General features: G+C 35.8%; 53 protein-coding genes (2 of these 53 cut by a window edge). 31 read left to right on the top strand and 22 right to left on the bottom strand.

From position 1 onward, the window contains the following. A protein-coding gene (locus LOK78_RS13035; RefSeq protein ID WP_232635193.1) for an acyloxyacyl hydrolase crosses the window boundary here: on the top strand, positions 1 to 694 show its 3' portion. It extends 398 nt beyond the left edge of the window; 694 of the gene's 1,092 nt are visible here — the last part of the coding sequence; its start codon lies off the left edge, out of view; the stop codon is at positions 692 to 694. A gap of 1 nt (position 695) precedes the next feature. Continuing rightward, entirely contained in the window at positions 696 to 1,442 is a 747-nt protein-coding gene (locus LOK78_RS13030) for a head GIN domain-containing protein (protein ID WP_232395238.1), read from the top strand. Between the two features lie 447 nt (positions 1,443 to 1,889). On the opposite strand, the gene LOK78_RS13025 is transcribed toward LOK78_RS13030, so the two are convergent. Together LOK78_RS13025 and gldA are read right to left on the bottom strand one after the other, a co-directional pair. Continuing rightward, positions 1,890 to 2,732, bottom strand: a complete 843-nt coding sequence (locus tag LOK78_RS13025) for a hypothetical protein (RefSeq protein ID WP_232635192.1) — start codon at positions 2,730 to 2,732, stop codon at positions 1,890 to 1,892. A 3-nt stretch (positions 2,733 to 2,735) separates the two neighbouring features. Next, positions 2,736 to 3,632, bottom strand: a complete 897-nt coding sequence (gene gldA / locus LOK78_RS13020; RefSeq protein ID WP_232395240.1) for a gliding motility-associated ABC transporter ATP-binding subunit GldA — start codon at positions 3,630 to 3,632, stop codon at positions 2,736 to 2,738. Between the two features lie 300 nt (positions 3,633 to 3,932). Here gldA and LOK78_RS13015 point away from each other — a divergent pair, with 300 nt between their 5' ends. The 12 genes from LOK78_RS13015 to rlmN all read left to right on the top strand — a co-directional run bounded on the left by LOK78_RS13015 (position 3,933) and on the right by rlmN (position 17,225). Next, a complete protein-coding gene (locus tag LOK78_RS13015) occupies positions 3,933 to 4,778 on the top strand; it encodes a prephenate dehydratase (RefSeq protein WP_232635191.1) in 846 nt (281 codons plus the stop codon). After that, positions 4,775 to 5,920, top strand: coding sequence for a pyridoxal phosphate-dependent aminotransferase (locus tag LOK78_RS13010; RefSeq protein WP_232635190.1), 1,146 nt, complete (start codon positions 4,775 to 4,777; stop codon positions 5,918 to 5,920). The genes LOK78_RS13015 and LOK78_RS13010 overlap by 4 nt, the downstream gene beginning before the upstream one ends. 8 nt (positions 5,921 to 5,928) lie before the next feature. Then, complete coding sequence (locus LOK78_RS13005) at positions 5,929 to 6,786, top strand: prephenate dehydrogenase (protein ID WP_232635217.1); 858 nt, start codon at positions 5,929 to 5,931, stop codon at positions 6,784 to 6,786. A gap of 3 nt (positions 6,787 to 6,789) precedes the next feature. Beyond that, positions 6,790 to 7,872, top strand: coding sequence for a bifunctional 3-deoxy-7-phosphoheptulonate synthase/chorismate mutase type II (locus tag LOK78_RS13000; protein WP_232635189.1), 1,083 nt, complete (start codon positions 6,790 to 6,792; stop codon positions 7,870 to 7,872). 92 nt (positions 7,873 to 7,964) lie between these two features. Next, on the top strand, positions 7,965 to 8,915 hold the full coding sequence (gene rsgA / locus LOK78_RS12995; RefSeq protein ID WP_053970304.1) for a ribosome small subunit-dependent GTPase A: 951 nt from the start codon (positions 7,965 to 7,967) through the stop codon (positions 8,913 to 8,915). 3 nt (positions 8,916 to 8,918) lie between these two features. Next, positions 8,919 to 9,371 (top strand): D-aminoacyl-tRNA deacylase, encoded by a 453-nt coding sequence (gene dtd, locus LOK78_RS12990; protein WP_232635188.1) that lies wholly within the window; start codon positions 8,919 to 8,921, stop codon positions 9,369 to 9,371. A gap of 47 nt (positions 9,372 to 9,418) precedes the next feature. Further along, positions 9,419 to 11,326 (top strand): DUF3858 domain-containing protein, encoded by a 1,908-nt coding sequence (locus LOK78_RS12985; protein ID WP_232635187.1) that lies wholly within the window; start codon positions 9,419 to 9,421, stop codon positions 11,324 to 11,326. Between the two features lie 3 nt (positions 11,327 to 11,329). Continuing rightward, positions 11,330 to 13,360 carry a DUF3858 domain-containing protein gene (locus LOK78_RS12980; protein WP_232635186.1) on the top strand — a complete coding sequence of 677 codons (2,031 nt, stop codon included), beginning with the start codon at positions 11,330 to 11,332 and terminating at the stop codon, positions 13,358 to 13,360. 1 nt (position 13,361) lies between these two features. Continuing rightward, complete coding sequence (locus LOK78_RS12975; RefSeq protein ID WP_166960931.1) at positions 13,362 to 13,688, top strand: nucleotide pyrophosphohydrolase; 327 nt, start codon at positions 13,362 to 13,364, stop codon at positions 13,686 to 13,688. 45 nt (positions 13,689 to 13,733) lie between these two features. After that, entirely contained in the window at positions 13,734 to 14,954 is a 1,221-nt protein-coding gene (locus LOK78_RS12970) for a 3-phosphoshikimate 1-carboxyvinyltransferase (protein WP_232635185.1), read from the top strand. A 100-nt stretch (positions 14,955 to 15,054) separates the two neighbouring features. Further along, the gene (gene queA / locus LOK78_RS12965) at positions 15,055 to 16,104 is read left to right on the top strand and encodes a tRNA preQ1(34) S-adenosylmethionine ribosyltransferase-isomerase QueA (RefSeq protein ID WP_053970300.1); all 1,050 of its coding nucleotides are present in this window, start codon (positions 15,055 to 15,057) and stop codon (positions 16,102 to 16,104) included. 77 nt (positions 16,105 to 16,181) lie between these two features. Continuing rightward, on the top strand, positions 16,182 to 17,225 hold the full coding sequence (gene rlmN / locus LOK78_RS12960; RefSeq protein ID WP_232635216.1) for a dual-specificity RNA methyltransferase RlmN: 1,044 nt from the start codon (positions 16,182 to 16,184) through the stop codon (positions 17,223 to 17,225). A 33-nt stretch (positions 17,226 to 17,258) separates the two neighbouring features. On the opposite strand, the gene LOK78_RS12955 is transcribed toward rlmN, so the two are convergent. Next, entirely contained in the window at positions 17,259 to 18,068 is an 810-nt protein-coding gene (locus tag LOK78_RS12955; protein WP_232635184.1) for a T9SS-dependent choice-of-anchor J family protein, read from the bottom strand. A gap of 146 nt (positions 18,069 to 18,214) precedes the next feature. On the opposite strand from LOK78_RS12955, the gene LOK78_RS12950 reads away from it, so the two are divergent. Further along, positions 18,215 to 19,192, top strand: a complete 978-nt coding sequence (locus LOK78_RS12950; RefSeq protein ID WP_232395255.1) for a polyprenyl synthetase family protein — start codon at positions 18,215 to 18,217, stop codon at positions 19,190 to 19,192. Here the strand turns inward: LOK78_RS12950 and LOK78_RS12945 are convergent, their stop codons facing one another. Continuing rightward, positions 19,193 to 20,497 carry an aryl-sulfate sulfotransferase gene (locus LOK78_RS12945; protein ID WP_232635183.1) on the bottom strand — a complete coding sequence of 435 codons (1,305 nt, stop codon included), beginning with the start codon at positions 20,495 to 20,497 and terminating at the stop codon, positions 19,193 to 19,195. Positions 20,498 to 20,700: 203 nt separating this feature from the next. On the opposite strand from LOK78_RS12945, the gene LOK78_RS12940 reads away from it, so the two are divergent. From LOK78_RS12940 to LOK78_RS12930, 3 genes are read left to right on the top strand one after another with little or no spacing between them, the layout of a single operon-like run. Further along, positions 20,701 to 21,264: an RNA polymerase sigma factor gene (locus tag LOK78_RS12940; RefSeq protein WP_166960945.1), complete on the top strand. Its 564-nt coding sequence runs from the start codon at positions 20,701 to 20,703 to the stop codon at positions 21,262 to 21,264. After that, positions 21,251 to 22,048: a hypothetical protein gene (locus LOK78_RS12935; RefSeq protein WP_232635182.1), complete on the top strand. Its 798-nt coding sequence runs from the start codon at positions 21,251 to 21,253 to the stop codon at positions 22,046 to 22,048. Before LOK78_RS12940 ends, LOK78_RS12935 begins: the two co-directional genes overlap by 14 nt. A gap of 30 nt (positions 22,049 to 22,078) precedes the next feature. Further along, positions 22,079 to 23,179 (top strand): coiled-coil domain-containing protein, encoded by a 1,101-nt coding sequence (locus LOK78_RS12930; RefSeq protein WP_232635181.1) that lies wholly within the window; start codon positions 22,079 to 22,081, stop codon positions 23,177 to 23,179. A 34-nt stretch (positions 23,180 to 23,213) separates the two neighbouring features. On the opposite strand, the gene LOK78_RS12925 is transcribed toward LOK78_RS12930, so the two are convergent. Further along, entirely contained in the window at positions 23,214 to 23,633 is a 420-nt protein-coding gene (locus LOK78_RS12925; protein WP_232635180.1) for a hypothetical protein, read from the bottom strand. Positions 23,634 to 23,741: 108 nt separating this feature from the next. On the opposite strand from LOK78_RS12925, the gene dnaG reads away from it, so the two are divergent. Next, complete coding sequence (gene dnaG / locus LOK78_RS12920; protein WP_166960954.1) at positions 23,742 to 25,700, top strand: DNA primase; 1,959 nt, start codon at positions 23,742 to 23,744, stop codon at positions 25,698 to 25,700. On the opposite strand, the gene LOK78_RS12915 is transcribed toward dnaG, so the two are convergent. Together LOK78_RS12915 and nadE are read right to left on the bottom strand one after the other, a co-directional pair. Further along, positions 25,697 to 26,326 carry a response regulator gene (locus tag LOK78_RS12915; protein WP_053970291.1) on the bottom strand — a complete coding sequence of 210 codons (630 nt, stop codon included), beginning with the start codon at positions 26,324 to 26,326 and terminating at the stop codon, positions 25,697 to 25,699. The two genes, dnaG and LOK78_RS12915, sit on opposite strands and share 4 nt — an antisense overlap. 105 nt (positions 26,327 to 26,431) lie before the next feature. After that, on the bottom strand, positions 26,432 to 27,220 hold the full coding sequence (gene nadE, locus LOK78_RS12910; RefSeq protein ID WP_053970290.1) for an NAD(+) synthase: 789 nt from the start codon (positions 27,218 to 27,220) through the stop codon (positions 26,432 to 26,434). A gap of 89 nt (positions 27,221 to 27,309) precedes the next feature. On the opposite strand from nadE, the gene gldB reads away from it, so the two are divergent. Together gldB and gldC are read left to right on the top strand one after the other, a co-directional pair. Continuing rightward, positions 27,310 to 28,272: a gliding motility lipoprotein GldB gene (gene gldB, locus LOK78_RS12905; RefSeq protein WP_232635179.1), complete on the top strand. Its 963-nt coding sequence runs from the start codon at positions 27,310 to 27,312 to the stop codon at positions 28,270 to 28,272. Beyond that, complete coding sequence (gene gldC, locus LOK78_RS12900) at positions 28,272 to 28,604, top strand: gliding motility protein GldC (RefSeq protein ID WP_053970288.1); 333 nt, start codon at positions 28,272 to 28,274, stop codon at positions 28,602 to 28,604. Before gldB ends, gldC begins: the two co-directional genes overlap by 1 nt. 44 nt (positions 28,605 to 28,648) lie before the next feature. Here the strand turns inward: gldC and aqpZ are convergent, their stop codons facing one another. The 8 genes from aqpZ to LOK78_RS12860 form a co-directional block, all read right to left on the bottom strand. Then, complete coding sequence (gene aqpZ, locus LOK78_RS12895; protein WP_232635178.1) at positions 28,649 to 29,350, bottom strand: aquaporin Z; 702 nt, start codon at positions 29,348 to 29,350, stop codon at positions 28,649 to 28,651. A 260-nt stretch (positions 29,351 to 29,610) separates the two neighbouring features. Continuing rightward, entirely contained in the window at positions 29,611 to 30,888 is a 1,278-nt protein-coding gene (rodA, locus tag LOK78_RS12890) for a rod shape-determining protein RodA (RefSeq protein WP_232635177.1), read from the bottom strand. Then, positions 30,872 to 32,782 carry a penicillin-binding protein 2 gene (gene mrdA, locus LOK78_RS12885; RefSeq protein WP_232635176.1) on the bottom strand — a complete coding sequence of 637 codons (1,911 nt, stop codon included), beginning with the start codon at positions 32,780 to 32,782 and terminating at the stop codon, positions 30,872 to 30,874. Before mrdA ends, rodA begins: the two co-directional genes overlap by 17 nt. Further along, positions 32,782 to 33,285: a hypothetical protein gene (locus LOK78_RS12880; RefSeq protein ID WP_053970283.1), complete on the bottom strand. Its 504-nt coding sequence runs from the start codon at positions 33,283 to 33,285 to the stop codon at positions 32,782 to 32,784. The genes mrdA and LOK78_RS12880 overlap by 1 nt, the downstream gene beginning before the upstream one ends. Next, positions 33,278 to 34,099, bottom strand: a complete 822-nt coding sequence (mreC, locus tag LOK78_RS12875; protein WP_232635175.1) for a rod shape-determining protein MreC — start codon at positions 34,097 to 34,099, stop codon at positions 33,278 to 33,280. Before mreC ends, LOK78_RS12880 begins: the two co-directional genes overlap by 8 nt. A gap of 8 nt (positions 34,100 to 34,107) precedes the next feature. Continuing rightward, on the bottom strand, positions 34,108 to 35,136 hold the full coding sequence (locus LOK78_RS12870; RefSeq protein ID WP_053970281.1) for a rod shape-determining protein: 1,029 nt from the start codon (positions 35,134 to 35,136) through the stop codon (positions 34,108 to 34,110). 54 nt (positions 35,137 to 35,190) lie between these two features. Continuing rightward, positions 35,191 to 36,723 carry a bifunctional phosphoribosylaminoimidazolecarboxamide formyltransferase/IMP cyclohydrolase gene (gene purH / locus LOK78_RS12865; RefSeq protein WP_232395283.1) on the bottom strand — a complete coding sequence of 511 codons (1,533 nt, stop codon included), beginning with the start codon at positions 36,721 to 36,723 and terminating at the stop codon, positions 35,191 to 35,193. A 112-nt stretch (positions 36,724 to 36,835) separates the two neighbouring features. Continuing rightward, entirely contained in the window at positions 36,836 to 37,291 is a 456-nt protein-coding gene (locus LOK78_RS12860) for an XrtF-associated fRMsr-like GAF protein (protein WP_232395285.1), read from the bottom strand. 87 nt (positions 37,292 to 37,378) lie between these two features. On the opposite strand from LOK78_RS12860, the gene xrtF reads away from it, so the two are divergent. From xrtF to LOK78_RS12845, 3 genes are all read left to right on the top strand, one after another. Next, a complete protein-coding gene (gene xrtF / locus LOK78_RS12855) occupies positions 37,379 to 37,933 on the top strand; it encodes an exosortase family protein XrtF (protein ID WP_232395287.1) in 555 nt (184 codons plus the stop codon). Beyond that, positions 37,926 to 38,360 carry an exosortase F system-associated membrane protein gene (locus LOK78_RS12850; protein ID WP_232395289.1) on the top strand — a complete coding sequence of 145 codons (435 nt, stop codon included), beginning with the start codon at positions 37,926 to 37,928 and terminating at the stop codon, positions 38,358 to 38,360. The genes xrtF and LOK78_RS12850 overlap by 8 nt, the downstream gene beginning before the upstream one ends. A gap of 89 nt (positions 38,361 to 38,449) precedes the next feature. Further along, entirely contained in the window at positions 38,450 to 39,064 is a 615-nt protein-coding gene (locus LOK78_RS12845; RefSeq protein ID WP_232635174.1) for a hypothetical protein, read from the top strand. A gap of 267 nt (positions 39,065 to 39,331) precedes the next feature. Here LOK78_RS12845 and LOK78_RS12840 read toward each other — a convergent pair whose 3' ends face one another. Continuing rightward, on the bottom strand, positions 39,332 to 41,716 hold the full coding sequence (locus tag LOK78_RS12840) for a hypothetical protein (protein WP_232635173.1): 2,385 nt from the start codon (positions 41,714 to 41,716) through the stop codon (positions 39,332 to 39,334). Positions 41,717 to 42,001: 285 nt separating this feature from the next. On the opposite strand from LOK78_RS12840, the gene LOK78_RS12835 reads away from it, so the two are divergent. The 7 genes from LOK78_RS12835 (at position 42,002) to LOK78_RS12805 (ending at position 51,542) form a co-directional block, all read left to right on the top strand. Next, positions 42,002 to 43,486, top strand: a complete 1,485-nt coding sequence (locus LOK78_RS12835; RefSeq protein WP_232635172.1) for a sodium/pantothenate symporter — start codon at positions 42,002 to 42,004, stop codon at positions 43,484 to 43,486. Then, positions 43,479 to 44,984: a class I adenylate-forming enzyme family protein gene (locus LOK78_RS12830; protein ID WP_232635171.1), complete on the top strand. Its 1,506-nt coding sequence runs from the start codon at positions 43,479 to 43,481 to the stop codon at positions 44,982 to 44,984. The genes LOK78_RS12835 and LOK78_RS12830 overlap by 8 nt, the downstream gene beginning before the upstream one ends. 77 nt (positions 44,985 to 45,061) lie before the next feature. Next, positions 45,062 to 45,931, top strand: a complete 870-nt coding sequence (locus LOK78_RS12825; RefSeq protein ID WP_232635170.1) for an alpha/beta fold hydrolase — start codon at positions 45,062 to 45,064, stop codon at positions 45,929 to 45,931. Next, on the top strand, positions 45,928 to 47,358 hold the full coding sequence (locus LOK78_RS12820) for a hypothetical protein (RefSeq protein ID WP_232635169.1): 1,431 nt from the start codon (positions 45,928 to 45,930) through the stop codon (positions 47,356 to 47,358). The genes LOK78_RS12825 and LOK78_RS12820 overlap by 4 nt, the downstream gene beginning before the upstream one ends. A gap of 139 nt (positions 47,359 to 47,497) precedes the next feature. Continuing rightward, positions 47,498 to 49,984 (top strand): TonB-dependent receptor, encoded by a 2,487-nt coding sequence (locus tag LOK78_RS12815; protein ID WP_232635168.1) that lies wholly within the window; start codon positions 47,498 to 47,500, stop codon positions 49,982 to 49,984. Between the two features lie 12 nt (positions 49,985 to 49,996). Continuing rightward, positions 49,997 to 50,779, top strand: coding sequence for an alpha/beta fold hydrolase (locus LOK78_RS12810; RefSeq protein WP_232635167.1), 783 nt, complete (start codon positions 49,997 to 49,999; stop codon positions 50,777 to 50,779). Further along, positions 50,772 to 51,542: a 3-hydroxybutyrate dehydrogenase gene (locus LOK78_RS12805; RefSeq protein WP_232635166.1), complete on the top strand. Its 771-nt coding sequence runs from the start codon at positions 50,772 to 50,774 to the stop codon at positions 51,540 to 51,542. The genes LOK78_RS12810 and LOK78_RS12805 overlap by 8 nt, the downstream gene beginning before the upstream one ends. A 159-nt stretch (positions 51,543 to 51,701) precedes the next feature. Here LOK78_RS12805 and LOK78_RS12800 read toward each other — a convergent pair whose 3' ends face one another. The 6 genes from LOK78_RS12800 to LOK78_RS12775 all read right to left on the bottom strand — a co-directional run. Next, a complete protein-coding gene (locus LOK78_RS12800; RefSeq protein ID WP_232635165.1) occupies positions 51,702 to 52,760 on the bottom strand; it encodes an SO2930 family diheme c-type cytochrome in 1,059 nt (352 codons plus the stop codon). A gap of 63 nt (positions 52,761 to 52,823) precedes the next feature. Continuing rightward, complete coding sequence (locus LOK78_RS12795; protein ID WP_232395311.1) at positions 52,824 to 54,086, bottom strand: parallel beta-helix domain-containing protein; 1,263 nt, start codon at positions 54,084 to 54,086, stop codon at positions 52,824 to 52,826. A gap of 230 nt (positions 54,087 to 54,316) precedes the next feature. Beyond that, entirely contained in the window at positions 54,317 to 55,948 is a 1,632-nt protein-coding gene (groL, locus tag LOK78_RS12790) for a chaperonin GroEL (protein ID WP_053970266.1), read from the bottom strand. A 23-nt stretch (positions 55,949 to 55,971) separates the two neighbouring features. Beyond that, positions 55,972 to 56,247, bottom strand: coding sequence for a co-chaperone GroES (gene groES, locus LOK78_RS12785; protein WP_053970265.1), 276 nt, complete (start codon positions 56,245 to 56,247; stop codon positions 55,972 to 55,974). A gap of 147 nt (positions 56,248 to 56,394) precedes the next feature. Next, complete coding sequence (gene secG, locus LOK78_RS12780) at positions 56,395 to 56,751, bottom strand: preprotein translocase subunit SecG (RefSeq protein ID WP_166961020.1); 357 nt, start codon at positions 56,749 to 56,751, stop codon at positions 56,395 to 56,397. A 6-nt stretch (positions 56,752 to 56,757) separates the two neighbouring features. Further along, positions 56,758 to 57,671, bottom strand: the 3' portion of a protein-coding gene (locus tag LOK78_RS12775) for a DUF8458 domain-containing protein (protein WP_232635164.1). Its footprint extends 88 nt past the window's final position; only the last 914 of its 1,002 coding nucleotides appear in the window; its start codon lies off the right edge, out of view — the gene reads right to left on this strand; its stop codon occupies positions 56,758 to 56,760.

Genomic DNA, 57,671 nt, shown 5'->3' with positions numbered 1-57,671 from the left:
TATTGCTTTTGGGACACATATCTTAAGCAGTACTTACTTGATGCTTAATTACAGAAAAGAGCGGTTATTTGATCGATTTGGTATTCAAGCTGGGTTGAGTTTGTTGCACTATTCAAATGCCAATGTAAGAGCTCCCAATACAAGTGTTAATACCATTGCATTTAATTTGGGAGTCACCTATAATTTGGAGGAAGAAGATCCAGAATATCAGCACAGTTTAACCAAAGAAAAATTTACGGAACCCATCAAATTCAATGTGGTTTTAAGAGGCGGGATTAATGAAAGTGATGTTATTGATAGTGGTCAGTTTCCGTTTTTTGTTGTTTCAGGTTATGCCGATAAACGGTTGAGTCATAAAAGTGCTATCCAATTGGGAGCTGATTTGTTTTTTGCAAAGTTTTTAGAAGAGCTTATTTATTATCAATCTGTGGCATTTCCAGAGGAAGGTGTTTCAGGGGATGAAGATTGGAAACGTGTTGGTTTATTTGCTGGTCACGAACTATTTATCAATAAGACCTCTATCTTGACCCAAGTGGGTTATTATGTGTATTATCCTTATGATTTTGAAGGACGAACTTACTTTAGGGTTGGTTTAAAGCGCTATTTTGGAAAGAAAGTATTTGGCGCATTGACTTTAAAGTCTCATGGTGCTAAAGCTGAGGCTGTAGAATTTGGAATTGGTGTTAGGTTGTAATATGAAAAGAATATTTTACATCATGCTATTATTGGTCTTTGCTTGCAATAGTGAAGACGCGAACGATTGTTTTCAAAAGGCGGGTAATACCATTCAAAAGGAAGTTCCTGTTACGGCTTTTGAAACTATTTTGGTAAATAGAGATGTCGAACTTATCATAAAACAAGGTCCGGAGTTTTTAGTTACCATAGAAAGTGGTGAGAATCTCATGAATGATATTACGGCTGAGGTTATTGGAGAGCAATTGCAAATTACAGATAACAATACATGTAATTTTGTTAGGGATTACGCCTTGACCAAAGTCTATGTGCAAGCGCCAAATGTATCTGAAATTAGAAGTTCCACACAATATGACATTTCTTCAGAAGGTGTTTTGGAGTATGATCAATTAACCTTGATTTCTGAAGATTTCAATGCTCCCGGGACTTTTACCACTGGAGACTTTAGATTGCAAGTTGCGAACATGCAACAGTTACGGGTTACTACTAACAACATGTCTTTTGTTTATGTGTCTGGCTCGGTTGAGAATTTGTCGGTTCGCTTCTTTTCAGGAGCAGGGAGGTTTGAAGGGGCTAACTTGATTGCTCAAAATGTAGATGTCTATCATCGAGGGAGTAATGACATGATTGTGAATCCGCAACAACAGTTAACGGGAGAACTCCGCGGACCTGGAGATTTGATTTCAGTAAGCCAACCTACAGTTGTGGATGTACAGCAGTTTTATACTGGAGCTTTGATTTTTAATTAATGAGAGTTTGTTTTTGGATTTCTTTTGTTCTTTAATATTAAAAAGATCAGAAGCATAAAAGGCAAAAGGACACAAATAACGACTGATGCCTGAACATAATTCAACCCTAAAATTTTAAACCAGTTCAAAAAGTCTACAGAATAATTAAAAAGTTTGGTTGAGAACGCTTCAAAGTCCGGGATGATTAATAGAATAAAAAAGATTATCAAAAGGTATATAAAAACCATTTTCTTATTATCAAGAACTTTGCCTAAAAAGTAAACTAAAATAAAGGGTGTTAATATATAATAGATAATGATATTGACTTCATGATATGTAAACCCAGAAACCTTTGAAAGAAATTTCAATGATTTGTAAACGGCTTGAAAAATATCATTCATAAAATTTATGGCAATTACTTTGTGTGGTATCTAAACAAACTTTCCAAGTTTTCATTTTTCTATTTAATTAGACTTTCGTGTAATTTATCAAAGTAGTTCCCTGCTCGTCTTTCAAACTTAAATAACCATCATTTGTTAATTCATAAACCCATCCGAAAGGTTCATTTTCGATTCTAAATAGTTTAGATTTTTCCTTGGTATCTGTGAGAATTAACTTTTGAATTCTTTCACCTGTTTTAACATATAATAACCCGTTTGACATTGTAACAAATTCAAAAGTCTCAACTTCTTTGGTGTCCTTGAAACTCTGAATAAACCATTTTCCATTTGCTTCCTTTTCACTCAACCGATACAATTCGAGGTCTTTGTTATAAATTTCAAAAAGCTTTTTGCTTATAGGTTTGTCTTCGCTAACTTTTATGTGCTTCATTAAAGCATCATACTTATCCTCTTGATTAAATAAAGAGAACCTGTAAAATGCCATTGAAATAGCTTCAAGTTCATAGGCGGGATAGGTGCCGCCAAATACGTCTATAACCCCTCCAGTTTTTTTACATTCCAGAATAATAGGCCAAAAGGCTAATAGCGCTTCCCCGTTCCAATTGTGGGCGATATTTAACATTGGAACCGTATTGTTCGGTTTGTATGATTTGGGACCGTGAATTTCAAACATTAAAGCTGTACGGGTTAAAAGACTCAAAGAAATCGAATCGTGTTGCCTAACATTATCGGAATGCAATTGGACTTTTTGATCTAGAATCTCTAAATGCTTCCAATAGGCATCGATAGCTTCTTCTGTTTGTAAGGCTTTAATTTCCTTACAGTAAGCGTCAATTGCAATTTGAGAATGGGCAAGATTTAAACTCGATAAGGAAGTTGCCAACAATAATAAACGAAATAAAAAATTCATGGTCTATTTTTTAGTCAACTCCCTGAACAAACTCTCCAGACTTTCATTTTTCTGGTTTAATTGTAGGATTTTAAGTTGGTTGTCATGGGCAAAATCAAATACATGGGAACGCATGTCTTCAGAAGTAGAAAAAGTAATCTCATAAACAAAATCATGGGTGTTGATTACTTGTTTTACCTTGGGGAGTTTTAAAAGAAAAGCATCCTCTACTCGGTAGTCAAATTCTACGATGACCACTTGTTCCTGACCGCCTCTTAACTCTTTTAAGGTTTTATCAGCAACAATTTCTCCCTTATTGATGATGATAACTCGGTCGCACATCGCCTCCACTTCTTGCATGATATGTGTAGAAAGAAATACCGTTTTAGTTTCACCTATGGTTTTAATCAAATGTCTGATGTCTACCAATTGATTGGGGTCCAATCCCGTGGTAGGTTCATCCAAAATTAAAACATCAGGATCGTGCAATAGCGCATTTGCCAATCCCACACGTTGTCTATATCCCTTAGATAGTTGTCCGATTTTTTTGTGAGCCTCTGGCGTTAATCCCGTAAGTTCGATAACTTCTTCCACTCGCGATTTTTTAACCCCATAAACACCCGCATTAAAGGCTAAATATTCCTTGACATATTGTTCCAAGTACAATGGGTTATGCTCAGGTAGATAACCAACGCTTTGTTGGACTTTTTGTTTCTCACTGCCTAAATCGAAGCCATTAACTTTGGCATGTCCTTCAGAAGGTTCCAAATAGGTGGTGAGAATCTTCATCATAGTTGATTTACCTGCGCCATTAGGGCCTAAAAAACCAACGATTTCAGGTTTGGAGACCTTAAATGAAATTGCATTTAGGGCCTTTTGTTCACCATATAATTTTGTGATATTTGAAACTTCAATAGACATAGTAAAAGTCGATTTTACTTTCAAAAATAATATAATTACCTATCTCTACATACCTTATTTATAAGGAAATGCTAATTACTTCTAAAAAGATTTTGTTTTTTGAATTTATTATTTACTTTAGCAAACAGATTATGAACACAATAAGCGCAAATACATATTTTAACTGGTTTTATTTCTTTTTTAGCGAAAGGAACGAGACTTTGTATGTGTAATTTGCAAAAAGATAAATTCTATAAAAAGTCTCGATTTTAATCGAGACTTTTTTTTTGATGTCAATTAAAGGTTTAAGTAATTAAGGAAATGATAAATACGGTAGAGACCATTAGATCGGTAGCCATTCAAGGAGTGAAAGGTTCCTTTCATCATATTGTTGCAGAAGATTATTTTGGTAGGGAGGTGCATGTTGAGGAGTGTCTTACTTTTGATGGGGTAGTTCAAAGCCTTATGGATGGTAAAACAGATGCTGTGATTATGGCTATTGAAAACTCCATCGCCGGTTCGATTATTCCTAATTATGCCTTGTTGGATAATCATGACCTTCATATTGTGGGGGAATATTATTTAGATGTGCAACATCAGTTAATGGCACTTCCAGGGCAGCAACTGCAAGATATTCATGAGGTGTATTCTCACCCTATGGCGCTTCTTCAGTGTAAGGAATTCTTTAAACAATATCCGCATATTAAGTTGATTGAAGATAAGGATACCGCTGAGGTAGCACAAAGAATCTGTGAAAAGGGATTGAAACATGTAGCTGCGATTGCCAGCAAATTAGCTGCTGAATTGTTTGATTTGGAAATTTTGGCAGAAAGCATTCAAACTATTAAGCATAATGAAACGCGTTTTGTGGTGGTTAAAAAACAAAATTCCTTGGTACCAGAAGCAGACATCAATAAAGCTTCCATACGGTTTGAATTGGAGCATAAAAGAGGCAGTCTAGCCGCAGTATTAAATGTGATGAGTGATTGTAGGTTGAATTTAACCAAAATTCAATCCTTGCCAAAGATCAATACGCCATGGAAATATGCCTTCTTTGTTGATGTGACCTTTGATAAAATAACCGATTTCAAAAAGGCAAAAGCACTCATTGAAATCATGGCAGAAGAGTTTAAAGTGTTGGGAGAATATAAAAACGCAAAGATATGATTGAAGTAGCTAAGAGACTTCAAACGGTAGAAGAATACTACTTCTCTAAAAAATTAAGGGAGGTTAATGTGTTAATGGCAAGTGGTAAGCCCATTATTAATTTAGGGATAGGCAGCCCCGATTTAACACCGCCAACCAAAGTGATTTCTACTTTGGTGGAGAGTTTGTCCCACTCCAATGCCCATAAATATCAGAGTTATCAGGGATTGCCTGAATTAAGGGAGGCTATGGTGTCTTTTTATAGAGATCAATTCAATGTGTATTTGAGTCCAACTACCGAAGTATTGCCGCTTATGGGGAGTAAGGAAGGAATCATGCATATATCCATGGCTTTTTTAAATGAAGGCGATGAGGTATTAATTCCAAATCCCGGTTACCCTACTTATGCTTCGGTAACTAAATTGGTTGAGGCTGTTCCTGTTTTTTATGACTTAACAAAAGAAAACGGATGGGTTCCCGATATTGAAAAATTGGAAGAACGGGATTTGAGCAAGGTGAAAATTATGTGGATTAACTATCCGAATATGCCAACTGGAGCAGTAGCTTCAGAAGCTGTTTTGATCAGATTGGTAGCCTTTGCAAAAAGACACAATATCTTGTTGGTTAATGATAATCCGTATAGTTTTATTTTGAATGAGAACCCAAGAAGTATTCTGGAGATTCCGGGAGCCAAAGAGGTGTGTTTGGAAATGAACTCCATCAGTAAAACCTTCAATATGGCTGGTTGGCGTGTGGGTATGCTTATGGGGAATTCAGAAAGATTGTCCCATGTTTTAAAAGTAAAAAGCAATATGGATTCTGGTATGTTTTATGGCATTCAGAAAGGAGCTATAGAAGCATTGAAGTGTTCAAAGATGTGGTATGTTAGCTTAAATGATGTTTATAAGGAACGCCGGGAATTGATGTGGAAATTGGCAGAAGCGCTTAACTGCACCTTTGATAGAAAGACTGTAGGTATGTTTGTTTGGGCTAGATTGCCAGAAGGAGTGAAGTCAGAAGAATTTATTGATCTATTGTTAAAGGAAAAGCATATTTTCATTCCTCCGGGAACCATATTTGGAAGTAATGGTGAAGGTTACGTCAGGTTTTCACTATGCTCACCTACAGATGTCATTGAAGAAGCAATAGCTAGAGTAAAATAAAAAAGATGATAAAAAACTTATATATCATTGGAGTTGGTCTAATTGGTGGAAGTATAGCCAGGGATGTCAAGCGAATGAATCCGGAGATGGTCATTTATGGGATTGATAAAAATCCTGATCATCTGGATGAAGCTCTAAATCTTGGTATTATTGATAAAAAGGCTCAGTTGACCGATGTTCAAGAAGCTGATTTTGTAATTGTAAGCATACCAGTTGATGCCTCGGTAGATTTGCTGCCCCAGGTCCTAGATCTTATTCATGATGATGCCTTGGTTATGGAATCAGGGAGTACCAAAGCAGATATTTGTAAAGCGGTTGCAAATCATCCAAAACGGCGAAATTTTTTGGCAACCCATCCCATTGCAGGAACCGAATTTTCTGGTCCAAGTGCAGCTCTTGAAGGCTTGTTTCATGGAAAAACAAACATCATTTGTGAGGTAGAGAAAACAGCTTTTAAACTGCAGGAGTTGGCTTTGAATATTTTTCAAATTATGGGCATGCGTATTCGCTACATGAATCCTGAAGCACATGACAAACACATTGCTTATGTATCGCATTTGTCTCACATCAGTGCATTCATGCTGGGTAAAACTGTTATTGAAAAGGAAAAAAATGAGAAAGACATCTTCGATTTGGCAGGGAGTGGATTTGCTTCAACGGTAAGGTTAGCAAAAAGTTCGCCTGCTATGTGGACACCTATATTTAAACAGAATAAAGAGAATGTTGTTGAGACATTAAATGAATATATACACAATTTGGTGAGTTTTAAGGATTTTCTGGAGTCAGATAATTATGACGAGATTTTCAATGAAATGGAAAATACAAATCACATAAAAGACATTTTAAACGGGTTAGAAAAAAAATAGATTATGGAAAACAAGAAAGAATTGAGAGGGTGGTTAGACGCCATGGAATTACCACATCCATTGGTAATTGCTGGACCATGTAGCGCAGAGACTGAAGAGCAAGTATTGAAAATAGCACATGATTTAAAAGATACAGATGTTAATTACTATCGGGCAGGTATTTGGAAGCCAAGAACCAGACCAGGTAATTTTGAGGGAGTAGGTGCACTTGGCTTAAAATGGTTGCAAAAGGTAAAAAAAGAGACTGGGCTAAAAACGGCTACAGAAGTGGCTAATAGAAACCATGTGGAATTAGCCTTAGTGCATGATATTGATCTGCTTTGGATTGGTGCTCGCTCAACTGTTAGTCCTTTTATTGTACAGGATATTGCCGATGCGCTAAAGGGAACCGATAAAATTGTATTGGTCAAAAACCCAGTGAATCCAGATTTGCCATTGTGGCTTGGGGCCATTGAACGGTTGTATGCGTCTGATATCAAAAATCTGGGTGTCATTCACAGAGGTTTCTCAACTTATGAAAAAACGAAGTATAGAAATAACCCAGAGTGGCAGTTGGCGATTGAGTTGCAAACCAAGTTTCCCGACTTACCATTGATTAATGATCCATCTCATATCACTGGTAAACGCGATATGATTTTTGATGTATCCCAAACAGCTTTAGACCTTAATTTTGATGGGTTGATGATAGAAACCCATTATGATCCCGATAATGCTTGGAGTGATGCCGCACAACAAGTAACGCCCAAAGCATTGGTTCAGATTATGAAAGATTTGAAGGTGAGAAAGGAAACAGATCCTGAAGCCGAATACTCCAATCAATTGAACAACCTTAGGGCTCAAATAGATGTTTTAGACAATCAATTAATCGATCTTTTGGGAAGGCGAATGAAAGTCTCTGATGGCATAGGCCAATTAAAAAAGAAAAAAAATGTAGCGGTGCTTCAAACCAAGCGATGGAATGAAATTTTAGGGAAAATGGTTTTGGAAGGAGAAGATAAAGGACTTAGTGAGGAGTTTATTTTGAAAATGTTTAAAGCGATTCATCAAGAATCCATCAACCATCAAGAAAAAGTTATTAATAAATAAAAGATGCCCCTTCTTATTAGGGGCATTTAAATTAAGGGCTTAAAACAAGATAATAGGGCTGTTAAATCCATATTTTGCCCTAAATTTGACACATGACAGGAACGGTTTATAAATCTACTGGTAGTTGGTATACGGTCAAAACTGATTTGGGTGTTGAATATCGATGCCGAATTAAAGGTAAATTCCGTATTCAAGGTATTAAAAGTACCAACCCAATTGCTGTAGGTGATGTAGTTGATTTTGAATTGGAAACGAAGAATGATGAAACGACTGGTGTCATTCATCACATTCATGACCGTAAAAATTACATCGTTAGAAAATCTGTTAATCTATCGAAGCAAACACATATCATTGCTTCTAATGTTGATCAGGTATTTTTGTTGGTTACCATTGATAATCCACCAACTTTCACGAGTTTTATTGATAGGTTTTTGGTCACAGCGGAAGCTTATTCTATAAAGGCTATTTTACTTTTCAATAAAATTGACGTGTATGATGAGAATACCTTAATGGAAGTTAAGTATTTGGCTCATTTATATAGGCAGATTGGATATGAATGTATTGGGATTTCAGCTAAGACCGGTAAGAATATTGACCAAGTAAAAGGTTTGATGGAAGGGAAGGTTAGTATGTTTGCAGGTCATTCAGGTGTTGGTAAATCCACATTGATTAATGCCATTGAACCCAATTTAGATTTAAAGACTCAGGAAATTTCAATGCAGCATTCCCAAGGGCAACACACAACTACCTTTGCCGAAATGTTTGACTTAAGCTTTGATGCACAAATTATTGACACGCCAGGAATCAAAGGATTTGGAGTGGTCGATATGGACAAGGAAGAAGTTGGCGATTATTTCCCAGAGTTTTTTGAATTAAAACAATACTGTAAGTTCAACAACTGCATTCATGTAGATGAACCCAAATGTGCCGTTAAGGAAGCCTTGGATAAAGATGAATTGGCTTTCTCAAGGTATCGAAGTTATCTTCAAATTTTAGAAGGAGAAGAGGAACATTACCGAACCGATAATTATGACCAAGAATAGTTCATGAAGGCAGTTATTCAAAGAGTATCTCAGGCCGGCGTAACTATTGATCATAAAAAAGTAGCGCAAATAGAAACTGGGTTAATGATTCTTTTAGGTATTGTTGAAGATGATACTCAGGAGGATATTAACTGGCTTTCCAAAAAGATTGCAAATCTTCGAATTTTTCCGGATTCTGAAGGGGTTATGAACAAATCCATTTTGGATGTTTCTGGGAAAGCCATAGTTGTTAGTCAATTTACATTACACGCCAGTACAAAAAAAGGAAACAGACCAAGTTATATCTATGCGGCCAAACCAGTTGTTGCCATTCCGATATATCATTCATTTATAGATTCTTTGGAGAAGGAATTAGGAGATTCTGTTCAAACAGGTGAGTTTGGTGCCGATATGAAGGTGGATTTAATTAATGATGGACCTGTGACTATTATCATAGATACGAAGGAAAAAGTGTGAAAAAAATCTTAAAAATTTCATAAATTTACATTCCAAAAATTTTAGGAATGCGCCCAAATTTATTTCAACTGGTTTTATTACTGGTATTACCCTTTTATTCTCAATCTCAAGACCAATCAAAATTTACATCCTTAACATTACCTAAAGAACTAACAGAAAGTGCCAATGCGGTTGTTAGACAGGATGATATTTTGATTGATATTACTTCTTACAATCGATTTGTCCATACAAACACTCGAATCGTCACGGTTTTAAATAAAAAGGGAGATGACGATATTGGGGCGGTTTTTTTCTATGATGAAAACACCAATATTAAAAGCTTGGAAGTTCGAATTTATAACAGTCTTGGAAAGGAAATCAATAAATTCAAAAAGAAGGATTTTGAAGATCAAAGTGCCGTAAGTAATGGTACATTATATGCCGACAATAGAGTTAAGTATTTGAGATATACCCCTATTGCTTATCCGTACACAGTAAAAATTGAATCGGTTGTTGAATACCGTTCGACAGCCTTTTTGCCAGGTTGGAGACCCTTAGAAGGGTTTTATGTGAGTACTGAAGAAGCTGAGTATAAAATTCAGAATAGTTCGGGGGTCGAACTTAAAGTTAAGACAACTAATTTTGAGCCATTTGGTATTGAAAAATTATCTAACTTTCACTTTAAGGCATCCCATCTGCAAGCTTTAAAGCCAGAGGCATATTCTCCTAATTTTTATGTTTACGCCCCAAGATTAAAAGCAGCTTTGATTGATTTTGATATGGAAGGAGTGAGAGGCGTTAATTATGACTGGAAAACATTTGGCCAATGGTACAATGATAAGCTGCTTTTTGATACACAAGTTTTGCCCGAAACTGTAAAAGCTGAAATTAAGTCGCTTACAGAGACTGCTTCCACCGAGTTGGAAAAGGCTAAAATTGTTTATGAGTATGTTCAAAAGAAAACGCGATATATAAGTGTTCAAGTGGGTATTGGAGGTTGGAAGCCCATGTATGCGGAAGATGTAGATAGACTGGGTTATGGGGATTGTAAAGGTTTGACCAACTATACCAAGGCTTTGTTAAATGAGGTAGGTGTTACTTCTTATCACACATTGATATACGGAAGTGATGAACTTCAGAATTTTGATTCAGAATTTTCAGCAGTGCAAGGGAACCATATGATTCTTACTATCCCACATGAGGATGATTACATTTGGTTAGAATGTACTAGTCAAACAGCTCCGTTTGGTTATAATGCTAATTTCACAGATGATAGAGATGCCCTTGTAGTAACACCAGAAGGGGGCAAAATTGTACACACCCGGAAATATCTGGATGAAGATAATTTACAAACTACAAAATCAAAAGTAGACTTATCAAATGATGGAACCGTTCATGCCAACGTATTAATTAGATCATTTGGCTCTCAGTATGGGGAGCATTATTTTCTTGAGACTTCAACAAAAAGAGATCAAGAACTGTATTACAAAAAGAGATATTGGAGTTATTTGAATAGTTTGAGAATTGATAAAACACAATTTGAGAATGATAAGGATTCTATTATGTTTTTAGAACAAATTGATTTGAGTTTAAGTAACTATGGAATGCAAGCAGGAAAGGATATTTTAATTAATCCTAACCTTTTTAATAGGTATTCCAATGTGCCACCAAAATATAAGGAAAGAAACCTGCCTTTTGAAGTAGAAAGAGGATTTGTGGATGAAGATGAAACAGAAATTCATTTAGGAGATGATTTAGTCGTAGAGGGACTATTTAACGATTTTGAGTTAAAGTCAAAATATGGATGGTATCGAATTTCCGTATCTGAGAATGATGAGGGAAATATTTTATATCGTAGAACTTTCAAGCTAAATAAGGGGGCTTATACAAAAGAAGAATATCAAGAATTCAGAGATTTTTTGGTTGAAGTTTCCAAACAAGACAATGCAAAAATCATCTTAAAAAATAAATCCTAAAAAATGAAAAACACAACTAACCTACTCCTATTTTTTTTACTAATTACTTGTTCAGCTTTTGCTCAAGATTTTCGATTTGGAAAGGTGAGCAAAGAAGAAGTGAGCCAAAAAAAATGTCCCATAGATTCTAGTGCCAATGCAGCTTATTTGTACAAATCTAGGAGGTCCTATATTAATTACACTGAGAATAAGGGCTTTCATTTAATTACTGAAATATTTGAGCGTATAAAAATTTACGATGCAGATGGCTTTGATCACGCCACTCAAATAATAAGTCTTTATAAAAGTGATTCAAGAAGTGATAGTGAATCTTATAGTGGTTTAAAAGCTTACACCTATAATTTGGTTGGTGGAAAGTTGGAAGAAATCAAATTAAAGAATGATGGTATTTTTGAAGAGGAAGTTTCTAAATATAGAGATCATGTAAAAATAACCATGCCAAATATTTCTGTAGGTTCTGTAATAGATATAAAATATCGTGTGGAGTCTCCATTCTTGAGTAACGTTGATGACTTTGTTCTACAGACGGATATACCAATTATGAATTTGGAAGCCAGTTTCAAATCCCCAGAATATTTCAATTATAAAATTAACGCTAGAGGCTATTTGCCAATCTCCCCTAATTTGGAAACCGGGAATGAGAAAATCACCTTCGCATCAAAGGCTCAGTATGGTAATTCTTATGGAGCTTATTCGGGAACGGGTACCACTAGCAGAAGTGATGTGGACTTTAGAACAAATAAATATAGTTTTAACTTAAAGGATATTCCAGCTTTAAGAGATGAGCCCTACGTTGGAAATATTGATAATTATCGATCTACAGTGAAGTTTGAATTGTCTTATACACAATTTCCACAATCGACGGTTACAAATTATTCCACCACCTGGGAAGATGTTGTTAAAACAATTTATAAAAATGATTCTTTTGGAAGTGAGCTTAATAAGTCTGGTTATTATGATGACGATATAGATCAACTTTTGGCATCTGCCACAAATGATTTGGAAAAAATTGCCTTGATTTTTGGGTATGTAAGAAATCACATGTCTTGGAATGGATATTATGGAAAATTTACGGATAATGGAGTGAAAAGAGCCTACAAGGAAAGAAGTGGAAATGTGGCTGAAATTAATTTGATGTTAACTTCTATGATGCGTTATGCGGGCTTGGAATCTTATCCTGTATTAGTAAGCACACGATCAAACGGAATCCCTTTGTTTCCAACAATAGACGGTTACAATTATGTGATAGCCAGTGTGAAGAGTGATAATGGATTTGTTTTGTTGGATGCCACCAGCAAGTTTAGTACGCCCAATGTGTTACCAACAAGAACCTTAAACTGGGAGGGGAGAGTTATAAGAAATGATGGTTCTTCAACTACTGTAAATTTATACCCTTCAATTAAAGCTAAAAATACAGTCTCAGCAATGGTAACTCTAGATGAACAAGGATCTATTAATGGCTCTATTAGAACGGTATTTTCAAATCACAATGCGCTTAAATATAGAGAGAAGTACATAGGTGCAGAGCAGGAATCATTCATTCAGTCTAAAGAGAATACCTACGGAGGTATGGAAATAGAAGAATTTAAAGTTGCAAATGATTTAGATTTTAGCAAGCCGGTTATGGAAACCTATTCCTTTACTAAGGAGTCACAGGCCGAAGTAATAGGCGATAAAATTTATTTTTCTCCTTTGTTTTTTATGCGAGATTTAGAGAATCCTTTTAAATTAGAAAAAAGGGAATTTCCTATTGACTTTGGTTACCCATCAGGAAGTAAATATATGATTAATGTGGTAATTCCTGAAGGTTATGAAGTTGAGAGTATCCCAGAACCAGTGGCTTTTTCGCTTCCAGATAATTTAGGTACCTTTAAGTTTAAAATTACAGAAGGAGCTAATTCATCTGTTCAATTAATGATGGAGTCAGATATTAATTCATCCTTGATTCCTGCTAATTATTATAAATCTATCAAGACCTTTTTTCAAGAAATGGTAGATAAGGAAAATGAAAAAGTTGTTCTCAAAAAAGTATAACATGGATATCAAACATGCACAAAAAGAGGTTGATGATTGGATTAAAGAACACGGTGTTCGTTATTTCAATGAGTTGACAAACATGGCGCAACTTACAGAAGAGGTAGGTGAGGTTGCTAGAATTATAGCGCGACGTTATGGGGAGCAGAGTGAAAAGGAGAGTGATAAGGAGAAGGATTTGGGGGAGGAATTAGCCGATGTGGTCTTTGTTGTTTTATGTTTGGCCAACCAAACGGGAATTGACCTGCAAGCAGCATTTGATAAAAAGATGGATAAGAAAACCAAACGAGATCACGATAGACATCATAATAATGAGAAATTGAAATAGTTTTTCTTGTTTTACCTCAATATCTTTAAGGCTAATATTCAAATAATGACAATCACCCTCAATCCATCCCAACTTAAGGAAGCATCAAATATCACGATCAGCGGATCTAAGAGTGAGTCTAATAGGCTTCTATTGCTTAAGGCCATTTATCCAGCATTAAGTATTACAAATCTTTCAGATTCTGATGATTCGGAAGTGATGCAAAAGGCTCTTAACAGTGAATCTGATGTGATAGATATCCATCATGCAGGGACAGCGATGCGGTTTTTGACCGCTTATTTTGCAAGTCAGGAAGGAAGAACCATTACCTTAACTGGGTCAGAGCGCATGAAGGAGCGACCCATCCAAATATTAGTGGATGCACTTCGTGATTTAGGGGCTCAAATTGATTATTTGGAAAATGAAGGTTGCCCTCCCTTGAAAATTATAGGATCTCATTTAATCAAATCTAAAATATCACTGCCAGCTAATGTGAGTAGCCAGTATATTTCGGCTCTGATGTTGGTGGCTCCAAGTTTGGATCAAGGTTTAGAAATTACTTTGCAAGGTCAGATTACCTCTATACCGTATATAAAAATGACCCTTCAACTGCTTCATCAAATTGGGGTTAAGGGTCATTTTGAAAATCAAACTATTAAAGTGTATCCAAAGGGTCAGATGACCCCAAAAACGATTACGGTGGAATCCGATTGGTCTTCGGCATCCTATTTTTACAGTTTTGTTGCTTTAAGTGACATTGGCACGCAAATTACATTGAGCAGTTATAAAGAGAGCAGTCTTCAAGGAGATTCTATCTTAGCTAATATCTATAAGGAATTCGGCGTGCAAACTACCTTTCTAGAAGATTCCATTGTTCTTGAAAAAGTTGAAATCAATTTAGATGAAAAGCATTTTGATTTGGTTACCTGTCCCGATATCGCACAGACTATTGCCGTAACCTGCTTGGGCTTGGGAATTAAGTGTGATTTGGTAGGGTTACATACTTTAAAAATAAAGGAAACTGATAGGCTAGAAGCTTTAAAGGCCGAGATTAAAAAATTGGGAGGTATTGTTTCGGTTACAGATAAAAGCTTGCATTTGGAAAGCTCTACTTCCTTAAATTCAAATATAGAAATAGAGACCTATCATGACCATAGAATGGCTATGGCATTTGCTCCTTTGGCATTAAAAACAACTTTGAAGATTAAGGATGCCATGGTGGTAACCAAGTCTTATAAAGCCTTTTGGGATGATCTTGAGATCATTGGTATTGCCCTTTCCAAATAATAATTGGTCAAATACTTGACAACCCCTTGTTTGAGATTGTATATTTGCACCCTTTACGTAAGATAAAGCTTAAGCTTAATTTAAATTTTAAAACAAACAGATGAAATTATCACATTTTAACTTCAATCTACCCAGTGAATTATTGGCTGAGTATCCTTCAGAAAATAGGGATGAGGCACGTTTAATGGTATTGGATAGAAAAACTCAAACTATTGAACATAAATACTTTAAGGATTTAATCGATTATTTTGATGAAAATGATGTGATGATTCTTAACAACACCAAGGTTTTTCCTGCCAGATTATATGGTAATAAGGAAAAAACGGGAGCCAGAATTGAAGTGTTTTTATTGAGAGAGCTTAACGAGGAGCAAAGACTGTGGGATGTTTTGGTTGACCCAGCTAGAAAAATCCGTATCGGTAATAAGTTATACTTTGGTGATGATGAGACGTTGGTAGCTGAAGTTATAGATAATACAACTTCTAGAGGTAGAACGCTTCGTTTTCTTTATGATGGGTCTTACAGAGATTTCAGAACCAAGTTAAGAGAATTGGGGGAAACACCACTTCCAAAATATATCAAAAGGGAGGTAGAGCCAGAGGATGAAGATAGATACCAAACTATTTATGCTAAAAGGGAAGGAGCGGTAGCTGCACCAACTGCGGGGTTGCACTTTTCAAAGCATTTGCTAAAACGTTTGGAGATTAAAGGAGTGAATTTGGCCGAAATTACTTTGCATGTTGGTCTTGGGACATTTAACCCTGTTGAGGTTGAAGATCTGTCTAAGCACAAAATGGATAGTGAAGAGATTTTAATTGAAAAAGCTGCTGTTGAAACCGTAAATAAAGGAATTGCAGAAAAAAGACGTGTATGTGCTGTTGGTACAACTGTAATGCGTGCTGTGGAAAGTTCTGTGTCTTCAAGTGGAACATTAAATGAATTTGAGGGGTGGACCAATAAATTTATTTTCCCTCCTTATGATTTCAGTATTGCAAATTGTATGGTAACAAATTTCCATACCCCAAAATCCACTTTATTAATGATGGTTTCTGCTTTTGCAGGTCACGATTTCATGAAAAAGGCTTATGAAGAAGCTGTAAAAGAAAAATACAAATTTTACAGCTATGGTGATGCCATGTTGATTTTGTAGAAAATAAATTTCAAAAATAATTCAAGCCTTGTTTTTACAAGGCTTGTTTTGTTTGTAATTCAATTATCTTTGATATGATGAAGGATAGTAAAAAGGATATTAGGGCGCTGACTAAAGAGCAATTGCGTGATTTTTTTGTGAAGGAAGGTGATAAAGCTTTTCGAGGAAATCAAGTATACGAATGGCTTTGGAGTAAATCGGCTCATTCGTTTGATGAGATGACCAATATCTCAAAGGAGACCAGGGATAAATTGGATGCCCATTTTGTAATCAATCATATTGAGGTTGATAGCATGCAGAAAAGTTCAGATGGCACCATTAAAAATGCGGTGAAACTTCATGACGGTTTGGTGGTTGAATCCGTTCTCATTCCAACTGAAAATAGAACCACAGCTTGCGTGTCAAGTCAAGTTGGATGCAGTCTAGATTGCAAGTTTTGTGCTACAGCCCGTTTAAAACGCATGCGTAACTTAAACCCCGATGAAATATTTGATCAAGTAGTCGCCATAGATAAGGAAAGTAGGTTGTACCATAATAAGCCCTTAAGTAACATTGTTTTTATGGGAATGGGAGAGCCATTGATGAATTATAATAATGTGCTAAAGGCTATAGATAAAATTACTTCTCCAGAAGGTTTGGGTATGTCGCCAAAACGCATTGTAGTTTCAACTTCAGGGGTTCCCAAGATGATTAAGAAAATGGCAGATGAAGAGGTGAAGTTTAAATTGGCCGTATCCCTTCACTCAGCGATTGACGAAGTGCGTTCTAAGATCATGCCTTTTAATGAAAATTTTCCACTTAAAGATTTAAGGGAGGCCTTAGAATATTGGTATGCCAAAACGAAAAATAGAATTACCTATGAGTATGTTGTTTGGCGAGGTATAAATGATAGAAGGAAGGATGTAGAAGCTTTAATAGACTTCTGTAGATTCGCCCCCAGTAAGGTGAATTTAATCGAATACAATCCTATAGATGACGGTGAGTTTCAGCAAGCGAGTGAGGAGGCTTTGAATATGTATATTAACATGTTAGAGGCAAATAATATTACTGTTACGGTAAGGCGGTCTCGAGGAAAGGATATAGATGCAGCCTGCGGGCAGTTAGCTAACAAAAATCAATAAAAAAAAGGGAACTTACTAGGTTCCCTTTTTTTATTAAATCACTATTTTTTTGGTTAAGGTACTGCCGCTTTCTGAGCTTGACAATTGAATGACATAAATTCCTCGGGTAAGATTTGATGTGCTAATGGTGCTTTGAGATGAGCCATCTAAATTTCCTGTTAGCATTTTCTGCCCAGTAATACTGAATAATTGATATTGAGCACTATTATTCAAATTAGTTACTTTAATCAAATTATTACTGACTGAAATTTGCACATTATTTGCGTCAAATTCATCAATGCTTAAGGTTTCCGCTTCAACTACAACATTATCAATCTCAATTGTGAATTGATCTGTGACATCATGATGTCGGAATGCAATGTAAACCATTGGTTCTCCGGCCAAATCTGATAAATCCAACGTACGAGGTGTTAAAGTATTTACACCATCTAAGGTAGACTCGTTAAAATATATGTCAGAGGCAAGGAAGTCATCAATAGTATTACCAGTAGCTGCATAGACTGTGTAATTTTCTATATCCCATGAAGCATCTATGGCCATTACTTCATAATTTAGGGAAATTGCTCCAGAGGCACCAGATAAATTCATCATTGGGGAAATGGCCCAGTTGTCAGGCGTTAATGCACTGCCGCTCCAGGATGCAGATCTTAATACTGGAGTGCCAACAGGAACATCATCATCATCTACTATTTGGACAGCAATCCAGTTAGCACCATCTCCATCGCTATCAACTAGAGTCCAATCGGAAATATCTGCATCGTCGAAATCATCCGACCAAACAGTCTCTTGTGCTATTAGTTGGATGGAAAATAAAATAGAAAAAAGAAGAGTAATGTTTTTCATATGATTGATATTTAGCATGTTACTTCCTTAAATCTAGTCATTTAAATCATGAAATCCTAATGGCTTATTTTGAATTTTGAGAGAATTGCCAAATGATTGATTTTTTTTATTAGGTTTGCTATTCTTTTAACAAAGAGTGGCTATTCTTGAAAATCGTTGAACAAATAAAGCAGCCTATTGCCTTTGAAATGGAACTTTTTGAGCAAAAGTTCAGACTATCAATGTCCTCAAAGGTGGCCTTACTTAACAGAATCACCCATTACATTGTAAACAGAAAAGGGAAACAAATGCGTCCCATGTTTGTGTTTTTGGTTGCAAAAATGATAAATCACGGTGAAGTTAGTGAAAGAACTTATAGAGGAGCATCGGTTATTGAATTGATTCATACAGCCACGTTGGTGCATGATGATGTCGTTGACGACAGTAACAGGCGCCGAGGATTTTTCTCAGTCAATGCACTTTGGAAAAATAAAATAGCCGTATTGATTGGGGACTTTTTACTATCAAAAGGTTTGTTATTATCCATAGACAATAATGATTTTGATTTATTGAAAATCATTTCGGTTGCTGTAAGGGAAATGAGTGAGGGTGAACTTCTTCAAATTGAAAAGGCAAGAAGATTGGATATTACTGAAGAGGTTTACTATGAAATCATCCGTCAGAAGACAGCAACTTTAATAGCGGCATGTTGTAGTCTTGGAGCTGCATCAGTTAAACCAAATTCTCCTGAGGTGGAACAGATGAGGAGATTTGGAGAGTTAATCGGAATGGCATTTCAAATTAAAGATGATTTATTTGACTATGGGGATGATCAAATAGGTAAACCCACAGGAATTGATATTAAGGAACAGAAAATGACACTACCCCTTATTCATGTTCTCAATAAGGCTCCCAAAAAAGAAAAGGCTTGGTTGATTAATTCGGTTAAAAATCATAATAAAAACAAAAGTCGTGTGAAGGAAGTGATTTCCTATGTAAAAACCGAAGGAGGGTTGGATTATGCAGTTTCAAAAATGAAAGGCTTCCAGATGGAAGCCCTTGAAATCTTGAACCAATATCCAGATTCTGAATTTAAGAATTCACTGGAACTCATGGTTAATTATGTTATTGACAGAAAGAAATAATTATAAACCTAGATTGATAATTGCATCAGAATTGGGTAAATAATTATAGCATCTCCAAAAGGATTCCTGATTAGCACCTTCATATTTCCAAGCAACATCCCCATTAGGAGTTATTTCCCAAAACCCATAAGTTCCCTCGCAAATTAAAGTGTTTCCATTGTTGAGTCTTACAGCTCCAGAAATAAATGGAGAGTAAAGAGATGGATCTGTAAAAGACCAAATAACATTGGGTTCATTATTGAAGTTAGGATTTAAAGAAAATAGGGGTATTTCAATTTCCATAACTGAAGATTGCGAAAAATTGTTTCCGTTATTGTATACCAACATATTCCCATGACCAGGAATACCTCCTTCTATCAAATTAGGAAAATGGCAATTGTAAAAAATCCTTTCTCCTTCCATATTATTATAAGCCGTTGGATTACCGAATCTATAAATGAGATCTCCCCCTCGGTTATAATTACCACCCACATGTTCTGAAGCCTCAGCTGTAGTGGTACTATGGTCAATGACCCAAACTTCACTGTAATAATTGACAGTTACATAAATAACATCCTTTTCTTCATCATAATCTAACCCATTAAAATGCATTAAATTACTTGTTGACGCCTCGTTGTAGTTAATGTTTATCAAATGAGGGTTGTCAGAAACAATTCCATAATTTGGTAAGGTATTGTCAAACTCTTGGACAATATGATCCCAACTATGCCATTTCCATACAATTTCATCCGTTTCAGGATTAACTTCAATTAAGGTTTCAGTAAATATATTTCCTCCACCATCAACCCCATTTTGTTGGGCTACCTCTGTTTCTATTCTTTCCCATGCGATAAAAAGGATGTTACCGTTTGGTAATCTATCTAAGTCATGATGGGAAATATAATTGTCACTATAATATTCAAACTCCCAATCAATGGAGCCATCAGGATTGATGAGCCTAATTATTCCGCCATAACCTGGAAAAGAAATAACAGGAGTATCAACTTTAAACATTCCCAATAATTGACCATTGTCTAATAGCTCTAAATCTTGGCCCATGTTTTTGTTGAAATTCCATTGTTTCACTTTATGCCCTTCCTTATTAAGTATATAAGATTTAGTACCGCCATTTTCAATAGCTAAGACATAACTGTCTTCAAATAAATCGGGCTCATATACCACTATATTGTCAGTTGGTTCTGGATCATTGGGCTGTTCAGGATTCTCAACAGGATTTCCGCTTGAAATTATTGGGTCGTCATTGCTACTACAAGAAGTGCTTAAAATGAAAATGGAACAAGCTAGAATGAAGAATTTATTATACATGAAATAGGTTTTGATCAATGAGAATTCAAATATAACTATTCTTGATTGCAATAAAAAAGAGCTCTTATTGGTTTACATTTCTTTGTTTTAAATGAGTTGATAATGAGGTTTTTATTGGTAATTTTATTTATTTTTCACATATGAGGCAACCATTTTAGTTTAATTTGCGTCTATGTATATAGAAGTCAATATTTGATCTGCTGTTGAAAGTAATTCAGTTATATAAAAATGAAGGGAGGCTTATAGATAAAGCCTTAAAGAATGACCGGGATGCTCAACGCGTGCTATATGATTGGCATAGTCCAAAAATGTTAAGCGTTTGCAGATATTATATAAAGGATGTGCAAGAGGCAGAAGAAGTTCTTTTAAATGGGTTTTTAAAAGTGTTTACCCATTTAAAGAGTTTCAAAGGCCATGGAAGTTTTGAGGGTTGGATTAGGCGTATTATGGTAAGGGAGTGTATCTCATTTATTAGGCAGAATAAAAAAGTTGAGTTTGCTACAGATGAAACTCAAATGCCCCAAATAAAATCGGATAACATCACTCAAAGAATGAATGTAGCTGAAATACAGCAACTGATTGATCAATTACCGGAAGGATATAAAATGGTTTTCGTTATGTATGCTATTGAAGGTTACAAACACATTGAAATTGCTGAGATTTTAAATATTTCGGAGGGGACTTCTAAATCACAGTTGTTTAAAGCACGAAAAATGCTTCAACAACAAATTGTAGAACGAAATAAAAGCGAGAATGGCACCACTTAAGTTTGAAGAGAAAATAAAAGAGCAGTTGGAAGAGCGAATGATGCAGCCATCAAACTCAGTTTGGGATAAATTGGAGCTGGAGCTAGATGCCCAAACAAAGAAATCCCAAAAAAGACAATTTTGGATAATTGGTTTAGCAGCAAGTTTGGTTGGAGTAGTTTTGTTGTCAACCCTATTTTATAAAATGTCTAACCAGGAAACTTTAGGTGTTGAAGAGAAAAAGTTGGTAGAGGAACCCCAAGCGGTGGAGCAGATAAATCAAAAACCATTTGAAGACACTAAAAAGGGAAAAGTTGATAACAATCAAATGGCCTTTGAAGAAACGGAGACGGAATCTAAATCAAACCCGTCTGATAGTCCTTTAGTCTCGGTTGAAAAAGAAGAGGTTATAGAAACAAACAGAATTATTAAGAATCAAGAGGAGGAATCCTTTAAGGAAAGGATAGAGGAGACAACCTTAATTGCAAATCATAGTATCAAAGAACAGAAGGTTGATCATGAGAATGAGAAGGTGCAAGATTTGGCTAATAGGTTAAAAACTCTAAAAGAAACACATGGGGAAGGCGTAGTAGCTAAAGAAGATATAAGCGCCTTATTGGCTCAAGCCCAAAAAGAAATAAACGATCAAAAAATATATAAAGAAAACTCAAAAACGGTTGACGCCATGATGCTTCTTCAAGACGTTGAGGATGATTTGGATCATTCGTTTAGAGATAAAGTTTTTGAAGCTTTACAAGTTGGTTACAAAACGGTAAAAACTGCAGTTGCCCAACGTAATTATTAAAATTAATCATCAATTAAAAAACGAACAGTTATGAACATCATTACCAAACTTTTGGTGGCACTTGTTTTGTGTCTTGTCACAAGCAATATGAATGCCCAGGACTCTATTCAATTAGAGCAGAAACAAATGAAGATTGAACAACTCAAAAAAACCAAAGAAACAATTACTCAGGAGGAAAAGGGAGCCCTCAAAAAGGAAGTAGAGGCTATTAACTCTCAGTTGGAAAAGGGTGAAATCAAATCGAGTGAAGCAGAGGCCTTAAAACAAGAAGCTGCTCAAAAACGAGCATTAAATATTGAGAATAGGTTGGCCATCATTGACAATCAAATTGCTTTATTGGAAAGAAATGGAAATTTGGCGGGTACATATACCCCAGGAAATAGATTCATTTTGGAAATTGGTAAGAATGAAGATTCAGATGAATTTGATCGAGGCTCTTTTTATGTGGGTGAGCGAGAAGATTATAGGTTGAAACCTAGGAAGTATGACCGTCGAACTACAAGTGATTTGGTATTTGCTATCGGATTCAATAATGCCATTATTGAAGGCGAATCATTAAATGATTCACCATATAAATTGGGAGGATCCGGTTTTGTTGAACTGGGATGGGCTTGGAAAACAAGGGTATTTAAGAATAGTAATGCCATGAGACTTAAATATGGATTCTCATTTCAATGGAATAAGTTAGATATTAAGGGGAACAGGATTTTATCAGAGAATAATGAAGGACAAGTGGTGTTGGAAGAGTTTCCTTTAAATGTCAGAAAGTCCAAGTTTAGAACCACTAATATGGTGTTTCCTGTTCATTTTGAATTTGGGCCATCTCGAAAAATTGAGAGAGAAGATTATTTCAGGTATTCAACCTTTCATAAGTTTAAATTTGGAATTGGAGGATATGGAGGGTTCAATATTTCCTCTATCCAAAAAGTGAAATACTATGATGAAAATGATAAGAAGAAAAAGGACAAATACAAGGATTATAACACCAACAATTTTGTTTACGGTTTGAGCGCTTATATGGGTTTTGGAAATATAGGAATTTATGCTAAGTACGATTTGTCTCCTATATTCAATGACCAAGTGGTAGACCAAAATAATATTTCACTCGGTTTACGATTTGATTTGGATTAGTTTAATTAAAAAAGCCCTCAATAGAGGGCTTTTTTTAATCGATGTCTTCATAAACAATTGGAGTAAACGAACCTCCATCGATAGACCTTTCTAGCGTAAGCAAGTGATCATCCACAGAGATAATATTTATATACAGTTCTGAATTTACTTGTATAGGACCTTGAAGGTCTTCAAGTTTCATTTCTCCTGTGGCTTCATTGATCCAGTGCCATGTGCCAGTAGCTGGATATACATTTCCGGCAAAATGTAATTCTTGTTCATATTCTCCTGTTGAATGAAAGTAGATATCGGCCGAGTAATCGTCTACATCATACCACCATTTATCAAATAATGTTGGTGGAGGTGAATTGTCTTCTGGTTCTGCTGCTGAGTCATCATCGCTGGAGCAGCTAAAAATCACTAGGCTTAGGACAATAGCCAGTAGCAAGGGTTTAAGAATTAAATCCTTTTTCATAAGCATTTTTTAATTTGTTAGTAATTGATTAACCCACTCAATTTAACAAAAATATTTTACCCTCTCTTTATTAATCTTTATATTTTTACATTCTTCAATTGTTTAATAATGATCTCAAAGGAATCCATAGACCAAGTATTTGAAACAGCCCGTGTAGAAGAGGTTATTGGTGATTTTGTCAATTTGAAAAAGTCTGGAACTAATTTCAAGGGGCTAAGTCCATTTACCGATGAGCGGTCACCCAGTTTTATGGTGTCACCTGTGAAACAAATCTGGAAGGATTTTAGTAGTGGTAAAGGGGGGAATGTCGTGGCTTTCTTAATGGAGCATGAGCATTTTACCTATCCGGAAGCCATAAAGTATTTAGCTAAAAAGTACAATATCGAAGTTGAGGAAACCGAGCAGTCACAAGAGCAAAAGGAGATAGCCAACGAGAAAGAGAGTTTGTATTTGGTCAATGATTTTGCTAATGAATACTTCCAAAAGGTATTACATAAAACAGATGCTGGTCAGGCGATTGGTTTAAGTTACTTCAAAGAGCGAGGGTTCACAACAGAAACCATTAAGACATTTGGACTTGGATATTCTTTGGATGACTGGACCGCATTTACCGATGAAGCTATAAAAAAGGGTTACAAATTGGAGTTCATGGAAAAAGTAGGGCTCACCATTGTCAAGGGCGAAAAGCAATTTGATCGTTTTAAAGGCAGGGTTATGTTTCCTATCTTAAGCATGAGTGGCAGGGTGTTGGGATTTGGAGGAAGAATTTTAATCAATGATAAAAAGGCTGCCAAATATTTAAATTCACCAGAAAGTGATATATATCACAAAGGGAAAGTGCTCTACGGGATTTATCATGCCAAACAAAGTATAGCTAAAGAGGACAACTGTTTTTTGGTAGAAGGATACACAGATGTCATTCAATTCCATCAAACAGGGATTCATAACGTAGTGTCTTCTTCAGGTACGGCACTCACCCCCGATCAGATAAGATTGATTAGTAGACTGACTAAAAATATTACGGTGTTGTTTGATGGAGATGATGCTGGAGTTAGGGCATCCATCAGAGGGATTGATTTAATTTTGGAACAAGGAATGAATGTGCGGGTATGTTCGTTTCCACAAGGAGAGGACCCCGATAGTTTCGCTAAAGAAAATACCCTAGAAGAATTATCGCTTTACCTGGAAGAAAATGCACAGGATTTTATCCAATTTAAGGCGACTTTGCTCACCAAAGACTCTAAGAATGATCCCATAAAAAAGGCTGAGACCATAAGAGAGATCATCCAAAGTATTTCCAAAATTCCAGATAGGATCAAACAGGAAGTTTATATACAGGAATGTGCCAAAATCATGGATATTGGCGAGGAAGTATTGTTCAGTACCTTAGCTCAGCTGGGGAAAAAGGAGTTGAATGAGGCAAATAAAAGTTTTAAAAAAGAACAAAAAGCTTTTGATGTCATTCGCAATGAGCAGCCAGTAAAAAAGGTTGATGTGCAATATGAATTGGAAAGACGCATCATACAGATACTATTACTTTACGGAACGAGAGTAGAAGAATTTGAAGATTTGATTTTAAAGGAAAATGAGGAGGGTGATTTGGTTTTGGAGCCGGTAAAGCAAGAAGCTCGTGTTTTTGAAAAGGTGTTTCTTGATTTACAAGAGGATGAAATGGAATTTACCAATGAGCAGTTTAAAACACTATATTATACGGTTGTTGAACAATTAAACCAAAACCCAGAAATTACCGTAGAGAGTTTTGTAAATGATGTAGAGCCGCATATTGCTTCAGAAATAACGACTATTCTAATGGAAGATGAGCGATACGAACTTTCTGATTGGACAAAAAAGGATATCTATCCCAAAAAGAAGACTGATACAGTATCACAATTAGTTAGTGAGACCATTTTACATTTAAGATGTTTTTTAATAAGTAAAAAGATTGATGAATTGGGGGAGACAACCAAATCCAATATCGCAGATCAACATCTTGAAATATTGGAAGAGGTTATGGGTTATAAAAAATTGGATAATTTGTTATCCAGAAAGCTGAATAAACCTATTTAAATGTCCATTAATTTAGCTCGGTTAATGAGGTCAACAATGTTTGTTACATGTAGTTTTTTCATTAAGCGTGCTTTATAAGTACTCACGGTTTTTTCATTAATTTCCAACTCTTCAGCTACTTCTTTGTTTTTCTTGCCTGAAGAAATAAGTTTTAAAACTTCCACTTCTCTGGTAGATAATTTTTTGTAATGGGAAGTGGATGATCTGCCTGCCTTTCTGCCAAAAGCCAATTGATGAGCAAGAGTAGGACTTAAGAATTTATCGCCATCAGCTACCTTCAAGATGGCTTCCTTGAGTGTAATGATGTTTGAAAATTTAGAGATATATCCAGATGCCCCTGCTTTTATGACATTTAAGGCATAAATTTCTTCGGGTTGCGCAGTGAAAATAAGTACTTTAATTTCAGGATATTCTTTAGAAAGTCTCCTTAAAGCAGTAATTCCATTTAATTTAGGAAGGTCAATTTCAGATAATATGACATCTGCCTTTTCCTGTTTTAGAAAGTCAAAGATAGCTTCACCGTTACTAACCCCTCCTACAACTTTTATATTTGGAGAGGACATGAATAAAAGCTCAATCCCTTTTCTAATGATAGGATGGCTGTCAACAACTAACAGTTTAATCATTTTCTTAGTGTTTTTAAATTATTAGGCTGTTGAGGTAAAAATTAGGGTCAAGCAAAGTCCACTTATTGTAAAGATAGTAAATATAAATGATACTAAGTCAGATTTTTACTTCAAATAATCTGGAATTTCACATATGGGTATGGGAACCATTTTATGCTTGTTGGCTTGATTGAAACGCTTGTAAATCTTAAAAACTTCTAGTTCGCGCCCACTAAAATCAGTTGCCTTTTTACCCTTTTCGTCCATTTTCATGGCCCATTCAAGCTCTGGGTATGAAGCTCCAATTTGATCTTCGTCAGTTCGGTCATCACCCCACAAGCCATCAGTTGGTTGCGCTTCAATAATTTCTTGATTGATACCTAAAACCTTCGCAATTTCATAAACTTCAGTTTTCAAAAGGTCAGCAATTGGGCTTAAATCAACGCCGCCATCTCCATACTTGGTGTAGAAACCAACTCCAAAATCTTCAACCTTATTTCCGGTTCCTGCTACTAAATAACCATTTAAGGCCGCAAAATAATAAAGGGTAGTCATTCTTAATCTAGCTCGTGTATTGGCTAATGACATAAAACGATCTTCCTCATTTTTTACGGTTGGTAAAGAGGCTACCAAACTATCAAAAACAGGAGTTAAATTAACTTGTGTCAATAATACATTAGGAAAATGTTCTTGTAACCAGTTAATATGGTTTATGGCTCTTGTCACTTGCGAAGATGCTTGGTGTATAGGCATTTCCAGGCATAATACATCGAGTCCTGTTTTAGCACATAATGTGGAGGTAACTGCAGAATCAATACCTCCAGAGATACCTATCACAAAACCGTTAATTTTAGCATTAGTGGCATAATCCTTTAGCCAATTGACAATATAATCTATAACTTTTTCTGTTTGCATGTTCCAAGTTTTAAGTCAAAGAATAGTAACTTTGCCTAACAAAAATAGGTTTTACCTAGTACTTTTAAAAATTAACAGCTAGCAAGTTTATGAAGAAATTCCTCTTATTTCTTTTTCTAGGTTTTGCCGTGTTTTCTTGTAAAAAGGAAGATGAGGTAGAAAAAAAGATCGCTAAGATTCAAATAGATGTTCAGATAGAAAGATTTGATAAAATATTTTCAGAAACCACAGTTGAGACCTTAAGTGAAACAAAAAGGGAGTATCCATTTATGTTTGCCAAAAAGTATCCCGATTCTTTTTGGATTGCTAAAATTCAAGATACCCTTCAGCAAGAATTGTCAAAGGAAACGATAAAGGCTTTTCCGCAATTAGATGATGAGAAGGAAGATATTAGAAAGCTCTTTCAACATTTAAAATATTATTTTAACGAGTTTCGAACTCCCAGAGTCATCACGGTAACTTCCTCGGTGGACTATAGAAACAAATCCATAGTGACCGATTCTATTGTGTTGATTTCTTTGGATACCTATTTAGGGGAAGGCCATCATTTTTACGAAGGCATTCATAAATATATTCGTGATAATTTTGAAAGAGAGCAAATTGTAGTCGATATGGCGGCAGCATATGCAGAAAAGTTTATTTTCCAATCAGAAAGAAAGACGCTTCTTGATGAGATGATTTATCATGGGAAAATACTTTATTTTAAGGATAAGGTCATTCCTTTTAAAAGTGATGCTGAAAAAATGGGTTATACCCAAGATCAATTGGATTGGGCAATGGCTAATGAAGAACCTATTTGGAGGTATTTTATAGAAAGGGAATTGCTGTATAGTACAGATGCTAAATTACCTAGTAGATTTATAAACCCTGCTCCCTTTTCTAAATTTTACTTAGAAGAAATTGATAAAGAATCACCCGGTAGAATAGGCGCGTATTTGGGATGGCAAATTGTTAGGTCTTATATGGAAAATAATGAGACCACCTTTAAAAATATGTTGATCATGGAGCCAGAAGAGATATTTAATAACGCAAAATTTAAACCTAAAAAATAATGTCTATTATAAAATCAACCATAGAATTAAATGTAGAACTTGATGAAAACCGAGTTCCAGAAAAGTTATTTTGGACAGCCCAAGATGGCGGTATTGAAAATGAGGAAGCTAAAGCTATGTTGCTTTCAGTCTGGGACAGTGAAGCCCAAGAAACACTTCGAATTGACTTGTGGACTAAAGAAATGCCAGTAGATGAAATGAAAGTGTTTTTCCATCAAACTTTGGTCGCTATGAGTGATACCTTTCACAGAGCTACACAAGACGAAAAGATGACCGCAACTATGAAAGATTTTTGCGATTATTTTGCTGAAAAGCTGGAATTGAAGAAATAGTTGGATAAAAAAAGCTCATTCTAAAATGAGCTTTTTTTATTATTTTAAGATTCCTCTTCTGAGGTGTCGTTTTCCCAAATTTTAAAAACAAAACCAGCAATGATAGCTCCAAGAATGGGTGCTACCCAGAAAAGCCATAATTGTTCAACGGCCCAACCTCCTACAAATAACGCCTGACTTGTGCTTCTTGCGGGGTTAACAGAGGTATTGGTTACTGGTATGCTAATTAAATGGATAAGCGTTAAGGTAAGCCCTATGGCTATTCCAGCAAATCCAGTGGGAGCCTTTTTATGAGTGGCGCCAAGAATAACCAATAAAAACATAAATGTCATTACCACTTCAGTTACTAAAGCCGATTTAAGGCCATAACCTAAAGGTGAATGCTCACCATAACCGTTTGCGGCAAACCCGTCAGAAACACTAAAGGCATCATTTCCTGACGCAATAACATATAATGTGGTTGCTGCAGCAAATCCGCCTAATAATTGACTGGCAATGTAACCGGGTAGGTATTTTCCTTTAAATCTACCTCCAACCCAAAGCCCAATGGAGACAGCAGGATTAAAATGAGCGCCAGAAATGGGCCCAAAGGCATAAACACCTGTTAAAACAGTTAAACCAAAAGCCAGCGCGACGCCAGCAAAACCAATTCCTAATTCAGGAACACCAGCAGCCAAGACAGCACTTCCACAGCCTCCTAAAACAAGCCAAAAAGTTCCAAAAAATTCAGCTATAAATTTTCTCATGATGTTAGTTATTAAAGTTAAAAGTTAAAATGAGCTATTAAGGAAAAGAGAAAAAACTTTAAACTGCTATCATCTATGGATCGTCACGAAATACAGTCCTTTCCAAAAAGAAATAAAGTTTGGGTTTTGATATGAAATAATTTGAGTAATGGAAATATGTAATTGATTCAATAGGATACATCATATTTTGGTATATGCTTTTTAAATCCCTCAGTTAAATATAATCAATTAATATTTAAGTGCTTAAAAAAAGTGAAAAATTACCATTCGTTGATTCGGTTGGAATCTAATTTTATGAATATGAAAAGAAGAATGGTAAAGCCCCATAGGCTAGAACCGCCATAGCTAAAAAAGGGTAAAGGAATTCCAATAGTTGGGATCAAACCCATGACCATGCCAATATTGATTAAAAAATGGAAAAAGATGATGGATGCCACGCTGTATCCATAAACGCGACTGAATTGAGATTTTTGTAATTCTGCTAAATGTAGGACCCGCAATAAAAGTAAAACAAATAGTATAACTACCGTAACGGTTCCCATAAAACCCCATTCTTCACCGACAGTGCTAAATATATAATCTGTATGCTGTTCTGGTACAAATTTTCCAGTAGTTCTAGTGCCTTCCAAAAAGCCCCTACCCGATAATCCTCCAGACCGGATGGCCTTTTCTGATTCATAAAGGTTATAAAGGATATCGCGCCTCATTTCGGCAATTTTATCAGGATCCTTTTCTAACCTTAACCAAAGACTAATGCGATCTTTTTGATGGGCTTTTAAAACATTTTCATAAAAGAACTGGACGCCAAATGATAAAATGGTACAAGCTAAAATAGCTAGAAGGGATTTTATTAGAACGGGTTTCTTCTTCCTAGTGAAATGATAGGTTAAAATAAGAGTTATAGCTATTATTGAAGCAACGACACCTCCAAATTTCAATGATAAAATGGACATGACTACTGTAGAAATAAGGAGTGTGAGGTATTGATGTGGTAAACCTTCTCTATAAAAAACAAAAATAAAAGAGCCATAAACTAGAGTGCTGCCCGCATCATTCTGTAAAAGAATAAGAATAGCAGGAACAACCAAAATAGCAAATGCCTGAAGTTGACCTTTAAATGTTTTGATATCTGTTTGTAAATCGCTTAAATATTTAGCGACGGCGAGGGCTGTTGCGGCTTTTGCAAATTCACTAGGTTGAAAGGTCATGCCGCCAATCCCATACCAAGAAGTGGCGCCATTGACATTCTTCCCGAAAATAAAGAGACCAGCCAAGGAAAGCATGGAAGCTAAGTAAATGATACTCGCGAAGCGTTCATAAAATTTGGCCTCTATGGATAGTATCATGACGATTAGGCCAAATGTCAATAATATGAATAGGAGTTGTTTCCCATAAGATTTAGAAAAGTCCAAATATTCAATAGTTTCCCCACTATGGGAAGCCGATAATATATTCAACCAACCAAATCCCACCAAAAGCAGAAAAATGATTATTGTTATCCAGTCAAATTTGAAATTTCTATCAGTTTGTCTGATCATTATCTGCTTTTAAATGTAATCCTTGAACCTTAGCTCCATCATTAATAGTAAATGGTTTTCCTGCATATGGTTTGGCATATTCCTCTTCCAAACTTTTCTCAAGAACCATTTTCTCCATTTGTTTTAAAGAAATGTCACCTTTGATATATTTTTCAATCATAAGACTGGCAATTCTTCCTGCCCATCTAGCCCCATAGTAACCATTTTCAACAAATACAGCAATAGCTATTTTGGGATCATCTTTTGGGGCGAAGGCAATAAAGATTCCATGGTCGGTTAATTGCACTCTTTCTCCCTCTACTTTTGCAAAATTTTCGGCAGTACCAGTTTTTCCACAAATTTCAATTCCCGGAACTTTCAAAAAGGATGCTGTACCATAATTGTAAACATCATTAAGGCCTTGTATAACGGGTTCAAAATATTTTTTGTCGATGGTAGTGTGATGAATTTCCGTATACTTGGGGTCTATTTCTTGGTTTTCTATATCCTTGATAATATGTGGCGTATAATAAAATCCTCTATTTGCGATAGCAGCTGTCATATTGGCCAATTGTATTGGGGTTACCAATACCTCACCTTGACCAATAGAGTTTGAAATAATGGTGGTAGCTCCCCATTTAAAGTCGGGGTACCATTTGTCATAATAGGCTCCATTGGGAATATTACCTGGTTGGCCAATAGGTAGGTCATACCCCAGAAAATTTCCTAAACCAAAGCTCTTTATATGATCGCTCCAAACATCCATCGCATGACTAGCATCGTTGTATTTTCCAATGGTTTTTCTAAAGGCATTGGCAAAATAGGAGTTACACGATTTGGCAATCCCCCTAGTTAAATCTCTAGATCCACCACCGCAGTGACATCCCATAGGTCTTCGACCCCCGTAGTGGTATGCTCCTGTACAGGTTACTGTTCCTTCTGGAACGATAGCATGCTCTTGGAGGGCAGCTAAGGCAATCAGAGTTTTAAAGGGAGAGCCTGGTTCATACATTCTTTGGAGACTTCTATCAATTAAAGGTCTATTGATGGTGTCATTATATAGCTGGGTATAATTTCTCGAGCGCTTCCTTCCCACCAAAAGATTAGGATTGTAAGTGGGAGCAGAAATTAAGGTTAAGATTTCACCAGTAGAAGGTTCTATGGCCACAATCCCACCATGTTTGTTTTGCATTAATATTTCTCCATATTCTTGTAAAGCAGCATCTATGGTAATTGTGATATCTTTACCTTGTTTTGGTAGGGTATCAAATTTACCGTCCTTGTAAGGACCAATATCTCTATTGAAACGGTCCTTTTGAATGAACTTGATGCCTTTAACTCCCCTTAATTCTTCTTCATAGGAGAGTTCGACTCCTTGTTTCCCTATTAAATCCCCCATTTTATAATATGGGTTTTTCTCAATCTGACCAGGATTTACTTCTGCAATAAACCCCAATACATTGGCTCCAATACTTGTTTGGTAATCTCTAAGAAGTCTCTTTTGAATATAAAACCCTTCAAACTTTCTCATTTTCTCCTGAAGAACAGCATAATCTTCTTTTGATAGATGGGCTACAAATACAGAAGGCAACCTAGGAGAATAATGGTAGGCTTTATCGTAGGTTTTTATAAATTGTTCCTTAGTAATTTTTAAAAGCGAACAAAACTCTAAAGTATCCAAAGGTTTTACTTCCCTTGGAATAATCATGACATCATAAGAAGGCTGATTAGCTACCAATAATTCGCCGTTTCTATCATATACAAATCCGCGTTTGGGGTAATCAAAAACCTTTCTAATGGCGTTGTCCTCATATAAATTATGAGTAGATGAATTGAGCACCTGTAAATAGAATAGTCTAGAAACAAAGGTGATTCCAGTGGCAACAATCAAAAAAAACAGTAAAAATTGTCTCATTAATTTCTTTTCCTAAAAATGATGTTGAATCCAACGCACAAAATAATAGTAAAAATACTAGAGAAAAACGCTTTTTTCAGGATTAAAATTATACTGGAGATGTTAAATACTTCCAGAAAGAATAAAATAAAATGATGCAGGAAGACAACCAAACTCATATAGACGAGCATAGAGCCAAAATCTATACTTTTAAATTTAACTGTTTGGTAGTCGTATGAAGTTCCAAAAGATGATTTTAAGGCAACAGGTCTTAAAATAGCGGCGGTTATACAAGCAGCCGCATGAACTCCTCCAGAATCTGAAAACATATCTATAGTGATACCTAATAGAAAACTTACTAAAAGAAAAACACTCCTATTTCCGTTTATCGGGTATAGTAGAATGAATAATACATATAGGTAGGGATTAATATGTCCCAAAAAATTGATGTGATTTAAAACCAATACTTGAAGTAAAACCAGCAATATAAATCTCGCGATATGTCCTAAAATTGAACTATTCATTTCGGTTATTTAACAAGCTATCAATTTCTTCCTTATCACGATTTTCAATGACGTAAACATGTTCAATATTGGTCATGTCATTAAAAAGTTTGACCTCAATGTTGTAAAAATTCTCAGCTTCATCCAATTCAAAGGATTGTATGGAGCCAATGGGGATATTTTTAGGAAAAATAGCCGATAATCCAGAAGTTAAAATGGTATCGCCTTCTTTCAAAGGAGCTATTTTTGGGATTTCTTTTAATTGAACTACGTTTGGGCTCTTTGTATTCCATTGTAAAGAACCAAAATGATTGGTATTTTTTAATTTGGCACTTATCCGACTGTTGGTGTTCAAAATTGATAAAACTGTCGCATAATTTTTGCTTGTTTTGTCAATGATTCCTAAGATGCCTTTTGATGTGATGACACCCAAATCCTCTTTCAGACTATCTTTTTTACCTCTATTCACCAGTAGTATATTGTCCGAAGCCGAGTAGCTATTTTTAATTACAATAGCTGGGATGAATCTGTAATTACCTCCGTACCTTGTAGTATCGTTAAATGATTTAGAAAGGGAGTCTGAAGAATTATATAGGATGGATTTCAAATAATTATTTTCTTCTTGAAGCAGAATGTTTTGATTCTTTAGATGAAAATATTCATCAATATTATTCGCTGAATTATAAATACCACCAGAAATAAAGTTGGCAGAATTTACAAACTTGCTTTTGTGATAGGAATGAGATTGAATTGTAAAAACCAAAGAAACAAATAGCAGCGTGAGATACAACAAAAAAACTTTGTTTCTTAGAATGAAGTTTATGATTTGTTGCATGCCCTATGCTATTTTATCAAGACGCTTTTGTATTTTGGTAAATTTTTTAAAGTGATACCTGTTCCTCTTACTACTGCTCTTAATGGATCTTCCGCAATGTAAACGGGTAAATCTGTTTTTTGGGAAAGACGTTTGTCTAGTCCTCTTAGCATAGATCCTCCACCAGCAAGGTAGATTCCGGTATTATAGATATCGGCAGCCAACTCTGGAGGTGTTTGGGAAAGTGTTTCCATAACAGCATCCTCAATCCTCAAAATAGACTTGTCTAAAGCCTTGGCTATTTCTCTATACGAAATTTGTACCTGTTTTGGTTTACCAGTGAGTAAATCTCTACCTTGAACACTCATTTCTTCTGGGGGTAGTTCAAGATCTTCAGTTGCGGCTCCAATTTGGATTTTAATCTTTTCTGCCGTACGCTCTCCCACATACAAGTTATGTTGGGTACGCATGTAGTAGATGATATCATTGGTGAAAACATCACCAGCAATTTTTACTGATTTATCACAGACGATTCCTCCTAATGCAATAACGGCTATTTCGGTTGTTCCCCCACCTATATCTACAATCATGTTTCCTTTAGGTTGCATGATGTCAACACCTATACCAATAGCAGCTGCCATAGGTTCGTGAATCAAATAAACCTCTTTTCCATTAACGCGTTCGGCACTTTCTTTTACAGCTCGCATTTCCACCTCAGTAATACCAGAAGGAATACAAATGACCATACGAAGTGCCGGTGTGAACAATTTTTTCTTTAGTGCAGGAATGTTCTTGATGAACATACTTATCATTTGCTCTGAAGCCTCAAAATCTGCAATAACACCATCCTTCAGCGGCCTGATAGTTTTGATGTTTTCATGGGTTTTTCCTTGCATCATACTGGCCTCTTTTCCGGCAGCAATAATTTTTCCAGAAACCCTATCTCGAGCAACAATAGATGGGCTATCGACAACTACCTTGTCATTATGGATAATCAGTGTGTTAGCAGTACCTAAATCTATAGCAATTTCCTCAGTTAGGAAGTCAAAAAATCCCATTCGCTTATTGTAGTTTTTGAGGTTTAAAAATCAAATCTTGTAAATGTAATAAAATTAATGTTTAAAATGACGGGTTCCAGTAAATACCATCGCGACATTGTTTTCATTACAATAATCGATACTTAATTGATCTTTGATAGAGCCTCCAGGTTGAATGACTGCAGTAATACCAGCGTTATCTGCTATTTCAACACAATCAGGGAACGGGAAAAAAGCATCACTTGCCATAACCGATCCTTTTAATTCAAAATTAAAAGATTGGGCTTTGTGAATGGCTTGATTTAAAGCATCAACACGACTGGTTTGTCCAGTTCCGCTAGCGCATAACTGCTTGTTTTTGGCTAAAACAATAGTGTTTGATTTGGTGTGTTTGCAAATCTTTGATGCGAAAATTAAATCTTCCAATTCTGTTTTTGAAGGTTTGTTATTTGTTACTTCGGTTAAATCTTCCAAAGAATCCGTAATGTTATCTCTATCTTGAACTAGAACACCATTTAAGCAACTTCTAACGGTTGTTTGTGGTAATTCAATATCATTTAAGATTAATAATATACGGTTCTTTTTGCTTTTTAGGATGTCAAGGGCTTCCTCAGAGAAAGAAGGAGCAATAACTACTTCGCAAAATAGAGAATTGATTTCTTCAGCAGTCTCTTGATCAATTTCAGAATTACTGATTAAAATACCTCCAAAAGCTGAAACAGGATCCCCTGCTAGGGCATCTATATAAGCCTGTTTGGTTGTTTCTCTTTGAGCTAAACCACAGGCGTTGTTGTGTTTTAAAATGGCAAAAGTTGGAGCTTCACCTTCAAACTCTTTAATCAAAGTTACGGCTGCATCTACATCTAAAAGGTTGTTGTAACTCAACTCTTTTCCATGAAGTTTTGTAAACATGGCATCGAAATCTCCAAAGAAGAATCCTTTTTGATGAGGGTTTTCTCCATAACGTAAAACCTGTCCTTTGGTTTCGCTAATTTTTAAAGTCGGAATTTCATGATTTTTATTGAAATAATTGAAGATGGCAGAGTCGTAATGAGACGAAACATTAAAAGCTTTGGCAGCAAAATGTTTACGGTCTTCTTCTGAGGTTTCCCCATTTTTTTCTTTCAACAATTCTAAAAATTCTGCATAATCTTCCATGGAAGAAAGGCAAACCACATCTGCATAATTTTTGGCAGCGGCACGTATTAAAGAAATACCTCCAATATCAATTTTCTCTATAATATCTTGATGGTCGGCTCCAGACGCTACTGTTTTCTCAAAAGGATATAAATCAACAATAACCAAATCAATTTGCGGAATCTCAAAATCAGCAAGCTCTTTAATGTCTGAGGAATTGGATTGTCTGTTTAAAATCCCTCCAAAAATTTTAGGGTGAAGGGTCTTTACGCGACCGCCCAAAATAGAAGGGTATGAAGTGACATCCTCAACAGGCACTACATCTATTCCTAAATTTTTAATGAAGGTTTCAGTCCCTCCAGTAGAATAAATAGTAACTCCTTGGTCATTTAATTGTCTTACGATGGGTTCTAGACCATCTTTAGAAAATACAGAAATTAAGGCCGATTTAATCGTTTTGCTATTGCTCATTTTTGAAGTGTTGTAAATAAGGGGCAAAAATAACTATTTCAGCCCGAAAAATGATAGCAAAACAACTAAAAATGAATAGGAATTTTAGCTAAAAAACGAAAGCGGTTTACAATTATAGAATGGCAGCTACTTCCTTGCAGACAAACTCTAAAAATCTCTCATCCTCTGAAGTAAATGGATCTGGAGTATTAGAGTCAATGTCTATTTGCCCAATATTTTCTCCATCTACAAAAATCGGGATAACAATTTCAGCTTTTACAGTGATGCTGCAAGCAATATAATTGTCTTGAGCCGAAACATCTGGCACTACAAAATTTTGGTTTGAAACGGCTACTTGACCACATATTCCTTTTCCAAAAGGGATGATGGTGTGGTCTGTTGGTTCACCTACATAGGGGCCTAACTTTAATTCTTCTTTATCTCCATTTTTGAAATAAAAACCAACCCAATTGTAATATGGAACATTATCTTCTAGAAGCTTGCAAATATTCAAAAGGCGTTCATCTAAAGATGAGGTTTCATCTCGAACAATCAATTCTACGTGTGGCTTAAGACCTTCCAAACTCATAATTCAAACTTTTTGCCAAAAGTATTTAAAAAGGCATGAGTACTGAGAATCATTTTGTATAAATTTAACACAGAAAAAATTATTTGATTGAAATCCCTATTAAAAAAGTATCGGGCGGTTATTGTGTTTATGCTTACCTTTTTGCTGGTCTATGCGGTACTTACCTTTGCGTATAAATTTTATTTACAATGGTCTACGGGAAATATCTATTATCCCGATTACCTAACTCATTTGGTTGCTGAACAGAGTGCTGATTTATTGAGGTGCCTTGGGTATGAGGTGCAAATGGTTCCGCATTCAGAAGAGCCTACCATTAAATTTATTGTCAATGGAAAATATCTTGCTAGAATTGTAGAGGGGTGCAATTCTATCAGTGTGATTATTTTGTTTATTTCTTTTATAATCGCATTTAGGGGAGGTTGGAAAACAACATTTTTGTATGGGTTGTTGGGTAGCGTTTTGGTGTATGTGGCCAATTTGTTCAGAATTGCATTACTGTCCATTGGTTTGTATCATTACCCTTGGCGATCTGAAATTTTACATGAGGTAATATTTCCTGCCATTATCTATGGTTTGGTATGTTTATTATGGATTTTATGGGTGAATCGGTTTTCTAATTTAAGTAAGACAAAAAATGACTAGGTTTTTGCAGTTATTTTCGGTTTTCGTATTAGTCATTTTATTGGTGTTGATTAGGTATTTTGAAGATCAGCTCTTCTATGACCCGTATCTGATATTTTTTAAAAATGATTACTTATACATAGATTCTCCAAGAAGGGAAACTTTAAGGTTGGTATTGTCGACAACTTTGAGATTTACACTAAACACCATAATTTCTTTGGGAATCATCTGGGTTCTTTTTAAAGACTGGGGTGCGGTAAAGTTTTCAGCAGTTTTATATGGGGTAGCCTATGTTTTATTGATGATGTTGTTCTTGTATTTTGTGGTCAACCCAAGACAGGAGGATTACTATTTGTTTTTTAATGTGCGCAGGTTTCTTATTCAGCCAATAATTCTCTTAATTCTTATCCCTGCGTTTTATTACCAAAGGCTTCAGGTTAAAGTTTGATTTTTTGTAAATCTTAATATGGGTTTCTGTTGGAAATTTTTACCTGACCATGTATTTTTGGTTGATTAACTAATCAACCAAACTATTATATGAAAACATTACCTACTCTAATTGCTTACTTTTCTTTTGTTTTAATCTCATTTGCCCAAACGGACTTAATCCTTTCTATTGATGGGGAGGAGTTTGAAGTTAATTTAAATGAAACGTATCACCTTAAAATCAATGGGAAGGATTCGGAAGTGCTATTAAAAGAAAAGGATACATTACTTTTCAAGGACAGTAAGTTTAAATTTAAACATATTAAGAACCATAAAATAACGCAGTCAAAAATAGAAGAAGGGGTTATTCAAATAATGATGTTTACGGCTATGGGTTCTGGAGTTTTAGTTCAAAAATATGAGTCTTTTGATCCCAATATGCTGAAAGAAATGATGCTGAATGAAGTTATAAAGGAAAGTGTGAGCTATGGTTATAAAATGAAACGAGAGGATTATGAAAAGGAGCTTTCAGATGGTGTTAAGTTGAAAGTTTTGAAGGCAGTATTGGAGTATAAGGGTGAAATAGAAACTTATGAAGTTACTTCCTTTAGCGGAAAAAGAGATGAAGGCCTATTGTTTGTTACCATGAATCTGGATAGTATGGGAGAAGAAGAGGGTGCCGATATGATTGGTTTAATGTGGGATACCTTGATTTTAGTTCCATGATTTTAGTTAAATTATAGCCAAAGAAAATATCAACGAATGGATTTCTAGTTACTTTTATTGTGTCGTATTAAAGACATTAATTATGGGACAATCAAAGCCTAAAGCTAAGCCTTCTGCTGCTCCAAAAGCGGCTCCAAAGAAAGCTCCACAAGCTACTGCAAAGAAGAAGTAGTTTGTGTATTTAGCTCAATGTAATTGAGCATTAAAACGGAAAAAGAAAAGACATGCCACCCCTTAGGGTGGCATTTATATTTTATATATGTTCGTTTATTCGGAACCTTCCCCAAGTGGACGGATGGTAATTTCTTTGGTTTGGGAAATGAGCATACCATTACTGCCCATACCCTGAATGTATAATTCATAACCGGGATCATAATTGGGCAAATCAATGGAAAATTCCCCTAACTCATTAAAGGTGATATCAGGAATCCAATGCAAGACGCTGTAATCCCTAAAGTTTGACTCTCTTGAAGTATTGTAAAACGGAGAATGGTATTTTTCAGGGATTGAGAAGCCAAAACTTAATACGGACGAATTGAATGTTTCCTTGTTCTTTTTTCTAGTGGTAATACTTTTTTTAGTGAAGATGTTGATGCTGCCTCCCAAACCTCCAAAAACATCTGCTTGACGGGACACGTAGATTTCGTCAATATCACTTACAAGTAAATTGGGGAGTATGGTCATGTCACTAGCATCTAGTCTCCTGTTGTCCATGTAAATAGCAGGTTGGTTTCTTCCTGCAAATCCAATTGCTCTTCTGGAAGATATTATCACATTCGTACCTTGGTAACTTATATCAAACCCTTGATCTCGGATGATATCAATGACCCTAGAAAATGGGTCATATCTATTCTCTAGATCTACATACTTCCCATTAAACCCTTTTCTGTAAATTTCATTTTTTGGTTTGTATTCTTTTTTGGTAGATAGGCTAACGGTATCAAGCTGCGTTGCTTTAGGGTCTATTAAAAACGAATCTGGGAAACTAATGGCGTATTTTTCTTTGAATAGGTTACTGTGGCTAAGAGGAACATCCAGATTATCTGAATTTTTTGTGGGATAAACATTGTAATAAATTCCTTTTTTAAGGATATCGCCTTTATCATTTTTTAAGCTAAGGCCTATGTAGCTACTGTCCGATAAAAAGAGATTATCAAAAGAGAAGTAATGGTCTTTGTCCAATTCTGAGCTGATCATTAATTCGTTTTCATGAGAGAACAAGAGAACTTCATTGTAATTTTTTTGTGGTTGTGTCAGTTTTCCTTTTATCTGTATTCCAGCTTCAAAAAAATGTTTGTTGTTTGGAGGGTAATTGAAAATATGGTTCCATGAATACTTACTCCAACCCTGGTTTAAAAGAAGTAGATCTAAATCATAAATGTTTTTTACGCTTTTTTCCTCAAAGTAATGAGCTGCATTTTCAATGTGTCCTTCAATATAAGGTCTTAAAAGAAAGGCATAGGTGATATCCTCTTTAAGGTTATTTGCTTTTGAAAAACGAGGTAGGGCAGATATGCTCAATTGATAAAAGGCCTGATCATTATCTGTCTTTTTAAAATAGATCCTAGTTGAATCCCGCCCTTTTTCAATTTTACTGATGTCAACTGAATTAATCAGGTTGTTGGTAAAGTTAAATATGACGCGCTCCAGTATGGGTTTATTCTGGTCGTTAAACACAGTAATGATATTAGTGCCATCCATGAGTTCTCGTATGTTTAGAAGAAAAGTGTATGAAAGCTTGTCAGCAGAAAAATTTACATCAACTCTTTTTTTAAACCCATCCCTGTGGATTAAGAAATAATAAGGCTTATTTAATAAATTGGGAAGGGTAGCGGCGTTTGTTTGTATGGTGATATAAACAGTTTCCTTATTATTGGAATGTGTTATTAAGTTTACGCCAAAAAGTTCAGCGCTCGGTAGTTGTTTGGTTATTTTACGTCCGTCAGCAAATAGAATTTCTGCCGTGTATGAAACATTGCTTTTCATTTCAAGCTGAAATTTTCCCATTCCGTAATCATTGCTATGGAAGGTCAATAGTGTTTTTCCTGAAGAGTCCTTAATAAGACCAGAAGCAATTTTTTCTCCTTTCCCGTCTTGCCTCAGAACTTTGAACCCTATGGAGTTGGTGGCATCAGCTATGCAGTGACCCCCTTCGGGCAAAAACTGAAAGTCATACTTGGGGAGTGATGCATGACTGTTGGTGGTTTGGTTGACTTCCTCTCCAATAATTTGAAAAGCGGTCACGCTCGATTCAGGAATGTGAAAGTTTTTCATCCAATTGGTGGTGACCTTGAGGTAGTAATTGCCTGGTTCGAATTTGGATAGTTCTATGTTTCCATGCGAGCAACCATTCTCCGCATACCAGAGTTTTTTTGAAAGTAATTTCCCTTCCTCATCAAATATTTCAGTGTAAATATTGACAGTTGTGAGATAGGGGAGTTGTGTTTTAATGTTGTAAATGTAAGTTTTAAACCATAGATTTTCTGTAGGAAAAAAGAGGAGTTTGTTCACTTGAGTGTGGATAACCTCTTTGTCCAAAGAAAAATAATTAGAATAAGCCGATTCGGTTTGAGGTGTATTTGGTTTTTGTGCTAATAAAGTGGTTCCTAGGGATAAAAACAATATGGTTTTTGGGAGTATTGATTTTATCATGACTTTGGGTTTTAAGTAAAAATAGAGAATTGTAAAAAACATAAAAAAGAAAGCTGAAAATAATTATATGAATTTTATTACAAATTCCTTGGGTTCATAAGGACCTTTTAAAAAATTAAATGGGACTCAAAAATAAAAGTCACACCTTTGTTTTGGTCCTTAAAATAGGTGTTTGATTATAAATTAATTTAAAATATTTAAATAGTCACATAAAATATATGCGTTTAAGTGCTTTTCGTCTGCATTTTAAGTTATATTTTGGTGGCACAAACTATTTAACTATATATGGCTTCAACTACTATGTCTGCTTATATGTGGATTCTTTTATCCATTTACGCAGCTGTAATTTTATTTTTTGTTATTAGAGGAGCGAGGAAAACCTCCAGTATTGCTGATTATGCCGTTGGTAATTTAGGGTTTCCTTCTTGGGTTGTAGGGCTCTCCCTTGCGGCTTCAATGACAAGTGCAGCTACGTTTATTATTAATCCGGGCTTTATTGCTTTGTACGGTATGTCTGGTGTTTTATCCTTTGGGGTTGTTTTTCCTTTGGCGGCATTAATTTCACTTATTGTTTTTACAAAAGGGTATGCCAAATATGGTCAGTCGGTTAAGGCGACAACCATGGCGCAATGGATTGGAAAACGATACAATAGCGATTCTTATAAGTTGTTTTTTGGCGTGATTGCATTGCTGTTAATCACCTTCATTGTGTTAATTAATGTTGGGATTACTCAGGTAATTTCAAAATCCCTAAATGTTGAGCCTTTTTATGTTTTATTAGGAATCACCGTTTTTGTTTTTGGCTACATGATGTTTGGTGGCGCTAACTCCATGGTGTACACCAATACTATACAGGCTATTATTATGTTTATAGTAGCCTTGATTTTGGTCGGTTCTGGTTATGAGTATTTCTCCAATGGGCTTTCAGGATTGTTAAATGATTTAAGTGCCATAGATCCTCAATTGGCAAAACCTACTAATGCTTCAAGTTTTCTGTTCAGGGACTATTTTGAGATTATATTCTGTCAAATAGTAATAGGAATTGCTGTCGTATGTCAACCACATATTATAACCAAATCACTTCTCTTAAAAGACCAGTCAAAAATTAATTCCTATTTATTTAGTGGTATTGTTTTTATGCTGGTTTTCTTTTCGGTAGTTATCGTTGGACTATATGCAAGGATGAGCTTTCCAGATCTTTCCGTGAATGGTGTCTCTTTAAAAATGGATGAAATAGTTCCAACTTATGTGGTACAAACATTTTCAGTAGGAGTAGGATTGGTTATTGTTGTTGGTTTAATATCTGCTGGATTATCTACTTTAGAAAGTTTAATTCAATCCCTGTCAATTACGATTACTTCAGATATTTTAAAGCCAATTTTAAAAGAAAGGATGCCTGAAAATACCATCATAGTTAATAAGCTAGTTGTTGTGGTTTTGGCCGTCGTAAGTTTTCTTTTTAGTTGGGCTCAAATAAAAAATCCTAATGTGAGTGTTGCCATTTTTGCTCAAAATGGGGTCTATGCCTATTTTGGAGCCGCTTTTGTGCCCGTGCTTTTTGGAACTTTCTTTAAAACAGTTTCTACACGTGCAGTTTTTATAGCAAGCATCGTATCGCTAGTAGTGCATTTTGGTATATATTATGGAAGGATTACGCCCTATATGCAAGAACCAGTGAACAATCCTGGAGTGTCCGCTGCAATAGGAATCGTTATCTCACTATGTGTGGGATTAATTATTAACAAAATAGATTCAAGAACAAATGGATAGATTGGATTGGATACGAAAATGGGCAGATTACACACCTAATAAAATAGCCCTTACCTCCTTTGAGCGAAATGAAACTTATTCCTATGCCCAGTTGGATACCTATGCAGATCGATTGATTGATCGTTTTTTTGATATTGGTCTTTCTGAAGGCGATAGGGTGGCCGTCCTCTCAGAGCATTGTCTGGAATATATCGTTCTATTTGTAGCATGTCAAAGAATGGGACTCATGCTTGTCCCTTTGAATTTCCGATTTTCCAATTCTGAATTAGCTAGATTAATAAAAGATTGTACTCCCAGTCTTATGGTTGTTTCAGACTCTCAAAAGGATAAATTACCAACGTTGGATATCTCAGATATTAAGGTGTTGTCTAGGGAGGTCATTCGAGAGATTTATATGAATCCTATTGGAGTTTGCCAAAGGGATTTGCCAATCAAGGAAGAAAACCCTGTCTTTATTTTTTATACCTCTGGCACAACTGGTGCTCCAAAAGGTGTGTTGTATACAAACAAAATGATGTTTTGGAATAGTCTGAACACCTCCATGCAATTGGGGATAACATATAGAGACTCTACCATTAACTCCTTGCCACCATACCATACTTCGGGATGGAATATTTTTGTGACACCTTTACTGCATAAAGGAGGGCATATTTGTATGGTTGAAAAATTTGACCCGGAAAAGGTTCTAAGACTTTTAAGTATTTATGATACGACATTGTTCATGGCACTTCCTACCATGCTACTAATGATGCAAAAATCGCCAGTTTTTAAGGAGGTTGAATTGTCAAATTTGAGGTATATTATTTCTGGTGGAGAAACGGTCCCTAGTTCGATGGTCTCCTATTGGAAGGAAGAAAAGGGGATTCTAATAAGGCCGGGTTATGGGTTAACCGAGGCAGGTCCCAGTATTACCTCTTTGCACCACAATATGATACTAACTAAACCAAATTCTATTGGGAAACCCAATTTTTATTTGGAATTGAAAATTTTGAATAAAAATGGCGAACTGGCCAAAACAAATGAAATTGGCGAGTTGTGTATTAAAGGAGAAGTAGTAACTCCAGGATATTGGAATAACTCTGTCAAAACCAAGAGTAAAATTAAAAATGGGTGGCTGCATACGGGCGACTTTGCTCACCGCGATGAGGATGGATTTTTGTATATCAAAGGAAGAAAGAATGATATGTATATTTCTGGAGGTGAAAATATTTATCCTCAAGAAATAGAAATGCATTTAGAACAAATAAAAGAGGTTAAGAAGGCCGTGGTTTTGAGTGTTGAAGATGAAAAATGGGGGCAATGTGGCTTAGCTTTTGTGGCTAAAATGGAAGGAAGCAAATTAAAAGTGGAAACTATAAAGAACTATTTAGATCAAACCTTAGTGTCATTTAAGCATCCAAGGTCCATCTTTATTTTAGACGAAATTCCCTTGACAAGTTTGAGCAAGGTGTCCAGGAAGAAACTATTAAAATATTTCAAAACCATAAGCCAAGAGTGAAAATGTGTCGTCAATTTACGTTGTGTTTTATTATCGTTTGTAGTATGTATGTACAAGCCCAAAAAGCGTCAGGTAAGATGAAAGAAATCTTAACCGCCTACTCATTTGACACCCATTATGTGTCGGTGGATTCCATGGAAATTGCTTATGTAAAGCAAGGTAACTCAGATAAAAATTTACTTTTTATTCACGGGCTAAGTAGTAATCTCGAGGCATGGTCTAATAACATTTCAAGACTTCAAGAGAATTATACCTGCTATGCTTTGGATTTGCCTGGTTTTGGTAAATCTAGTAAGGTTGATGCTCCCTATACGCCAAGTTTTTATGCAAAGGTAGTTCGTAGGTTTATGGAAAATCAAAAGTTAGATCATGTCATTTTGGTTGGTCACTCCATGGGAGGCCAGGCAGCTATTAAATTTACTGAGTTGTATCCTGAGTTAGTTGAAAAGCTGATTTTGATAGCTCCTGCGGGAATAGAAACCTTTTCAGGTCAAGAGGCACAATTTTTAAAAAATGCGTTTACTGAAGATTTCGTGAGAAGTACATCCGAAGCGCAAATAGAAAAGAACTACGCTTTGAATTTTTACAAAGCTCCAAAGGAAGTTGAAATTATGATTGAGGACCGGAAAAATATTAGGGAAGCCTCAGATTTTTATCAGCATGTCCAAGCCATAGTGCGAAGTGTTCATGGTATGTTAGATGAACCGGTATTTGATGATTTGAAGACTATTTCAAAACCAACTTTGGTCATTTTTGGTTCCAAGGATTATTTAATACCAAATAAATATTTGCATCCTAATTCAACTACCAAAGAGATAGGGCAGTTAGCAATTGAAAATATTAAAGAAGCCCAATTGGAAATGGTTGACGATGCGGGACATTTTGTTCAGTTTGAAAAATCTGAAGAAGTCAATACCTTAATAAATTCATTTCTCCAAGAGCCATGAAAGTTAAGCTTAAGAAATTTACCGAATTCAATAAACAGTTACTTCCTAATGAGGCGAGATATTTAGCTTCCAAAGAGAATTTTCTGGACGCTGAAAAGAAGGCTATTTTTGATTTATTGATTAGTAATTGTTTAAATCAGATTGGGTTTGAAGAATTTGATGACTCCATTAATAAAAGAAAATACTCTTACATCAAGAATTGGGTGGAGAAGCGAATTAGAGCCATCGATGTAGATTTGACTCTGGAGTGGCTTATTGATTTAAAAAGGAAGATTTTAACGGATGCCATTACGGCTGATGATGAAGCTGAGTTTTTGGGCTACTTGACTCAATATAAGTCTATCGAGTTTAATTTTCAGACCTTGTATGATTTAGCCAGAGAATATAAGCCCTATTTGTTGGTGAGAATGCGATATAATGATCATCAAATTGTTTCGCGATTTCTGGAGGAATTCAAAGGGGCTTATGAGCAATCCATGCAGGTAAAGGATAAATTATATCATGCTACCTCTGCCATAACCGATCAATACACCTTGAACAATCAAGAGACCAGTCATATGGAGTCATGGTTGATGGATATTTTTGAGAATGAAACCATAGATGGTAAAAATAGATATCAGGCCTTTGTTTTATTGGCCTTCATGTATACCAACTATGGAGAGAATCAAAAGCTAGAGATTTTATTCGAAAAAATAGATCGGTTTTTCAGCAATGGAATGATGTATTCCAAACGATTACTTTGTAATTATTATGCCAGTAGGGTTCTTTTGCATTCCAAAGAAGGGGATTTTAAAAAAGCAGAGTATTTTGGTTATCTCTCAGTGCGGTATGAGAACAATGATACCCTTATGTATGTCAATAATTTAGTGGCTATTTTATTAAGAGCTCATAAGGCGACAGAGGCTAGGAGATTACTGAATAAACATGTAAAACTATATCAAGAAACTCATAATTATCATCAAAAAATAGGATATGCGTCCTACTTGATTCGTACCTATATTGAATTGGGGAAAGCCGATTTGGCCATATCAACTGCTGAAATATTCCTTAAGAAATACAATGAAGATATTCTAAAGCATAGATGGCATCATTTTTTTACATCCTATGTCAGTGCTTTGGTATCTCAAGAAAAGTATGGAGAAGTTCTTAAAGTTTCCTCGAAGTATCATTTGGAAGAGCGAGAAAACGAAAGAAAGCTTAAGAATAATTATGTGCCTAATATTGCATGGAGTATTTCTTTATCACGCTTTATGGAGGGTAAAATTAGCTCTGAGGTACTTTTGAAAGAAATTAAAGATCCTTTAGTTGATATTGAAGCGACTTCAAACCAAAAAGAATTGATGGCCAAAGTCATTGAAAAGCTCTCAAAAAATTTACCAGAAGCATTTGAGAAATTAAAGTCGCACGTCTTGTTTGTGTCCATTTAATGGGTGTTTTCAGTTTTTTTTTAGTTTAAAATCAAAGTGAATATAAAAAGTCACACGCCTACAGTTATTCTTTCAATCCCATTTTCTTTTTCAATACAATTAGATTGCGTGCACAAACTAATTTAATCAAGTTTTAACTATGAAAAAACTATGCTTTATTCTCATTTTTTTTAATTCCTTTTTGGCTCTAGCTCAAAGCGAGGGGGTTCTTGAAGGTAAAATTTTAGATAGCTCCAATGAGCCTCTATCAGGTGCATCGGTTTATATCGAATCGTTAAGGAAAGGAACCATGAGTGATTTTGATGGTAACTTTAAACTTAGTGAAATCCCAGAGGGAACCTATGAGGTTTCTATTTCTTTTGTGGGATATACCACAATCAAAGAACAAGTAACAATTGCGTCTGGTCAAACGGTAACTTTAAACAAAACGCTAGAGGAATCTTCAAGTGTTCTAGATGAGGTTATCCTTACCGTTAACAAGCAACCTCAAAAGCTGACTGATGTTCCAGCTACTGTTAATGTGATTGATTCAAAAACCATTAAAGAATATTCAAGTTTTAATGTTGGTGAGTTAGCGGCTAGAGAGAAAGGAGTGGATTTTATTCGAAGCGGTGTTCTAGGTACAGGAATTAATATTCGTGGATTTAATTCTGCTTTTAATTCTAAAAATTTACAAGTTACAGATGATCGTTTGTCTACATTGATTGCTACAGGTTTACCGTTAGGAACATTTGCTACCGTTACAAAGGATGATATTGAACGCGTTGAGATTTTATTAGGTCCTAACGGAACTCTTTACGGGCCAAACGCTCATAATGGTTTGATAAGCACAATTACAAAGAATCCAAGAACTTCTGAAGGAACGACACTCGCTTTTGGAGGTGGAAATCAAAAAGTATTGTCAGCTAGGGTAAGACATGCGCAAGCGGTGAGTGATAAGTTCGCCTATAAAGTTCATTTTGAAAGGTCTCAAGGAGAAGATTTCAATTATGTTGATACAGTATATGTAGGTACTGAAGGTTATAAAGAATTAGGAATTGATTATGATTTCAACACAACAAAATATGGTACAGGATTATATTTTAAACCAGCTCCAGGATCTGAAATTATAGGATATTATGGGCATAGTAATAACAATAATATCGCTATTACTAATGCAGGTAGAAATTTAATAAAGGACTGGACAATTGATGTGGCTCAGTTAAAATACGTGTCAAAACATGTTTTTGCAAATACGTACTACACTTGGAGTAATACAGACGATACGTATGCTATGAACCAAAGAACACAAAACTATGTGTCTTTCATAAATAACGGGTTTTCAGAAGAAGAGGCTTTGGAGCGCTCTTATACGGAACAATGGTTTCCAACAGGGCCAGGAACTGGAGTGGCATTACAAAGAGGGGCTGTTTTTAAGGATGCTTCTCGTAGATTTAATGCTGAAGCCCAGTATAACAATAATTGGAATCAATTTTATTTAACAGCGGGTGGTCAATACCAGCTGGATATGGCTGACTCTAAAGGGACTTATTTATTAGATCAGGACGGAAGTATTGATATCGCTCAATTAGGTTTCTATGGTCAAGTTGAATACCGACTTGAGGATTCTGGATGGAATTTCTTATTTGCAGCTAGAGTTGATAACCATGATTTATATGGCTCCAATTTTATTCCAAAGGCAGCTATTACTAAGAAAATTAACGCTGGAACCTTCAGATTAACATATGGTAGAGGTATTGCGGTACCATCTATCTTAAACTTGAAAGGTAATCTGTTTGGTGGCTTGGTTTTAGGTAATGGAGAAGGCTTTACGTTGAGTGATGGTTCTACAATAGACAAATTACAGGTTGAAACTATCAATTCATATGAATTAGGGTTCAAAGGGAAGTTATCTAAAAAGATGTTTATTGATGTTAGTGCTTACTACAACCAATCTGATAATTTCATTAGTCCACTAAGAAATATTGCAGATGCAGCAAATGGAAAATTCGTAACCCATATTGGTGACCAACCTATAGGTGATGTGGTTGAAGGGTCAGACGGGTCCTTTGTACTTACCTATTTGAATTTTGGTCATGTTGATACCTATGGACTGGACTTGGGATTGAATTATTACTTATCTGATCAATGGAGAACCTCTTTAAATTATTCTTATTTCGGACGTCATTTGGATAAAAATGACATGAATAATGATGGAAATTTAGATGGTGTTGTATTGGAAACAGAACTTCCTGTAAATACACCGGAGCATAAAGCTGGTTTAGGGTTACATTATTCAGGTAAAAAGTTTTACGGGACCATATTTGGAAACTGGACTCAAAAATATGATTTCTTCTCTGGTATCAATATAGCTGCTGAAACTCAAGATTTAAATGGTGATGGGGATAATGATGTTATTGAAAATGCACAAAATGGAAGAACATGGAATTATGGGCAATTGGGTGGATTTACAGTTGATGCAAATGTAGGTTATTATATCACAGATAATTTTACAGCAGGTGCAAGTGTTACCAACTTATTTAATGCTGAAGTAAGACAATTTGTGGCTTCTCCAGCGATGCAGACACTGGTTTCTTTTGAGTTGAAATATACCATAGACTTTTTCAAGAAAAATAAGAACCAGTAAACCAAATTGAAAATGCCCAAAGTAAATGTAAATAATATTGAGTTGGATTACCTTGATCAAGGTCAAGGTAGTCCCATCATATTACTTCACGGTCTGGGTTCCACCAAACAAGATTGGGATGCTCAGGTGCCATTTTTCTCTAAAGAGTTTAGAGTTTTGGCACCAGATTTAAGAGCTCATGGAAATACTACAATTCCAAAGGAAGATTATGGAGTCTCATTTATGGTAGAGGATGTCAAACAACTCATGGATGAGTTACAAATTGAACATGCTCATTTTGTAGGATTTTCAATGGGAGGTGCCGTTGCTTTTCAAATGGCGGTTTCGCATCCAGAGTATGTGGATAAAATGGTGATTGTTAATAGTGGACCAGATTTTAATGGGATGGGGCAAATTGGAGACGATTTGATAAGCCATCGAACCGAATTTTTGAGAACAAGAGGCTTGGATGAATTGGCTGCTGAAATCTCATACAACATGTTTCCTGAGGAAAATCAAAGGGAGATGCGAATGATTTTTGAAAAGCGTTGCAAGGAAAATCATCCTAAGGCTTATGAAAAATCTTTTTTGACATTGATGTCCTGGGGACTAGGTGAAGATTTGAAAAAAATAGATCATGCTACCTTGGTTATAGCCTCTGATATGGATTACACCTCCGTAGATTTTAAGAAGGAGTATGTTTCCAGAATGGCAAATGCACGTTTAGAGATTATTGAAAATTCTAGACATGGAGTGGTTATGGATCAGTCGCTAGCATTTAATCAAACTTTGTACAATTTTTTGAAAAATGAATAAAGTCGTTTTAATAACTGGTAGCACCAGTGGCATCGGATTGGGAATTGCTAAGCATTTTGCAATTCATGGCTATGATATTATGTTTCATGGTTTAGAAGAAAATGGACAGGAAATTGCTGATGAAATAGGTGAAGCTCATAATATAAATGTGGCATTTTCCAATGCGAATCTTATGGATCCTAGCAGTATTGAAGGATTGATATCGGATACAGTTAAGTTGTTGGGAGGAATTCATGTTTTGATAAACAATGCGGGAATTCAATTTGTATCGCCAATCGATGAATTTCCAAATGACAAATATGAGTCTATTATTTCAATTAACATGAATGCGTCCTTTTATGCGTCTAAAGCAGCATGGACATATTTTAAAAAGCAGAAATTTGGTAGAATTATCAATGTCTCTTCAGTTCATGGTTTAAGAGCTTCAGAGTTTAAGGTTGCTTATATTGCTGCCAAACATGGGGTAATAGGAATGACCAAGGTTTTGGCTCTCGAAGGAGCTCCTTATAACATAAACTGTAATGCTATTTGTCCCGGGTATGTGAAAACCCCTTTAGTGGAAAATCAGATTAAAGATCAAGCCAAAGCTCATAATCTTTCGGAAGAACAAGTGGTCTCAAAGGTCATGTTAAAGAAACAAGCCGTTAAAGAGTTTGTGCCTATTCAGGCCATTGCAGATACGGCATTGCTTTTGGCTAAGGAGTCCTCATCCACAATTACGGGTGCATCATTCGCCCTTGATGGTGGTTGGAGCGCTCAGTAAGAAATAAAGAATTAATTTTTGAATTAGTTTAATTGTAAGCGTTTTAAGTTGCCTAACGGTTTTAGTTAGGCAACTTTTTTATGATTTGTTTCGTTCCAAATCTTTAATAAAAGGGCCTTTAATGGACTATGGTTTTTTTTAAACCTAGCATTCGTACAATCAAAGACTATTAATCCACTCCTCAATAAGTGCGACACCTTCACTATGAATTAATTCCCTGCCTATTTCTGGCATTCTTATGTCAATCTCGCTGGAATTCATTCGGTATAAGAGGATCGATTCCAAAGCATTTCCGGGTTCAATGACATATGTAAAGCCTCCAGACCCGCTCCCAGCTGCTACCGGTGTTTTATAAATACCAAGGCTTAAAGGGTTTTCATTAAAATAGCCCAAGTAAAGCCCAGAGTTATTGGCAGCTCCCCCCGCTGAATGACACGACGAACAATTCACCGCAAGATATGCTCTGGCTCGTTCATTTAAATCTGCTGTGGTATCTTCAAACTTAGGCCATGAAGGGATGATTGTATTGGTTGGAGCTTCCAAGATCCCCAGATTGACCCAATGGGTTATTTGATTTTCGGTGTTTGAACCATAGTTGAAGTCTTTGTTTAAGTTATGTATTCTAGGGCCTATGACTTCTATTTTTCCATTGTTTCCATGACAGATAATACACTGGTTTTCGTTGGGAATTGAATAATTGAAGGTTTGTTGTATGTCATTAATAGTGATAGTAACATTTTTAGTGCCGCCTACAACGGAATGATAAGCTTCGGTTTGTGAATCGTTCCATGTATAGGTCGCGGGTTCCCAGCTAGCGGCTGTTTTTATTAATAATCGTGTTTCAATAATATAATCTTCACCATCCAGATTATAATAAAAATTCTTTATCAAAACAGAGCCGGTGGGGAAATTTAAAACTTCCGTATCATTATAAGCGATTGTTTTTCCTCCTGGGACATATACAAATCGCTTTTTAAGGGCATAGTCGCTAAATAGAGGTGTGTTGAGGTCAAATGGAATGATCCCTGAATCAGTATTAGGTATTAAATTTTTAAGGTCTCCAATAAAAAAATTATATTCAGATAGGGTGTTGAACGGAGTCCCTGAAGGTATATTCACACCTGATGTTGGGATTTCCACATAGTCATCTGAAGTGCTGCAGGCAAATAATAACATGCCCATAATTCCCATAAATAGATATTTTAAATGTAAACTCATAATTAATATTTAAATGGTTCAAAAGTACAGCCTTTGGTAGGCTGTACTTTTGAATGATTGATGTTAAAATTCTTCAAATTCCACATGTGGCAATGGATCTGGGCTGCAATCGTGGGGTGATGTATCCATAGTGAAAGATTCAAACGTAGGGTCTGCTGCGGCATTTAGGTTTATGAAGCTAGGGTCTGTGGCTTCTTGAAGGCAAACATCTGTAGGTTGCATCAAGATGCCATCTAGCAGAATATTAGGATAACCGGTTAGTTGGAACAATTGCATTAATGCTTGGGCTAAAGCGGGTTGATTGGGATTGACAGTTCCTGACATGATATACGAATTCTCATGGATATTCAGACCTTGTGGAAATGGATTAAATGTTGGGTCCTGTGGATTTGGATTTACCATTAAATAGCTAGCAACAAGTACATTGGTGAAATTGTTGTCGACTAAAGCATTGTTGAAAATCTCCACATTTTTGGTGCTTAATACCATGATGCCTGTTCCGGCCGGTACATTACCGATAATATTGCCTTCGGGAGCAAAATTACTGCGGTTATTATCGTGAATATTATTGTCGAAGACCCTTGTGTCACTACCGCTTTGGGTTAGACCGGGAAGATCAAATACCAAAATACCTCCTGTATTGTCAAATACATCATTATCAAATACATCAGCATTGGTTGTGTTCTCAATTTCGATTCCTCCAACATTTCCTTCGGCCACAGTGTTTTTAACAATTACATTGTTAGATTGACCCACATAAATACCCGAATCTGATGCGCCATAGGCATAGCAATTGTCAATATATACATCTTCACATAATACGGGATATAAGCCGTAAGCGCCATTATTAGAACTGGGTTCACCAGACCATACGGTGGCTACATTTACAAAGCTTACTTTAGTACATTCCCTTGTTTTGAGCGCGTCACCAACCGCGTCTTTTATAGTAAGATCTTCAAATCGGATACTAGTGGAGTTTTCTACTAGAATACCTTCCCCTCCAGAGTTTTGAGCGCTAAAATCCAAGTAAGTTTGGTTTCTTCCAGCTCCCTTGATGATTATTTCATCTTTGCCTGTCATAGAAAGACTGCCAGTGAAATTAAAGGTTCCGGCTTCAAAAAGGATCGTTTGACCTGATTCAACTTCAATAAATGCATCTAAGGCTTCATTTTGAGCATTAGCTCCAGGAGAAATGGTTATGACGTTTGAAGGTGAAGTGGGGAAATTATCATTGTTGTCGTCGTCATTACTGCAAGAAGTAATTATTAAGGTAAAGCACATGACTTTACTCACTGTCGAAAATAATTTTTTAATAGTTTGATACATAGCTTTGGTTTTTAAGAATTGTTAGTACATTTTATTGATAACCAAGGTTGTAAAAAACTATTAATAGGTGTTCCTGATTCCTCTATGCTATGTAAATTTGGATGTCCAACGATAATTTCGGACTTATAATTTCATTTGTTTTCCTGTTATTGAAAGTGTATAAATGCAGAGAGGACCTTGAATTTTCAAGGCCCTCTCTTGTTTATGAAGCTAATATGATTGTAATTATATTACATCATACCTGGCATACCGCCACCTCCCATTGGAGGCATTGCAGGCTCATCTTCTTTGATGTCTACCAGTGCGCATTCTGTTGTTAAAATCATTCCAGAAACAGAGGCAGCATTTTCAAGTGCAATACGGGTCACCTTTTTAGGGTCAATAATTCCCGCTTCAAACATGTCTACATATTTCTCATTCTTGGCATCGTAGCCAAAATCCTTTTCTCCTTCTAGTACTTTGTTGATTACTACAGATCCTTCTCCTCCTGCATTTTCAACAATAGTTCTTAAAGGTGCTTCAATGGCTTTATTTACAATTTGAACACCTGTTGTTTCGTCTAGGTTTTCGGTTGTTAATGATTCAAGAACTTTTTTAGCTCTAACCAAGGCAACACCACCACCAGCAACAATACCTTCTTCTACAGCGGCTCTTGTAGCATGTAAAGCATCATCAACGCGGTCTTTTTTCTCTTTCATCTCAACTTCACTTGCAGCACCAACATAAAGAACAGCTACACCTCCAGCTAACTTAGCTAAACGTTCTTGTAGTTTTTCTTTATCATAGTCTGAAGTAGTGGTTTCAATTTGAGCTTTGATCTGGTTCACTCTTCCTTTGATGTCTTCAGGGTTTCCAGCACCGTTAACAATTGTTGTATTGTCTTTATCAATGGTAACGGTTTCTGCAGTTCCTAACATGCTTAAGTCAGCATTCTCAAGAGAAAATCCTCTTTCTTCAGAAATTACAGTTCCTCCAGTTAAAATAGCGATGTCCTCTAACATGGCTTTTCTTCTATCGCCAAATCCAGGAGCCTTCACTGCAGCGATTTTTAAACCACCTCGTAATTTGTTAACAACCAATGTAGCCAAAGCTTGACCTTCTACATCTTCAGAGATAATTAATAAAGGACGACCTGATTGTGCAACTGGTTCAAGAATTGGAAGAATTTCTTGTAGGTTAGAGATTTTCTTATCGAATAAAAGGATGTATGGGTTATCTAATTCGGCAACCATTTTATCTGCATCCGTAACAAAATAAGGAGAAAGATATCCTCTGTCAAACTGCATACCTTCTACAACATCTACATACGTATCAGTTCCTTTAGCTTCTTCAACAGTAATAACACCTTCTTTGCCTACTTTGCCAAAAGCTTTAGCGATTAATTCACCAATGGTATCATCATTATTAGCTGAAATGGCAGCTACTTGTTGTATTTTTTCTGAAGAATTTCCAACTTTTTTAGCTTGAGATTCTAAATCGGCAGTAATGGCTTCAACTGCTTTGTCAATTCCACGCTTTAAATCCATAGGATTAGCTCCTGCTGCCACATTTTTCAAACCTTCTTTGACGATTGCTTGAGCTAAGACAGTAGCGGTAGTAGTACCATCTCCAGCTAAGTCATTAGTTTTAGAAGCTACTTCCTTAACCATTTGAGCTCCCATGTTTTCAAGAGCGTTTTCTAATTCAATTTCTTTTGCCACAGAAACCCCATCTTTAGTTACTTGTGGAGCTCCAAAACTTTTGCTTATGATTACATTACGACCTTTAGGTCCTAAGGTTACTTTTACAGCGTCTGCCAATGCGTCAACACCACGTCTTAATCCGTCGCGTGCTTCAATGTCAAATTTAATATCTTTTGCCATGTTGTATTTTAATTTTTAGTAGATTAAACAATTGCGAAAATGTCGCTTTCACGCATAATCAAATAGTCCTTACCATCCAATTTAAGTTCTGTTCCAGAATATTTTCCATATAGAACAGTGTCTCCAACTTGAACAGTCATGGGCTCGTCTTTAGTGCCTTTACCAACAGCAACCACTTTGCCCTTTTGTGGTTTCTCTTTTGCATTATCAGGAATGATAATTCCCGCAGCTGTTTTAGTTTCAGCTTCAACAGGTTCTACAAGAACTCTGTCTGCTAAAGGTTTAATGTTTAATGCCATATGTTTAAAATTTAATTTTAATAATTATTGTTTTGGGAGAAGCGAAAAATATGCCAATGCCAAAGGACTGACAAAATTTCATTTACTATAATTTGAGGTATAAAAAAAGCCAACCTATTGGTTGGCTCTTTAAAATATTTTTAAAGATTACTTTGTAGAATCTTGTGCTGTAGTTGTTGCGTTTTCTGCTGGAGCAGGAATATCTGGGGTTGTAACTGGCTGAGTCGTTGTTGCTGGGTCTAATGCTTTTGATTCATTAGATTGAGCTCCTCTGTGAATGGTAACATTAGATAATAGAATCAATGCCAACATCACTCCGGCCAACGTCCAAGTACTTTTGTCCAAGAAGTCCGATGTTTTTTTAACTCCTCCCAATTGTTGGGTTCCACCACCACCAAAAGAAGAAGAAAGTCCACCTCCTTTAGGGTTTTGTACCATAATCACTACGACTAATAAAAAGGCTACTACAACAATTAGTACTAAAAATATTGTGAACGTACTCATCTTAAATTATTTATTTTGTTCTTGTAATTTTTCTACTGCTTTAATTTGGTCTGCAAAGAAACCACTTTTTTCTGGATATTTCAAACTTAAAATTTTATAAGATTGAATTGCCTTTTTATAGTTTTTTTGCTCTAAATAAATTCGGGCTAGAGTTTCTGTCATCAAGGCGTCAGGTTGTAGGATACTTTCCTCAGCCAAGTTTTTGTTTTTACCTGTAGATTTCTCTGGGGAAATCTTAGGATTGATAGAAATAAACTTGTCTATAAGAGCAAATTTCCTTTTTCTATCCGTTTCTGTTTCATCCTTTTTAGTTGAAACTTCCTTCGGTTGTTCCTTTTTTTCTGAAGAATCCATTTTGTCTGTCTCCTCATTTCTTTCAATAGGTTGGTAAGAGGTTAGTTTTAACCATTCATTGAAAGAGTGGGTTTCTTTTGCGTCAAACTCTAATGGCTTTCCGATGTTTAGAATATCAATTGAAGTCCTTTCCTCTTCAATTTCTGAGATATTTTCCTCAGTGTCGTTTAAAGAAGTATCACTTTTTGATTCTGTAATTTCCTCAGTTTTGTCCAATTCAAAATAGGCAATAGGAGCCTTTTTGATTTTGGGCTGAAACAAATCGGGGTCCAAGATATCTTTGGTGTCTTCAATATGTTTTTTTAACTCTGGGTCGTCAGAAACTTTTTTATCTACCGAAATGTCATCAGCATCAACATCCATTTCTTTGAGATAAATAGTATTTTGTTTGATGGACTTGGAAATTTCATTTTGCTGAAAATCTTCCGAAGTAATAAAATCAAACAAGATACTTCTGTCTGTTGTATAGGCGGCTGTTGTTTTTAACTCTTGATTGTATTTGAAGCTTTCGTCGTCTTTTAAAGCTTTTAGATAAAGTGCTCTAGCAGGTTGAAAGTAGGGGAAAG

The sequence above is a fragment of the Mangrovimonas futianensis genome, assembly GCF_021245805.1.
Lineage (GTDB): Bacteria > Bacteroidota > Bacteroidia > Flavobacteriales > Flavobacteriaceae > Mangrovimonas > Mangrovimonas futianensis.
The sequence above is the reverse complement of the archived record's forward strand: the minus strand, read 5'-3'. Positions and strand labels throughout refer to the sequence as shown.

Coding starts and splice junctions, on each gene's coding strand:
- LOK78_RS13030 (WP_232395238.1), top strand. CDS start 696: ATGAAAAGAATATTTTACATCATGCTATTATTGGTCTTTGCTTGCAAT.
- LOK78_RS13025 (WP_232635192.1), bottom strand. CDS start 2,732: ATGAATTTTTTATTTCGTTTATTATTGTTGGCAACTTCCTTATCGAGT.
- gldA (WP_232395240.1), bottom strand. CDS start 3,632: ATGTCTATTGAAGTTTCAAATATCACAAAATTATATGGTGAACAAAAG.
- LOK78_RS13015 (WP_232635191.1), top strand. CDS start 3,933: ATGATAAATACGGTAGAGACCATTAGATCGGTAGCCATTCAAGGAGTG.
- LOK78_RS13010 (WP_232635190.1), top strand. CDS start 4,775: ATGATTGAAGTAGCTAAGAGACTTCAAACGGTAGAAGAATACTACTTC.
- LOK78_RS13000 (WP_232635189.1), top strand. CDS start 6,790: ATGGAAAACAAGAAAGAATTGAGAGGGTGGTTAGACGCCATGGAATTA.
- rsgA (WP_053970304.1), top strand. CDS start 7,965: ATGACAGGAACGGTTTATAAATCTACTGGTAGTTGGTATACGGTCAAA.
- dtd (WP_232635188.1), top strand. CDS start 8,919: ATGAAGGCAGTTATTCAAAGAGTATCTCAGGCCGGCGTAACTATTGAT.
- LOK78_RS12985 (WP_232635187.1), top strand. CDS start 9,419: ATGCGCCCAAATTTATTTCAACTGGTTTTATTACTGGTATTACCCTTT.
- LOK78_RS12980 (WP_232635186.1), top strand. CDS start 11,330: ATGAAAAACACAACTAACCTACTCCTATTTTTTTTACTAATTACTTGT.
- LOK78_RS12975 (WP_166960931.1), top strand. CDS start 13,362: ATGGATATCAAACATGCACAAAAAGAGGTTGATGATTGGATTAAAGAA.
- LOK78_RS12970 (WP_232635185.1), top strand. CDS start 13,734: ATGACAATCACCCTCAATCCATCCCAACTTAAGGAAGCATCAAATATC.
- queA (WP_053970300.1), top strand. CDS start 15,055: ATGAAATTATCACATTTTAACTTCAATCTACCCAGTGAATTATTGGCT.
- rlmN (WP_232635216.1), top strand. CDS start 16,182: ATGAAGGATAGTAAAAAGGATATTAGGGCGCTGACTAAAGAGCAATTG.
- LOK78_RS12955 (WP_232635184.1), bottom strand. CDS start 18,068: ATGAAAAACATTACTCTTCTTTTTTCTATTTTATTTTCCATCCAACTA.
- LOK78_RS12945 (WP_232635183.1), bottom strand. CDS start 20,497: ATGTATAATAAATTCTTCATTCTAGCTTGTTCCATTTTCATTTTAAGC.
- LOK78_RS12935 (WP_232635182.1), top strand. CDS start 21,251: ATGGCACCACTTAAGTTTGAAGAGAAAATAAAAGAGCAGTTGGAAGAG.
- LOK78_RS12930 (WP_232635181.1), top strand. CDS start 22,079: ATGAACATCATTACCAAACTTTTGGTGGCACTTGTTTTGTGTCTTGTC.
- LOK78_RS12925 (WP_232635180.1), bottom strand. CDS start 23,633: ATGAAAAAGGATTTAATTCTTAAACCCTTGCTACTGGCTATTGTCCTA.
- dnaG (WP_166960954.1), top strand. CDS start 23,742: ATGATCTCAAAGGAATCCATAGACCAAGTATTTGAAACAGCCCGTGTA.
- LOK78_RS12915 (WP_053970291.1), bottom strand. CDS start 26,326: ATGATTAAACTGTTAGTTGTTGACAGCCATCCTATCATTAGAAAAGGG.
- nadE (WP_053970290.1), bottom strand. CDS start 27,220: ATGCAAACAGAAAAAGTTATAGATTATATTGTCAATTGGCTAAAGGAT.
- gldB (WP_232635179.1), top strand. CDS start 27,310: ATGAAGAAATTCCTCTTATTTCTTTTTCTAGGTTTTGCCGTGTTTTCT.
- gldC (WP_053970288.1), top strand. CDS start 28,272: ATGTCTATTATAAAATCAACCATAGAATTAAATGTAGAACTTGATGAA.
- aqpZ (WP_232635178.1), bottom strand. CDS start 29,350: ATGAGAAAATTTATAGCTGAATTTTTTGGAACTTTTTGGCTTGTTTTA.
- rodA (WP_232635177.1), bottom strand. CDS start 30,888: ATGATCAGACAAACTGATAGAAATTTCAAATTTGACTGGATAACAATA.
- mrdA (WP_232635176.1), bottom strand. CDS start 32,782: ATGAGACAATTTTTACTGTTTTTTTTGATTGTTGCCACTGGAATCACC.
- LOK78_RS12880 (WP_053970283.1), bottom strand. CDS start 33,285: ATGAATAGTTCAATTTTAGGACATATCGCGAGATTTATATTGCTGGTT.
- mreC (WP_232635175.1), bottom strand. CDS start 34,099: ATGCAACAAATCATAAACTTCATTCTAAGAAACAAAGTTTTTTTGTTG.
- LOK78_RS12870 (WP_053970281.1), bottom strand. CDS start 35,136: ATGGGATTTTTTGACTTCCTAACTGAGGAAATTGCTATAGATTTAGGT.
- purH (WP_232395283.1), bottom strand. CDS start 36,723: ATGAGCAATAGCAAAACGATTAAATCGGCCTTAATTTCTGTATTTTCT.
- LOK78_RS12860 (WP_232395285.1), bottom strand. CDS start 37,291: ATGAGTTTGGAAGGTCTTAAGCCACACGTAGAATTGATTGTTCGAGAT.
- LOK78_RS12850 (WP_232395289.1), top strand. CDS start 37,926: ATGACTAGGTTTTTGCAGTTATTTTCGGTTTTCGTATTAGTCATTTTA.
- LOK78_RS12845 (WP_232635174.1), top strand. CDS start 38,450: ATGAAAACATTACCTACTCTAATTGCTTACTTTTCTTTTGTTTTAATC.
- LOK78_RS12840 (WP_232635173.1), bottom strand. CDS start 41,716: ATGATAAAATCAATACTCCCAAAAACCATATTGTTTTTATCCCTAGGA.
- LOK78_RS12835 (WP_232635172.1), top strand. CDS start 42,002: ATGGCTTCAACTACTATGTCTGCTTATATGTGGATTCTTTTATCCATT.
- LOK78_RS12830 (WP_232635171.1), top strand. CDS start 43,479: ATGGATAGATTGGATTGGATACGAAAATGGGCAGATTACACACCTAAT.
- LOK78_RS12825 (WP_232635170.1), top strand. CDS start 45,062: ATGAAAGAAATCTTAACCGCCTACTCATTTGACACCCATTATGTGTCG.
- LOK78_RS12820 (WP_232635169.1), top strand. CDS start 45,928: ATGAAAGTTAAGCTTAAGAAATTTACCGAATTCAATAAACAGTTACTT.
- LOK78_RS12815 (WP_232635168.1), top strand. CDS start 47,498: ATGAAAAAACTATGCTTTATTCTCATTTTTTTTAATTCCTTTTTGGCT.
- LOK78_RS12810 (WP_232635167.1), top strand. CDS start 49,997: ATGCCCAAAGTAAATGTAAATAATATTGAGTTGGATTACCTTGATCAA.
- LOK78_RS12805 (WP_232635166.1), top strand. CDS start 50,772: ATGAATAAAGTCGTTTTAATAACTGGTAGCACCAGTGGCATCGGATTG.
- LOK78_RS12800 (WP_232635165.1), bottom strand. CDS start 52,760: ATGAGTTTACATTTAAAATATCTATTTATGGGAATTATGGGCATGTTA.
- LOK78_RS12795 (WP_232395311.1), bottom strand. CDS start 54,086: ATGTATCAAACTATTAAAAAATTATTTTCGACAGTGAGTAAAGTCATG.
- groL (WP_053970266.1), bottom strand. CDS start 55,948: ATGGCAAAAGATATTAAATTTGACATTGAAGCACGCGACGGATTAAGA.
- groES (WP_053970265.1), bottom strand. CDS start 56,247: ATGGCATTAAACATTAAACCTTTAGCAGACAGAGTTCTTGTAGAACCT.
- secG (WP_166961020.1), bottom strand. CDS start 56,751: ATGAGTACGTTCACAATATTTTTAGTACTAATTGTTGTAGTAGCCTTT.